This is a genomic window from Flavobacterium sp., from assembly GCF_031537875.1.
Lineage (GTDB): Bacteria > Bacteroidota > Bacteroidia > Flavobacteriales > Flavobacteriaceae > Flavobacterium.
The window spans coordinates 173015-230685 of record NZ_JAVKNB010000016.1; the positions used below are offsets into that span (position 1 = coordinate 173015).

Below are 57671 nucleotides of genomic sequence, written 5' to 3' on the forward strand. Positions count from 1 at the left end.
ATACTTTCCCATTAGTCAAAGATTTTAATTTAGTTCTAACGAAAGCTGGTCCTTTACCTGGTTTAACGTGTAAGAATTCAATAATTTTATAAATATCGTTATTGTATTTGATACATAATCCGTTTCTAATATCTGATGTACTTGCCATTTTAAATTGTATTTATTTTTGTTTTTCTACTATTTTGATTAATAATTACCACTGTAACCTTTCATTACTCCTCTTGATGAATTTCTGATAAAATCTAGTATTTCATCACGTTCAGGAGTAGCTTCCATTTCAGCTTCGATAATACCGATAGCTTGAGTGGTATTGTAGTTCTTTTGATAAAGAATACGGTAAATATCTTGAATTTCTCTAATTTTCTCGGTTGTAAATCCTCTTCGTCTTAGACCAATTGAATTGATTCCAACATAAGACAAAGGCTCTTTAGCCGCTTTTGTAAATGGAGGCACATCTTTTCTTACCAAAGATCCTCCAGATATCATAGCATGATCACCAATGTGGATAAATTGATGTACTGCAGCCAATCCACCAATAACAGCATAATTACCTACAATAACGTGTCCTGCCAAAGCGACTCCATTTACGATAATTGCATTGTTACCCACAACACAATCATGTGCAATATGAGCATACGCCATCACCAAACAGTTATCTCCAATGACTGTTTGTCCAGAAGCAACCGTTCCTCTATTGATGGTAACACATTCTCTGATGGTACAATTGTCTCCAATAATTGCCAAAGAATCTTCTCCTCCAAATTTTAAATCTTGCGGGACAGCTGAAATTACAGCTCCTGGGAAAATATTACAATTTTTTCCAATTCTAGCTCCTTCCATAATGGTTACATTAGATCCAATCCAAGTTCCATCTCCAATAACTACGTTATTGTGAATGGTTGTAAAAGGTTCAATAACTACATTTTTAGCGATTTTGGCGCCAGGATGAACATATGCTAAAGGTTGATTCATCTATTTTGTTTTATAATTTCTATTCAGTAGGAAATTTGCAGTAAATCTAGTGCGAATTTTCTACATTTTATTGTTTTCTAGCAATTTGAGCCATTAATTCTGCTTCGGCAACTAATTTACCATTAGCATAAGCATTAGCTTGCATGTGACAAATTCCTCGTCTTATAGGAGTAATCAAATCACATTTAAATAGTAAAGTATCTCCTGGAAGTACTTTGTGTTTGAATTTAACATTATCCATTTTCATGAAATAAGTCAAATAATTCTCTGGATCTGGAACCGTACTTAATACTAAAACTCCTCCGGTTTGCGCCATTGCTTCTACAATCAAAACTCCTGGCATAACCGGTGCTTCTGGAAAATGGCCTACAAAGAAGTTTTCATTCATAGTTACATTCTTCATACCTACCACATGATTTTCAGACATTTCAATAATTCTGTCAATCAATAAAAATGGAGGTCTGTGTGGCAATGTAGCCATAATTTGATGGATATCCATCAAAGGCTCCTGATGCAAATCATAAGTAGGAACAAAATTACGTTGCTCTATTTTGATAATTTTCGCTAATTTTTTTGCAAACTGAGTGTTTACATAATGCCCTGGTTTATTCGCGATTACTTTACCTTGAATTCTAGTTCCAATTAAAGACAAATCACCCACAACATCTAATAATTTATGTCGTGCAGCCTCGTTAGGATAATGCAACGTAAGGTTATCTAAAATACCATTTGGTTTAACTGTTAACTCATCTTTACCAAATGCTTTTTTAAGATTTTCCATTGTACTTGCTGATATTTCTTTATCAACATAGACAATAGCATTATTCAAGTCACCACCTTTAATTAATCCATTATTTAAAAGAGATTCTAATTCATGTAAAAAACTGAAGGTTCTTGAATCTGAAAATTCCTCTTTAAATTCAGAAAGGCATTTCATAGTAGCATTTTGAGTTCCTAAAATTTTAGTACCAAAATCTACCATAGTAGTAATACAATAGCTATCGCTAGGCATTACTAATATTTCACTTCCCGTTGCTTCGTCAGTAAAAGAAATAACTTCTTTCACTACATAAACGTTACGTTTAGCCTCTTGCTCTTCTATACCCGCCTTTTCAATAGCTTCAACAAAATATTTTGAAGAACCATCCATAATTGGCAATTCGGAGGCGTTCAATTCAATGATAACATTGTCTAAATCGCAACCTGTTAATGCTGCCAAAACGTGTTCAGGAGTTTGAATTTGAACTCCTAATTTCTCTAAATTAGTTCCGCGTTGCGTATTGACTACATAATTCGCATCAGCCTCAATAACGGGTTGGCCTTCTAGATCTACTCGAACAAAAGTAAAACCATTATTGGCTGGGGCTGGTTTAAAAGTCATTTTTACTTCTTTTCCAGTGTGTAATCCTACACCTGTAAGCGAAATTTCTGTTTTGATGGTTTTTTGTTTAACCATTATTTTTAGTTTTTAGATTTAGTATTTCTTTTTTTAACTCTTCTAATTCGGCTACAATCTTTGGTAGATTTTTAAAATGAACATACGATTTTGAAAAATCAGTATAACCAAAAGCAAGACTTCCTTGCATAATTTGTCCGTCTTTTACATTTTTAGTAATCCCTGATTTTGCCTTTATCCCTACATTGTTTCCAACTGTAATATGACCCGCAAAACCAACTTGACCACCAATCATTCCATTTTTACCAATTTTTGTAGAGCCTGCTATTCCAGTTTGAGCAGCAATTACTGTATTCTCACCTATTTCCACATTGTGAGCAATCTGGATTTGGTTATCCAATTTTACCCCTTTTCTAATTACAGTAGATCCCATTGTGGCTCTATCGATAGTAGTACATGCGCCTATTTCTACATCATCTTCAATAACAACATTACCTATTTGAGGTATTTTTTTATAGGTTCCGTCAGCGTTAGGTGCAAATCCAAAACCATCTGATCCAATAATTGCCCCTGAATGAACGGTACAATTATTTCCAATTACGGTTTCAGAATATATTTTTCCTCCAGCAAAAATAGTAACATTATCGCCAATTATGGCATTATCTCCTATGTATGAATTGGGATATATTTTTACATTGTTACCAATCACAACATTTTTACCTATGTAGCTAAAACTACCTAAATACAAATCAGCACCATATTGAACAGTCTCATCTATAAATGAAGGTTGTTCAATTCCAGTTTTATTTAATTTAACTTGATTGTAAAACTCTAATAATTTAGTGAAAGCAACATAAGCATCCTCCACTTTAATCAAAGTTGTAGTTACAGGTGATTCAGGTACGAACGTATTGTTTACAATAGTTACTGAAGCCTGTGTGGTATAAATGAAATTTTGGTATTTTGGATTGGACAAAAAGGTCAATGAACCTTGTTGCCCCTCTTCTATTTTAGATAATTTTGAAACTTCGGCATTAGGATTCCCTACTACTTCTCCTTCTAAAATTCCCGCTATTTGTTCTGCTGTAAACTTCATTCTAAAGAGGCATTTGTTTCATTGCTATAAGATGAAACACACTAATCAAAGTGTTTGGGGTATGTTTTAAAAATAGCCTTGTTTGTTTCATTCCGACAAAAATATAAAAAATAGATTTTATTATAGTGTTTTTACACCAGTTGTTTTGGAAAACAAATGTAATATTTAGTTACTAATTTCGATAATGATTTTAAATTCAACTGGTCTGATGCTTCTACCACATCTTCAATTGTTTTATCTTTTTTCAGGATTCGGATAGGCTCGGCTTCTTTGCTGTAGGCTTGATTTTTAATTTTCCCTTTAAAAATAAAGTAATTCGTATCCGAAATAGAAATGCTATTTTCACTTGCAAATCGCTCTTGTAGTGGTAGCATCTCGTCCAAAAGTACTTTATCAGTTACTACTTTAATCTTTGGCAAATCACGATTAATAATCATTTTGCTCAAAGAAGATAAAATAAAATCATCTTGCCTTTGCCAAGATTTTAATGCACTAATAATATCAAAATCATCCAACTGAGAAAACAAATCAAGTGTATTGGCGTCAAAATTTTCTAGCGCAATTCGGTTTTGCATAAAAAACAACAATGCTTCGCTACAAGGTAATTGCACTCCTTTCAATGTCAATTCTTTGGCACGTTTTAATACTTTCGTTAAAATTAACTCTGCTACTAAACTTGTTTTATGCAAATACGCTTGCCAGTACATCAAACGTCGTGACATTAAGAATTTCTCTACCGAATAAATTCCTTTTTCTTCAATCACCAAAACATCATCTACCACATTCATCATTTGAATCAATCGCTCTGAATTGACGTTTCCTTCAGCGACACCCGAATAAAAACTATCTCTTTTAAGATAATCCATTCGATCCATATCCAACTGACTTGAAATCAATTGTAACATGAATTTACGATGGTATTCTCCTTTAAAAACTTGGATTGCTAAACTCAATTGTCCGTTGAATTCCTCATTCAATTGGTTCATAAATAATAGCGAAATGGCTTCGTGGTGAACATCTTCTACAATACTTTTTTCCATAGCATGAGAAAATGGTCCATGTCCAATATCATGCAAAAGAATCGCAATATATAAAGCATTTTCTTCCTCTTCAGAAATGGAAACTCCTTTAAATCGTAATACATCAACCGCTTTTTGCATCAAGTGCATACAGCCCAAAGCATGATGAAATCGAGTATGATTTGCACCAGGATAAACTAAATACGACAACCCCATTTGAGAAATACGTCGCAATCGTTGAAAATAAGGGTGTTGAATTAAATCGTAGATTAAAGCATTGGGAATGGTAATGAATCCATAAATAGGATCGTTGAATATTTTTAATTTATTGATTTGACTCACAATTTGGTGGCTTTAGGGCAACAAATATAAGGAAAATTGATTTATATTTTGAATCGATTTTTTGCTTAAATTTGTTATAGAAAGGGCTGCTAAATCAAACCTAATTACAGAAGATATGGATCATAAACAATTGCAAAATGACAAACTACATTTGATTAGTTGGATTACTCAAATTCAAGATCATCATTTGATAGAAAAAATTAAATCATTGATGAGTGCTTCCAATGAAAATCTTCATCTTACCAAAGAACAAGAGTCAATATTAGAAGTTGAGAAAGGAAAAGAAATTGGATCTCGAAAGGATATTGATTCGTTACCAATTGATTCGAAAACGGATTATGAATTATAATAAAAAATGGAGAGCATTGCTCTCCGTTTTTGTTTCTTATAATCTTCTCAACCAGATATTTCTGAATTGGGTTTTACAACCGTGATCTTGAAGTGAAATAACATCTTCACCATGAGACTCAGGATAATTATGCAATCCCATATATAAAGTTAAACCGTTAATTGTAGTGTTGTTTTGAACTACTACTCCATTATGAAAAACAGTAATTCTTGCCGGCGCATCAATTAACCCATTTGCTTTGAAACGAGGTGCAGTATAAACTACATCATACACATTCCATTCAAGCGGCATTTTCATTGCGTTCACTAATGGTGGATGATCTTTATAAATACTTCCCGCTTGTCCATTGTTGTATGTTCTGTTGTTATATGAATCTAAAACTTGTAATTCATAACGATTTTGGAAAAAGATTCCGCTATTTCCTCTCATTTGTCCTCCATCAACCACTTCGTCTGGAGCACTCCATTCAATATGCAATTGACAATCTCCAAATTTCATTACTGTTTGAATATCGCCTGAATCTGGCACTACTTCAAAATAATCGTTGTTGACAATTTTCCATCCAGCTGGTTTAGTATTGTCTTTTTTATTTACCCATTGGTTTAAATTTTTACCATCAAATAAAATGATAGCATCTGATGGAGCATCACCTACCTTTTTTGCTGGAGTAATTACTTTTACTTCTGGATTCCATATCTCAGTCATTTCAGGCTTCATTGGCATTGGTGAAACCTCAGGAGGTGTGTTTACAAAAGCGTGTTGTGCAAAAGACGCAGTAACTGAAAAAATAGTGAGTAATACCGCGTTTTTAATTGTTTTAGTTTTCATAGTTTTTAGTTGATTTTATAAAGTATAAAAGTAGTAAAACCAAACAATCATACAAATTAAAGAAACTTTTTTTTATACTAACCCTCAATAATTAAATAAAATAATGAATCACATAGACACATAGATTTATGATTAATAGTTAAAGAATGGATAGAAATTATACTATTTTAAATGCAAAGAAATTCTATTTATCTATTTGGTTATAAATTAATTACACCCAACGGATACAACTTATTTGTTCTGCTTTGATTTGTTGTCACAAAAATATAATGCTATAAAAATTGCAGCTAGAATTAATCTGTATAACCTGTAGAATAAAATATCTATTTCCCAAAAAAAGAATTCATGTTTAGTTTGTGAGTTGAAAATAGAAAAAATAAAATCAATAGAAAATAAAACGGCTAAGACAAGAAAACCTTTTTTAAAAGATTTCACAATACAAAGTATAAAATAATTGATAAGCACAAAACTACAAACAAGCCTGCTACTATTAGTAAATTAAATCCTTTGTATGATTCAATAACAGGCTGATTGTCTTTGTATAAGTCCATTACAACACCATTGGGTCCATAACCTAAATTAAGTTGACATTTTATTTTTTTCTCATTTTCAAGAATAAAAAATTGATGTTTTGTTCCAAGTAAGGAATATTTTTGAGAAACTACAGAACCATTCAATCGAATAGTTTCTTTTCCAAAAATTGAATTGTCAATTTCAATTTTGTTTTGATCTAGGTAAATCGTAGCAAATTTCATGATTTGGGATTTTTTAGGGGGTTAAATAAATTGTAATTAAAATATTAAAAGTAGAAAAAACAATTACGTTCACAAACAAAATAATTATTTTTTTCAAAAAATTGAAAAACTCAGTAAGTCACTATTTTAGATTACTTAATTTCGAAAAATTATATTTATTTTAGCAAAGCAACGTTTTAAAAACAGTAAATTGCCCTTTGATAATAGACAAACAATTATGGTAGATACAATAAAGATACTCTGGGTAGATGACGAAATTGACCTTTTGAAACCTCATATTTTGTTTTTGGAAAATAAGAATTACAGTGTAACTACTTGTAACAATGGCTTAGATGCTATCGAAATTTTTGAAAACAATAATTTCGACATTGTTTTCTTAGATGAAAATATGCCGGGTATGAGTGGTTTAGAAACGCTATCCGAGATGAAAGAAAAGAAGTCTTCCGTTCCTATGATAATGATTACTAAAAGTGAAGAAGAATATATCATGGAGGAAGCCATTGGTTCCAAAATTGCCGACTACTTAATTAAACCCGTAAATCCCAATCAGATTCTATTGAGCTTAAAAAAGAATTTGGATCATTCCCGTTTAATTTCGCAAAAAACTACATTAGACTACCAGAAAGAATTTAGAAAAATCACGCTAGAAATGGCTTCGGTTAATTCTTTTGAAGATTGGATTGAATTGTATAAAAAATTGATTTTTTGGGAGTTACAACTTGAAAATATTAATGACGCTGGAATGAGTTCGATTTTAGAATCGCAAAAAACAGAAGCCAATTCCCAATTTGGAAAATTCATAGAGCGCAATTACGAATCTTGGTTTGAACCTAAGGCTAACCGACCTATTTTATCCCATACTTTGTTCAAAGAATTGGTGGTGCCTGAAATAATAAAAAAAGATAAGCCTGTACTCTTTGTTGTGATCGATAACTTGCGCTATGATCAATGGGAAATTATTCAAAATATAGTGAGCAACCATTATAAACTTGAAAAAGAAATACCTTATTATGCTATTTTGCCCACAGCCACACAATATGCTCGAAATGCTATTTTCTCAGGCTTATTACCAATAGAGATGGAGAAACAATTTCCAGAATATTGGAAAAACGACACTGATGAAGGTGGCAAAAATATGTTTGAAGCCGAATTTTTAACAGCACAGCTCAAACGATTAGGATTAAACATTAAGCAAGACTATTTTAAAATTACCAATTTAGCCAGCGGTCGTAAATTAGTAGATAGCTTTAAAACATTAAAAACGAATGATTTAGTAACGGTTGTTTACAATTTTGTAGATATGTTATCGCATGCTAAAACGGAAATGGAGGTGATTAAAGAATTAGCCCCTGACGATAAAGCCTACCGTTCTTTAACACTGAGTTGGTTTAAAAATTCGCCTCTTTTAGGCATGATTCAACAAGCGCAAAAAATGGGTTTTAAATTGATTATTACTACTGATCACGGTACAATTAATGTTAAAAATCCGTCAAAAGTAGTGGGAGATAAAAACACCAGTTTAAACTTGCGTTACAAAACCGGACGAAGTTTATCCTATGAAAATAAAGAGGTCTATGCAGTAAAAGATCCTAAAAAAATCGGTTTACCTAGTATCAATATGAGCAGTTCTTATATTTTTGCGAAAAATGATTTGTTTTTGGCTTACGTCAACAACTTCAATCATTATGTCAGTTATTATAAAAACACCTACCAACATGGAGGCATTTCTTTGGAAGAAATGATTGTTCCGTTTTTGGTATTTAATCCTCGATAAATGGAAATAGTCTTTACAATTGATCAATTGGAATCGGTAGCGCAACAAATCATCGCTCAACAGCCTCAAAAAGTAATTCTTTTTCATGGCGAAATGGGTGTTGGAAAAACTACTTTAATCAAGCAGTTGTGTGAAAATTTGGGCGTTTTAGAAGCTACTAGTAGCCCAACCTTTTCTTTAGTTAATGAATATGAAATAGCTAACAATCAACTAGTTTATCATTTTGATTTTTATCGATTAAAAAATGAAATGGAAGCTTTGGATATGGGTGCTGATGATTACTTTTATTCAGGAAATTGGTGTTTTATCGAATGGGCAGAAAAAATTCCAAATCTCATTCCCGAAGCACATTCGATAATAACCATTGAGTTACTTGCCGATGGAAAACGCCATCTTCAACTGACTAATTCCTAATAATTAAAAAGGGTAAAAAAAATTACGTAAATTGTACCTCTTAAATTTGAACACACCATGTCATTAACGCCATTTACTAAAGAACAGCTATTGCCTCAAGAGGAAAAATTAGAAATAGCCAAACAAAAAAGCGAACTCTTTATTGGTATTCCAAAAGAAACCAGTCATCAAGAACGCCGAATTTGTTTGACTCCTGATGCAGTAAATTCTTTGACCTACCATGGTCATCGAGTGATGATTGAGGCGGGTGCTGGTGCAAGTTCAAGCTATTCGGATAAAGAATACTCCGATGCAGGAGCTGAGGTGACTCAAGACACAAAAAAAGTTTTTGGCTGCCCGATGATTTTAAAAGTAGAGCCTGCTAGTTTAACTGAAATTGAAATGATGAATCCAAAAACAATTGTCATTTCGGCTATCCAAATTAAAACCAGAAAAAAAGAATATTTTGAGGCTTTAACCAAGAAAAAAATAACGGCCTTAGCTTTTGAATATATTAAAGATGAAGACGGTACCTATCCCGCAGTCAAGTCATTAAGTGAAATCGCAGGCACAGCATCCGTCTTAATTGCGGCCGAGTTGATGATTACCAATCAGTTTGGAAAGGGTTTGCTTTTTGGAAATATAACAGGAGTCCCTCCTACTGATGTTGTCATTTTAGGAGCGGGAACTGTTGGCGAATTTGCAGCAAAAACCGCTATTGGTTTAGGAGCAAGCGTTAAAGTTTTTGATAATTCTATTACTAAATTACGTCGTTTGCAAAATAATTTGAACCAACGCATTTTTACTTCAACCATCCAACCAAAATCTTTATTAAAAGCTTTACGACGTTGCGATGTTGCTATTGGTGCCATGCGCGGAATTGAACGCTGTCCTGTTGTAGTAACCGAAACCATGGTCGAACACATGAAAAAAGGCGCTGTAATTGTAGATGTTAGCATTGATACGGGTGGCTGTTTTGAAACCTCAGAAGTCACCACTCACGAAAAACCTACTTTTATTAAAAATGATGTGGTGCATTATTGTGTGCCCAATATTCCGTCGCGTTACTCTAAAACCGCCTCGCTTTCTATAAGTAATATCATTACGCCTTATTTGATGCAAATTGCCGAAGACGGCGGAATAGAAAGTGCTATTCGCTGTAACAAAGGCTTAAAAAATGGAGTATATATGTATCACGGAATTTTGACTAACAAAGCCATTGGCGACTGGTTTGGATTATCGGATAGTGATATCAATTTAATTGTTTTTTAAACTAAGTTTCCTTTACCTTTGCCAAAAATTATTTTATGAAATTCTTTCAACGTTTTGCGTATTATTTTGTAGGTCTTATTATGGGACTATTCTTTGTTTCAATGGTATTTAGTGGAAAGGATACACGTTGTAACTATTTCCCTAATGCCCGTGTATTGAATGATTTGAGAAATAAACCATTCAACTACTCTCCCAAGGCCTCTGAAATTTTAGCACAATCTTGGGTTGACACTACTGATATTAAAAATACATTACAATTTGGCGATGTTGATTTTGACCAAAGTAATATAGCGGTAGGAAAAGGTAAAAAATATGTAATTGAAGGCAAAACTCTAAAAAATCAAGAAATTAGACTTACCATTACCAACTATTCTGATAAAGCAGTTTTAGAGGATATAGCTAAAAAATAATTTAATCCTTATTTAATAAATATTTAAACCATTAAGGTATTAAGTCTCATTAAGCCTTAAATTATCTTATTTTCTTACTAGTTTAGATTTTTACAAATTCAACCAATTTATTGGTTTCAGGCCTTTAGATTCCAAATACGAATTGGCTGTACTAAAATGTTTATTACCAAACCATTTTCCTTGGTTAGCACTCATCGGAGATGGATGTCCACATTCTAAAACCAAATGTTTGTCCCGATTAATTTTCAATCCTTTTTGATGCGCAAAATTGCCCCAAAGTAGAAAAACCAATCCTTCTTTTTCATCCGATAATTTTTGAATTACAGCATCGGTAAACACATTCCATTTCAACTGTTTATGACTATTAGGTAAGTCTTCTCTAACCGTTAAAGTGGCATTAAGTAATAATACTCCTTGATTTGCCCAAGATGCTAAATTGCCAGAAGTCGGCATAAAAATACTACCCAAATCATCAACTAATTCACGATATATATTACGTAACGAAGGAGGGATTTTAACTCCATCATTCACTGAAAAGCACAAACCATTTGCTTCACCTTTTCCATGATAAGGATCTTGACCAATAATGACCACTTTCGTATTCGAAAAACTACACTGATTGAAAGCTGAAAAAATCAAATCTTTGGGAGGATAACAAGTGTAATTTTGATACTCCAAATCCACCATTTCTAGTAATTCACTGAAATAGGGTTTCTGAATTTCATTAGTTAAAATGGATTGCCATTCGGGATTGAGTTGGAGTTGCATAGACACTTAAAATGATTCATTGTAAAATTATACTTTTTCTTCAAGAAACTCCTCTTAAACTTTGTAACTTTGCTTCATTGCAACAAATCAATCCATGATATCCATTACCGAAAAGACTTTACAAGATTTACAATTTCCTACCGTTTTAGAAACGTTATCTGCTATTTGTAATACCGATATTGGTAAACAAAAAGCACTAGAAATCACACCTTTTAAAGACAAGGAAAGCTTGATGGAAGCTTTGTTACAGACATCGGAATATGTATCTTCTTTTCAAAATAACAATGCTATTCCCAATCACGGATTTGATGCGATTACACACGAAATCAAATTTTTAGGAATTGAAGACAGTTTTTTGGAAGTAGGAAGTTTTAGAAAAATTGCCAACTTATCTAGTACGGTCAATTTTTTATTAAATTTCTTAATAAAGTTCCATGATTATTACCCCAACTTAAACAACCGAGCTTCCAAGGTAGAATTGACCAAAGACATCATTACTATGGTGGACGAAGTGGTTGATAAATACGGCGAAATCAAAGACAATGCCTCGCCTGATTTGTTAAACATTCGTCGAGATATGAATGTAGTTCGTGGCAAAGTGAATCAAAGTTTTGGAGTGGCTTTAACGCAATACAATTCCTTAGGATATTTAGATGATATTAGAGAAAGTTTTGTTCAAAACCGACGTGTCTTAGCCGTTTTATCCATGTACCGTCGTAAAGTAAAAGGATCCATTTTAGGGAGTTCTAAAACGGGAAGTATTACTTATATCGAACCCGAAACTACTTTAAAATATTCCCGTGAATTAAGTAATTTAGAATACGAAGAAAAAGAAGAAATCACCCGAATTTTAAAACAATTATCTAATAGAATTCGTCCGTTTTTAGATTTGCTTATTGAATATCAAAATTTCTTAAGTGACATTGATGTGATTGCTGCCAAAGCAAAATATGCGAATAAAATCAATGCGATTTTGCCAACAATAACAGAAGATCGTCGCTTGTATTTTAGAGATGCCTTCCACCCTATTTTGTTTTTATCCAACAAAGAAAAAAACGAAGTTACCTATCCACAAACTATTGAATTAGAACAAGAAAATAGAATCATTGTCATTTCAGGTCCGAATGCTGGTGGAAAAACCATTTCACTAAAGACAGTAGGATTACTCCAATTAATGTTACAATCAGGAATGTTGATTCCCGTTCACGAACGGAGCGAAACCTTTTTGTTTGACCGAATCCTAACCGATATTGGAGACAACCAATCGATAGAAAATCATTTGAGTACCTATAGCTATCGTTTGAAAAACATGAATTATTTCTTGAAAAAGTGCAATAAGAAAACCATGTTTTTGATTGATGAATTTGGTACTGGTTCTGATCCTGAATTAGGAGGCGCATTGGCAGAGATTTTCTTAGAAGAATTCTATCATAGAGAGGCTTTCGGAATCATTACAACGCACTATTCGAATTTAAAAATTTTGGCGAACGAATTGCCTTTTGCTACCAATGCCAACATGCTTTTTGATGAAAAGTCATTAGAGCCCATGTATAAATTAGTTTTAGGTCAAGCAGGTAGTTCATTTACTTTTGAAGTTGCCCAGAAAAACGGAATTCCATATGGTTTAATCAACCGTGCAAAGAAAAAAATTGAGGTGGGGAAAGTCCGTTTTGACAAAACCATTGCCACGCTTCAAAAAGAACGTTCTAAATTGGAAAAAACCTCTTTAACGCTCAAGGAGGAAGAAACCAAAGTTCGTGAAGAAAGCAAAAAAATGGAGAACATCAATGTTAAAATCAAGCAAAAATTGGAAAGCTATCAGGAATTATACGACAGCAATCAAAAGACAATTTACATTGGTCAAAAAATTGAAGATATTGCCGAGAAATATTTCAATAATAAAAACAAAAAAGACCTGATTGGCGAATTTTTGAAAATTATTGAAATCGAAAATTCCAAACGAAAAAAAGCAACTGCTAAAGAAAGTAAGATCATTGCCGAAAAGAAAAAAGAAGTGATTAAAGAGGTAGCTGTTCAGGTTGAAGAAATTCGTGCAGAAAAGAAAGCCAAAAAAGTAAAAGTGGTAGTCGAAAAACCACGTCCCATTCTTAAAGTGGGCGACCGAGTAAGAATGATAGACGGAAAAGCAGTCGGTACTCTTGATAGTATCGAAAAGAACAAAGCTACTGTCAATTATGGCTTGTTTACTTCTAAAGTCAGTTTAGATGAGTTAGAATTAGTAGAAGCTGTGAAAAAGTAATTTTATTACTAAAATCTATTAGAATTATAACTAATTTTATAATTCATATTAACCTCAATCTTAGCCCCATGAAAATACTAAAACTTCTAGTTTGGAATTTTTTCCTTTTAATTTGTTTTCAATCTATTGGTCAGAATTCCAATGTAATTGATTCACTTTCTATCATTAAAAAATCGGATAGCCAAAAACTATTTGAAGAATTATATCAAAATGAAAAGAATCCTTTATATGTAATAAATAACATAGTATTTGAAATCGTAAACATTAATGATATTATACAAGATGAGATTAAAGAAATTAACATTATAAAAGGGAAAGATGCTTTTGATAAATATGGAAAAAAAGGAATAAATGGTGTTATAATTATAACACTAAAAAACGAAAATAGTCCCACTTTTGAGCAACTTAAAAAAACGAATTTACAAGAAAACAATTCTAATATTAACCAAAAATCATTAGATATAAGTGGGGAAATTATTAGCCTTAATGGTAATCCTATATCAGATGTAATCATATCAAATTTGAACGGAAAAGAATCTTTCTATTGTGATATTGATGGTCATTATTCATTAAAAGCACATAAAAATGATGTTTTAGTTTATTATAAAAATGGTTTTGAATCCAAAAAAATAGTTGTGAATGATCAATCTATAATTGATATTGTTTTATATCCAATTAAAGAAAGTAAATTAGGAGAAATTACTATTAAAAAACCTGTAATCTATCTCTATCCAACCGAAAAAACAGATATAAAACTTACACTTGATTTTAAAGGCAACCTACAAACTACTTTTCCAAAATACATTGGTAATTGGGACGTGACCGCTTATCCAAACGGGCAAATTTTCGATAAGAAATCGCAACGTTTTTATAGCTCATTATTTTGGGACGGAATGCTAGATTTTCCAAAAGAACATTACAATTATCAAACAGGTTTTATAATTCCTAAAAATAAATTGACTTCTTTTTTGATTGAAAAATTAGAATTTATCGGCTTAAATACGAGCGAAACAAATGATTTTATTCAGTATTGGCTACCTGTTTTAGAAAAGAACAAATGGAATTTTATCCATTTTTATGTCAATTCTGAATATGAAATGATTTCAAAAAACACAATTGATCCAAAACCAGAAACTTCTATTCGTCTTTTTATGGAGTTTTATGGTGTTGAGAAATCAATAAATATACCCGAGCAAAAATTGGTAAAAACCGAAAGAAAAGGATTTACCCTTGTTGAATGGGGAGGCAGTGATGTGGGTAATTCTATAAATGAACTTAAAAACTAAATCTTACTATGCAAAATCTCCCTCAACATAAAAAAATCATTTTGTTTGACGGACTTTGTAATTTGTGTGATGCATCAGTGCAATTCATTATAAAAAGAGATTCAAAAGATGTTTTTCGCTTTGTTTCATTACAATCTAATTTAGGACAGCAAATTGTTCAGCATTTAGAATTAGACACTCAAAAAGTAGATAGTATTTTACTCTATAATTCTGTACAAAACACTTATTTGTATAAGTCAGAAGCTGTTTTTGAAATTGTAAAAAGTGTTGGTGGAATTTTCTACTGTTTGCTTATTTTCAGGTTAATACCTATTGCAATTACAAATAAAATCTATGACTTCATTGCGAGAAATCGTTATAGATGGTTTGGTGAAAAGAAAAGCTGTTTAGTTCTAACTAAAGAGTTAGAATCAAAATTTTTAAAGTAAAAAAAAAGAGGATATCAAACGACATCCTCTTTTTTTATACAAATACCAGTAATTAACTTCTAATTAATTTTCTGTATTTCAATCGTTTTGGAGTTAAATCACCACCCAAACGTTTCTTTTTGTTTTCTTCGTAATCAGAGAAACTACCTTCGAAGAAATACACTTCAGAATCTCCTTCAAAAGCTAGAATATGAGTACAAATTCTATCTAAAAACCATCTATCGTGAGAAATTACCACCGCACAACCTGCAAAATTTTCCAAACCTTCTTCTAAGGCACGAAGCGTGTTCACATCCAAATCATTCGTTGGCTCATCCAAAAGCAATACGTTTCCTTCTTCTTTCAGCGTCATGGCTAAGTGCAAACGGTTTCTTTCACCACCTGAAAGCATCGATACTTTTTTGTTTTGATCGCTTCCTCCAAAGTTAAAACGAGATAAATACGCTCTAGAATTCACTTGCTTCCCTCCCATCATGACTAATTCTTGACCATCGGCAAAGTTTTCCCAAATTGATTTATCAGGATTGATATTAGAATGCGATTGATCTACGTAAGCTATTTTTACCGTTTCGCCAATGCTAAATTCGCCACCATCAGGTGTTTCTTCTCCCATAATCATTCGGAAAATAGTCGATTTACCAGCACCGTTTGGTCCAATAATTCCAACAATTCCGGCTTGAGGTAACGTAAAGTTTAATTTATCATACAATAATTTATCTCCAAAGGCTTTCGCTACATTTTTAGCTTCAATTACATTGGTTCCCAAACGAGGTCCGTTTGGAATATAAATTTCTAGATTTTCATCCAGTTGTTTTTGGTCTTCATTCAATAATTTATCGTAGTTCTGCAAACGCGCTTTTTGTTTGGTTTGACGACCTTTAGCTCCTTGGCGAACCCAGTCCAACTCGCGTTCTAAGGTTTTTCTACGTTTTGAAGCTACTTTTTCTTCCATTGCCATACGGTTTGATTTTTGGTCTAACCAAGACGAATAATTTCCTTTCCATGGAATACCTTCTCCTCTATCCAATTCCAAAATCCATCCCGCTACATTATCTAAGAAATAACGGTCGTGCGTTACTGCGATTACAGTTCCTGCATACTGCGCTAAATGTTGCTCTAACCAAAGTACACTTTCGGCATCCAAGTGGTTCGTAGGCTCATCCAAAAGCAATACGTCTGGCTGTTGTAATAACAAACGACATAAAGCCACACGACGACGCTCTCCTCCTGACAAATTCTTAATTGGAGTATCGCCTTCTGGAGTACGTAACGCATCCATTGCAATTTCTAATTTAGTATCGATTTCCCAAGCGCCTAAAGCATCTATTTTGTCTTGCAAAGCCGCTTGACGATCCATCAATTTATCCATTTTATCCTGATCTTCATAATTTTCTGGAAGTCCGAATAAATCGTTAATTTGGTTGTATTCTTCTAAAACAGCCATGGTTTCGGCAACACCTTCTTGAACAATCTCCAATACGGTTTTAGAATCGTCTAATTGCGGTTCTTGCTCTAAATAACCTACTGTATAACCTGGAGCAAAAACCACATCGCCTTGATAGTTTTTATCTACCCCAGCAATGATTTTTAAAAGAGAAGATTTTCCAGAACCATTCAATCCTAGAATACCAATTTTAGCTCCGTAAAAGAAACTCAAGTAAATGTCTTTTAATACTTGTTTATTACTACTTGAATACGTCTTACTCAATTTGGACATTGAGAATATTACTTTCTTATCGTCTGACATATAGTTTGTTTTTATATTTAAAATTCTTGTAGCTACAAAGATAGTTTTAAATAAAAACAATACAATAATTGGAATTGAAATTATTAGCCTTTAGAGAGGATTACACCTCAAATAGTACAGATAATCGAGTATTTGTGCCAGTCAAAGACAAAATATATCACGCTTTTACATAGTTTGTAGTTTTAGCCTCATCTTAAATTTTTGAGCTATGAAAAATATCCGAACTATTGATTTATTTGATTTCAATTTAGAAAAAGGCAAAAAGCAAGAACACATTGCATTGTCGTATCAAACATTTGGGCAACCTATAGGAACAGCTCCAGTAATAGTAATCCATCATTCCATTTCAGGAAATTCTACTGTTTGTGGTAGAAATGGTTGGTGGAATGGTTTAGTTGGCGAAAACAAAACCATTGATACAAATAGTTACACTATCATCACTTTTAATATTCCGGGTAATGGATTTGGAGAAGATTATGAAACTTTAATTCCTAATTATCGTGATTTTACAATTCGAGATATTGCGAGTATTTTTTGGGAAGGACTTTTTTATCTTAAAATTAAAACTGTATTTTCTGTAATTGGCGGAGGTTTAGGTGGTGCTATTGCGTGGGAAATGGCGGCTTTACAACCCAACCGAATTGAAAACTTAATACCCATTGCCACGGATTGGAAAACTACAGACCGAATCATAGCGAATGTATTAATTCAAGATCAAATTTTAAATAATTCAGAAGATCCAATTGTTGAAGCGCGTTATTTTGCTAATTTATTTTACAGAAATCCAGCATATGTAAATCAAATTTTCAAAAGAACTAATCTAGAAATCAGTTCAATTTCTCCTATTGAAAATTGTGTTTTGACCAATAATAAATGCCGAATTTCAGGATATCGATTAATGAATCATTTACTACTAACAAATGATTTAATGCGTAATCGAAGAGATTTTTCATCAATAGCCAATACAATTAAAGCCAATATTCATTTAATTGGTATTGACACTGGCGGACTCTTTCCGGCTGATGAAAACCGTATTACCTTTCTTAAATTGAGAAAAATAAAACCCAATGTGTTTTATCATCAAATTGATTCTGATTTTGGTCAAGATGCCTATCTAAAAGAGACTGAACGCATAGCATACATCTTAACACCTATTTTTAAATCCAAAAAAATTATCATCCGAAATAAATTTAACTACATGATGGGCAATTACTTCATGAATACATAGTAAGGTATTTTTTATAGTAATTCAATCATTTTGTTGCCAATAATTGTGCCCCCAATTGTATTTGTTCAACTTACTTTTTCATAGTTCACTAATCTGAATTATCTAAATGAATTTCAAAATAGTTACAAATAAATATTAATCAATTAAATCACAAGAAAATGAAAAAAGTAGTTAAAAATGCTTTGTTAGCAACCGTTTTATTTACCGGTGCTGTAGCTGCTGCACAAACTGCAACAGGAAAATCAGCATCAACAACATTGAATGTTAATTTAGACAATGCGTATGACATCCAAATTGGTCAAAGTAGTGTTTCTATTGACATGAAAACCCCTGACCATTTCCAACAAGGAAATGATTCTGGAAAAAAGACAGGGCATGTCATAGTAAGTTCAAATACTGGATTTGAAGTTAAAGTGGCTGCCGAAACCGAGTTGCTAAACAATGGGGTATCTATTCCTGTAAGTACAGTAACCGTTACCCCTACTTTGGGCGCTTATAAAGGAAGTGGTACCGCTCCTACAGTTGCCGATTTAACGCTAACACAAAATGCATTAGCAGTAGGCACTGAGAAAACAATTATTGCCAAAAATTCAGGGGAAACGAAACGAGAATATGATGTGGTTTATGCCATCTCTGCAGAACAAGCCAATCAATATTTAAATAAAAATACTGGAGTGTATTCTACTAAAGTTACTTATTCTTTATATGCCAAATAGCCATTTTTTCTGTAGTTAATAAGAGCATCGACTAAGGTTGGTGCTTTTTTTAGCTCTATTGATGCCGCATTTTAATCGTAGTATTATGAAACTAAATCAGACCTATTTATTGTTACTTATTTTGATGCCTTTACTTGTCATTGGACAAATTAAAACAGCACAAACTCAAGTAAATGTTATTATAGCTCAAGCTCAAAGCATTAGTATTACACAACCCTCCGTAGATATTCAATTGACTCAGATGAGTCAATATGTATCTGGAAACACATCTGCCATTCAAACTAATCATATTAATGTAGGCTCTACAACAAATTATCAGGTGAGTGTTAAGGCACAATCTGATTATCTTTCTTTTAATGGTAGTAGTAGCTCTATTCCTGTAAACACAATAGCACTTCAAACCACTATGGGTTCTGATCTTACAGGAAGTAATACTCCTGCATCCACAACCACTACAATAGCTCCTACTATAACTTTAGGTACTACTGATACCATTGTAATTAGTAATGCCACTGCTGAAGGTGCGCGCGGATATAATGTTACTTATGCTATTCCCGCTTCAAAAACATCATATTATTTGAATAAACCTATAGGGACCTATTCAACAACTATCATATATACACTAGCTTCTCAATAATTTCAAATCTAAATTCATGAAACAATTATTCGTATCACTCTTTTTGACAGTAACCATTTCTATAGCTTGGTCACAAGCCGGAATATCAGTCACTCCAGGTCGTTTGTATTATAAACTAGGCCTTGGTGAAACTAATTCACAAACGATTAAATTAATGAATCCTAACGATAAGGAATTAGAAATTGGAGTGTCCTTTAGCGATTGGAATTATGAAAATTCAGGAGCCAATCACATTGTAGAATCCAATAGTCTTCCCAACTCTTGTGTGAATTGGATTCAGGTTTTGCCTTCCTCTTATTTTGTAATTCAACCTGGTGAAACAAAGGAAATCGAGATTGTTTTTAAAGTTCCAAATGATGTAAAAACCACTATTCCTGTCCACAATGCAATGGTATTCTTTACTCAATTAAATCCCGGTCAAGCCAAAGATGAAAGTGGGGCTGCGATTCAAGTAACCGTTCGGATGGGAGTAAAAATCTATCATAGTTTTGTTCAAAAAGCAGACCCTATTTTAGAAATAGCTGATTTTAAGAATTATACTGATACGGATAAAACCAAGTTTGTCAAACTACAAATTAGCAACAACAGCACTATTTGGGCAGACGGCAAAGTGAAATGGGAATTATTCAATAACACTACGGGCAAAAAAAACACTTTAAACGAAACCGATTTTTTTACTCTTCCCTCCGATCTAAGAGAACTTCAATTACAATTACCCAAAGATTTAGAAAAAGGGAAATATACCATTTCTGCACAATTGACCTTTGGTGAAACCGATGTCATTAAGGTGGCCGAATTAGATTTTGAACTATGAAAAAATTAATCATGATTACATATCTACTCAACGGAATGTGGTGCCTGGCACAAAATAGTATTTCAGCTAATTGTAATGGACAACCAATATTCAATACATACAATGAATTGAGTGGTGGTAAGACACAAGTGAATCAAGTAAATATCAACATCACAAGACAAACGGGGCAAAATAGTTTAAGCAATTGGAAATTGACAGCCCGTTTAATTCAGGATTTTAGCTATTTGAATTCTACTGTTGGAGCTCAATATTCGGCCTTGCAGTACAATACGCAATACAATTCAAGTGACAATCCTAGTCTGATTAATTTTGGTGCAGGATTATTCCCATTAAACAAGTATACCGAAACTATTCTAGTTAGTAGTACTATCCCTTTAAAAGGAAATGTAAATCGAATTTTTAGTTTCAATTTGAATATTCTAGGTGGAAATCAGTTAATTTCTGTTCCCAATGGCTCTTACCAATCTGCTTACGAATTTAAATTATATGAAATTAAAGGTAATAGTGATGTATTAGTCAGTTCTTATACAACCACTATTGGTAACAGTGCAGGCTTTACCATAAATTACAGCGGTAATATTGCCAATAATACTATCGTATTACAAAATGGTGCAGACCAATTTAATCTCGCCTTTACGAATGCGAATGATTTTGTAACAGGAAAATCGAGTACGGTGAGTAAAGGAATAAAAATCACATCCGATTCGAATTATCAACTCTCAATTAAATCAGCTAATTCAGTACTGACATCAGCGACAACATCAGCTACACTTCCTGTTTCTATTTTAAAAGTAGGTCTCGCAACTAGCCCTGCAATCAACGGATTGACTATTAACTCCCCCCTAACTTTAAGCGCTATTGATCAAGTCATAGCAATTAGAACCGCATGGATTCCAAGCATAGAATACGACTTAACATTTTCCATTTTACCCAATACCCCCGGTATGAACGTACCCGCTGCTACTTATTCGACTTTTGTCTATTTTGTTTTGACCCCCAATTAATTTCTGAAAAATGCGTCATCATTTAGCTAGTATTATTGTCCAAATAGTATTCTTTTTTTCATTATTTTCTGTACAAGCACAAACCAATTCAGTCACAATTTCATTTGTAGAAAATAAAGAAAAAACGAATGGGAATGGTGTATTCGAGGCTATTGTCAAACTTAAAAACAAATCAAATCAATCTATTGAAGGAAATCTGGAAGTGGTAAGTACTACAGAAAACTTATTTGTTGTTCAGCCACATCCCAAAGCCATTGTCTTAAAACCAAAAGATAGTTTGTTTATAGCGATTAAAACTTTAATTACTACTTCTGCTACTTCTGAATCACCTGCTAATTTAGAAGCGCATTTTACATGTACTACAACAAAAGAAAAAATCAGTACCTCATTACCCGTAATCATTAAAGAAAAACGATTGGTCAAAATGGTGCTACAAGAAACCAATTTGCTTTACGAACAAATTGGCGATAGCCTCCGAATTCCCATTCGAATGGTAAATGAAGGTAATTCAACCCAAACTATTACTCTTATTGCTAACTATCCCGAATTTGTCTCTAAAAATAGGATTGAAAATATCGCTATTACTATCAAAGCACATACTGATTCTTTGATCGTTTTGAAAAAGGAAATCACTCGAGAAATCCTAAAACAAGAAGAATTCTCAATTGCTATTCGGTCATTATACCAGAATGGAGATATAGTTGGTATTGCCAATGTTCGTGCGAACCCCATCAAACAAAACAGACGTTATGTACCTGAATTTGTTACTGATTATGCTAACGGTTTTAGACCCGTCAATCAAATTATAGCAAGTCGGCAAACAAGTAATAACAATCAAAGTGTAATGGCTTTGTATGCCAATGCGCAAATGGATAGTAACAAGGGAAGTTTATATACCAATCTGGACGTTAATTGGTGGGAAGAATCCAATCAAACTTTTATGAGAAATACATGGTTGGGTTATAAAGAAAAAATGTTTGGCGTACAAGTAGGAAATGTGGCTAAGTTTAACGACCTCAATTTGATAGGACGTGGAATTGAAACCTTTTATAAGACATCCGCTAACAATAAAATTGAAGCGGGATTAGTCGAAAAATCCTATTCGATTATCGATTTTTCAACCCCATCATCAGGACAATCAGCTTGGTTTAGCTTTACTAATAAAGAAGGTTGGGATAAAGGATATAAAACTTCTGTTTTATTTGATAATGACTTAAATGAAGGTATTCAAAAGACATTGGTTTCTTCACAATTTTCTATTGTTCAAAGCCCGCATTTTTCATTGCAAACAGGTAGTGCTTTGAGTACTGTATATGCTTCAGCAACTAAAAATCATGAATTAGGTGCCGCAGCCGAAGTCAATTTTCATGGTAAAACAACTCAGCTTTTTTATAGTAGTTTGAATTATTTTAGCACTGCTTATTTCGCAGGAATCAAAAGCGGGGCGCTCAACTTGAATGAAAATATAAATTTAAGTCTAGAAAAATATGCTTTGTGGTTTAGTGCAAACCATTTTTCATTTGCACCTAAAACTATACAAGTCTCCTCATATCTGCCTTCGGAATTTTCAAATACACAACTGAGCACCGGGATTTCAAAACGATTTAATTCCTTATTTTTATCTGTATCTTTTACAACTCTCTTTGAAAAGAAAACAGAACAAACCATAACTAGTAACTTATTTCAAGAGTTTACTATGGAAGCCAATAGAATCAACTTGAACGGAAGTTATTTCAAGAATAATCAAAATATTAATCTGTCTTTAGAAGGCGGTTTATTCAATACTAATTTAGATTCTAAACAGCAAATTCATTTTAAAACAAGTCTTAATTATACTTGGAAATACTTCAATTTAACAAGCTATTATCAATACAATAATTTTTATCTTGGTGAAATTATAGCGCTTCAACAACAAACCGAAAAAACCTATTTTAACTTTATAATTACTCCTTCAATACAACTGACTTTATTCAATAAAAAATTACGACTTCGTGCGGGAGTGATGTATTCTAAAAATAGTTTTATAGCCAACACATTGCAATCTAATAGCCGAATTGATTTTGATTGTAGTAAAGACTTAAGTTTTTTTGTAAATAATTTCTACAGCGATTATTCCAATAGCTTTCAACCGATGAATACAATACAATTCGGTTTGGTTAAGCGATTTAATCCTATACAAGTTAATGCTAATAAAAGCGATTTAGAACTGTATCTGTTTTATGACACCACAGGAAATGGAATGTCAGACTCAAATAATAAACCTGCTATTAATCAGTTAGTACTTATAAATGACAAAGCGTTTAAAACAAATGAGTTTGGAATTATAAAATACAAAAAACTTCCTGCGGGTTTCTATGAAATACGAACTATTAATTCAAATGAATGGCATGCACCGATGCAAAAAATTAAAATTGAAAAATCTACAAAAATCGCAATCGGATTGAATAGAACAAGTACTATTAAAGGCAATATACGCTATTCATCTACTGAGAATTCATTTCCAATCAATCAAAAAGTAGCTGGACTTTCAGTGGTATTGACAGACAAATCCGGAAATACATATTATACCAAGACTGATGAATCTGGAAAATTTATTTTTTACGTTCCCAAAAATAATTATACTATAACTTTAGAAAAAAACGGAATTTCAGAATATGTTACTATTGTATCAAACAATATCAATATCCAAGCCACATCCGAAACAATAAATGAAAGTAATTTTGTCTTACAGGTAAAAGAAAAAAGAGTTGAAACCAAGAAATTTGGTAATCAGCAATTCAAATAAAGGAACTATACGCGTCCTTTTAACGAACTAAAAACCCAGGCATTAGCTAAAAAACCAATTCCTACAGCGGCAAATCCCCAACCTGCAACATCGTCATATCGAAAAGCGCCTAAGCCTATCAATAACAACCCCATGATAATCATTAGTAAAGTAGCCCATCCTAAAATGGTATTTTTATTCATTCCCATAACTTGTGGTATTTTATTTTTTTGGTCGTGCAAATATCTAAATTTAGTGCTAATTAAAAATTTTATACAGCATTTCTTTTAACAAATCTGATTGTGTCATAGTAGCGCCTACTCCTTTACTCTTGACATCTATATCTCTCAAGGAAGCAATAATTTGACTCACTTTTTTCATAGGGTAATTTTTCAAAGCCACATCATAATCCTTCAAAAAATAAGGACTTACTCCTAAAACAGCTGAAACATTTTTTGGGTTTCTATCTTTCAATCCATGGTATTTTAGGATTTTTACAAAAAAACCAAAAACAGTACTTGTAGTAACGACCAATGGATTTGCCTTAGGATTATTTGCAAAATAGTGTGCAATACGAAAGGCTTTGGCTTGATTGCGTGAACCCAATGCATTCAGCAATTCAAAATTATTAAAGTCCTTACTGAAACCGATGTTCTCTTCAATATGTTGGGGATTAATGGTACTTCCAACAGGAAGAATAATCTGTAATTTTTCTAATTCGTTATTAATTTTACTCAAATCGGTTCCTAAAAACTCGACTAACATCGCAGCCGCTTTAGGCTCAATCGAATATTTTTTACCCGCTAAAACCCGTTTAATCCAATCGCTAACTTGATTTTCATATAGTTTTTTACTTTCGTAAACGAGACCTTTTTGAGACAATAATTTGGTGGCTTTCTTACGTTTATCCAAGGTCTTGTATTTGTAGCAAAATACTAAAACAGTCGATTCCATTGGATTTTCAGCATAACTTTCAATCTTATCAATAGTACGGGATAATTCTTGCGCTTCTTTTACAATAACCACTTGTCGTTCTGCCATCATTGGATAACGCTTGGCAGTAGAAACTATATCATCAATTGACACGTCACGACCGTACAAAACGGTTTGGTTAAATCCTTTTTCTTCTTCAGACAAAACATTTTGCTCAATGAAATCAGATAATTTATCAATATAATACGGCTCTTCACCCATCAAAAAATAGATTGGTTTGATGTTTCCTGCCTTGATGTCATTTACAATTTTTACTACTTCGTCCACAAAAAGTTGTTTTGGTTATGCGTTTATTCGGAAAATTGAATTTTAAAATAGTAATTTTGTTGTATGCAACAATTGAATTTTTCATCCTATTCTTTCCGTTTCAAAAATAGCGAAAATAAAGTGTCTATTTTTGATGCTATCCGGAAAAAATTTATAATTCTTACTCCCGAAGAATGGGTGCGCCAACACGTAGTTCAATTTTTAATTGCTGAAAAAAACTATCCAATATCATTAATTAATGTTGAAAAAGTTTTAAAAGTCAATGGTTTGCGAAAAAGATATGATGTTGTAGTATACAATTCAGATGGTTCCATCTTTATCTTAATTGAATGTAAAGCACCCGAAGTGACCATTTCTCAAAGTACTTTTGACCAAATAGCTCGGTATAATATGACTCTAAAATCGGATTATTTAATGGTAACCAATGGTTTGAATCATTACTTTTGTCAAATGGATTTTGAAAATGAGAAATACCAATTTTTACACGAATTACCCAATTACCAATCCAATACAATTTAAATGAAAGTAGCTGTTGTTATTCTTAACTGGAACGGAAAACAATTACTAGAGCAGTTTTTGCCTTCAGTGGTTCAGTTTTCTAAAGAAGCTACTGTATATGTTGCAGACAATGCTTCTACAGATGATTCTGTTGCTTTTGTTAGCGCTAATTTTCCAACGGTTTCAATAGTCGTTAATTCTACCAATACCGGCTATGCAGGTGGCTATAACGAAGCATTACAGCACATTGAAGCTGATATTTATGCTTTAGTGAATTCGGATATTGAAGTAACTGAAAATTGGCTACAGCCAATAATTAATACTTTTCAAAACGAGCCTACAACTGCCATTATACAGCCTAAGATTTTAGACTTCAAAAATAAAGACTATTTTGAATATGCTGGTGCTGCAGGAGGCTTTATTGATCAATACGGTTATCCATTTTGTCGCGGACGTATCTTTGATACGCTAGAAAAAGACAACGGACAATACGATTCCAATCAAGAGATTTTTTGGGCATCAGGTGCTTGTTTTTTTATTAGAAGTGCCGTTTATAAAGAATTAAATGGGTTTGACACTTCCTTTTTTGCACACCAAGAAGAAATCGATTTGTGCTGGAGAGCAATCAATAAAGGGTACTCGATACAATACCTATTTGAATCCAAAGTGTACCATGTTGGAGGGGCAACTCTACAGCAAGGCAATCCAAAGAAAACAGAATTGAATTTTAGAAATTCATTATTGATGTTAACCAAAAACCTCCCAGAGAAAGACCTCTACAAAGTACTTTTTATCCGAATGGTTTTAGACGGAATTGCTGGAATTCAGTTTCTTTTGAAAGGTAAATTCAATCACTTTTTAGCTATTTTAAAAGCACATGCTGCTTTTTACTCACGCTATTCCGAAAATTTCAAAAAGAGAAGTGATTTTCAACGATCAGAATACTATATCACAAAAAGTATCGTTTATAGTTACTTCGTAAAGAAAATTCGTTTTTTTAACGATTTAATTATGTTCAAATAAATTATAAAAACTAAATTTGCTACAAATCAAATAATCCAATAAAATCATCATTTATGAAAAAAGTTGTAATTGCTTTATCAGTATTGGCGCTTTTAAGTTCTTGTATTTCTAAAAAGAAATATGCTGAGCTAGAAGCTAAAAACAAAGAAACTCAAGATTTATTAAACACATGTACTGTTAAATTAAATTCTTGTTTAGAAGAAAAAGCTGCATTATCAGCTACTGCGGTTGCTCTAAAAGACCAAAATAAAAACTTAATGGAGACTTCTAAAGAAATGGCAGTTTTGTCAACTAAAGGAGCTCAAAATATTGAAAAAGCATTAGAATCTATCAAAGAGAAAGATTTAAAAATTAGCAGAATGCAAGATGCTTTAACCAAAAAAGACAGCGTAACATTAGCAGTAGTTACAAGTTTAAAAAGTGCTGTTGGTTTGTCTGATCCGGATATCGAAATCAATGTAGAAAAAGGAGTAGTTTTCATTTCTATTGCTGATAAATTATTATTTAAAAGCGGTAGCTATGAAGTAACTGACAAAGCAAAAGGTGTTTTAGCTAAAGTAGCTAAGGTAATCAATGACAAACCTGATTTTGAATGTATGGTAGAAGGACATACAGATAATGTTCCTTTTGCAGGAAGTGGTATTTTGCTTGACAACTGGGATTTGAGCGTAAAACGCTCTACTTCAATTGTACGTGTATTAACTAACAGCTTAGGTGTTAAACCTTCTCAATTGATTGCTGCTGGTAGAAGTTCTTATGTGCCATTAGTAGAAAATAATTCTGCTGAAAACAAAGCTCGTAATAGAAGAACTCGTATTGTGGTATTGCCTAAAATTGACCAATTCTACGAAATGGTAGAAAAAGAAATGAAGAAACAACAAAAATAATTTTGTTCTCATTACATAAAAAAAACGTCTTGAATATCAAGACGTTTTTTTTATGTAAAATTTTAAAATACAATTAGTTATACATAACAATCTAAAGTATATCTAAATCTCCTTTTCCTTCCCTAATAACAATCGGTTCATGTCCGGATAAATCAATTATGGTAGAAGCTGTATTATCTCCATATCCTCCATCAACAACCATATCTACAAGGTTCTGCCATTTCTCAAATATCAATTCTGGATCAGTTGTATATTCAATAACATCATCCTCATCATGAATAGAAGTCGATACAATAGGATTTCCTAATTGGCGGACTATTTCTAAAGCAATGGAATTATCCGGCACACGGATACCCACAGTAGTTTTCTTTTTGAATTCCTTTGGCAAATTCGTACTTCCTGGTAAAATAAAGGTATAAGGACCTGGTAACGCTCTTTTTAAGATTTTAAAAGTAGCCGTGTCAATTTGCTTCACATAATCAGATAAATTACTCAAATCGTGACAGATAAATGAAAAATTAGCTTTCTCTAATTTCACTCCTTTAATTCTAGCAATGCGCTCTAAAGCCTTTGTATTGGTAATATCACACCCCAAACCATACACCGTGTCGGTTGGGTAAATGACTAAACCACCCTCTTTCAAGACTTTTACCACTTTGGCAATAGCCGCTTCACTCGGTTTATCTGGGTATATTTTTATAAATTCAGCCATAGTTTAATAATTATTTAATTTTTTGACACATTTTTTGCTCCACTTCGCTACACAAAAAACACTCGAACTGACGAGTAAATTCAATTTCACATTAATTATCTTTTATACCCGTCACTTCGAGTGATTTTAAATAGAAATGCGATAGCTTTTTTATTTAAAATTGTATCGAGAAGCTTTATTATAGATAGTATCTTTAATCTATCAAAATTTCTTTTTAGCTAAGTTAGGAAGTTTGTCAAACTCTTCATTAATCAAAGCTTCTTTTTTAGCTCTAGACCATTTTTTAATTTTTTTCTCAGTTTCTATTGCAAAATTTATATCCGTAAATTCACAGTAGTAAACTAATTGTACTGGTCTTTTGTTTGCGGTATAACAATCGGGATAAAATGCTATTTCATGCTGAAATATACGTTGAGTCAAGTTACTAGTTACACCAGTATAATAGGAATTATCAGCGCATTTTAGAATATATACGAAAGACTGTTTCATTATATCTGTCTTTAAAAGGTTCTCGATACATTTTTTGTTCCGTTTCACTACACAAAAAACACTCGAACTGACGAGTAAAATAAATGTATATTTAGTAGTTTAAAACAAACGTCACTTCGAGTGATTTTTATAAAATGCGTTAGCTTTTTATAAAAATTGTATCGAGAAGTTTTGTTTCGCTTCGCTACACAAAAAACACTCGAACTGACATAAAGAATATAAATTTATTACCCAATAATCTCCAATTTCGCGAAGCGAAGTAACAATTTTTTAATCCCTCCTACTTCAAAACGAATTTCAGCTTTTCTATCCGCACCAACACCCTCCATATTGATTACTTCGCCTTTGCCAAAACGTTCGTGCATCACGATATTTCCAGCCACTAATTTATTATCAAATAAATTGGCATTGCCAGAATTAGGAGCATTTCCTGCTACTGGTTTCAGTCTACGAATTGGACTATCTGGCTTAGGTTCATTATCCGTAATGTATTTAGGAGGCGTTCCTGATACCGGTTTGGCTAATCGTAATTTGGATATGTCCACATCACCAAAAATATCACTATCAATCATTGGTTTATAGCGATAATTCGATTCGGCAGGCGTTAAATATTCTAAATATTGTCCGTCAATTTCTTCAATAAATCGAGAAGGTTCACTATCCGTTAGTTTTCCCCAGCGGTAACGTGATTGCGCATAAGTCAAATAGGCCTGATGCTCCGCGCGAGTCAAAGCTACATAGAACAAACGACGTTCTTCTTCCAACTCCGAACGAGTACTCATACTCATCGCACTCGGAAACAAATCTTCTTCCATTCCCACTACAAACACGTGTGGAAACTCTAGTCCTTTGGCTAAGTGAATTGTCATCAAAGCCACACGGTCTTCGTCACTGGTATCTTTATCTAAATCAGTAGCTAAAGCCACATCTTCCAAGAATTCAGACAAGGCACCACGCGCACCATCAATTTCTTTTTGTCCTTCAGTAAAATCCTTGATACCATTAAGTAATTCTTCAATGTTTTGGATTTTAGTCATTCCCTCAGGTGTAGCGTCTTTCTTCAATTCTTGCACTAAGCCTGTTTTCTTTGCTACATGATCGGTAATGTAAAACGCATCTTGGTTTTCGTTGATAATCTGAAAACTCTTGATCATATTCACAAAATCAGTCAATTTTTGTTTAGTACCTGCATTCAATTTCAAGTCGATTTTATCGATGTTTTGCATGACTTCAAAAATCGAACGCTTATAATGATTGGCTGCAATGGTCAACTTTTCGACGGTAGTATCTCCTATTCCTCGAGCGGGATAATTAATCACACGAATCAAAGCTTCTTCGTCTTTAGTGTTGATGATCAAACGCAAATAACACAGAACATCTTTAATTTCTTTTCTTTGGTAAAAAGACAGTCCGCCATAAATTCGGTACGGAATATCGCGTTTACGCAAAGCATCTTCCATAGCACGCGATTGTGCGTTGGTACGGTACAAAATAGCAAATTGTCCATTGTTCAACTGGTTGTGCATCTTTTGTTCAAAAATCGTACTCGCAACAAAACGCCCTTCTTCGGCATCAGTCAAACTGCGATGTACTTTTATTTTGGGACCAAAATCATTGGCAGTCCAAACAATCTTATCCAACTTGGTTTTATTCTTGTCGATAATAGTATTCGCCGCCTCCACAATATTTCGTGTCGAACGGTAATTTTGTTCCAAACGAAAGGTTTTTACATTATCATAATCCTTCTGAAAATTCAAAATATTATTAATATTCGCTCCTCGAAACGCGTAAATACTTTGCGCATCATCTCCTACCACACAAATATTTTGGAATTTGTCTGACAAAGCACGCACAATCAAATATTGAGAATGATTCGTATCTTGGTACTCATCCACCAAAATATACCGAAAACGGTTTTGGTATTTGGCTAATATTTCTGGGAAACGAGTCAATAACTCATTGGTTTTCAATAATAAATCATCAAAATCCATGGCTCCTGCTTTGAAACAACGCTCGACATAATTTTGATAAATTTCGCCCAAACGCGGCTTTTTGGACATGGCGTCGGCTTCTTGTAATTCGGGATTATTGAAATACGCTTTTACAGTAATCAAACTATTTTTATAGGTCGAAATACGACTCAACACTTGTTTTGGCTTGTAAATATCGCGATCCAATTGCATTTCTTTGATAATCGACGAAATCAAACGCACCGAATCCTGAGAATCGTAAATGGTAAAATTGGAAGGATAGCCTAAATGTTCGGCCTCAGAACGCAAAATACGCGCAAAAACCGAGTGAAAAGTTCCCATCCAAAGATTCTTAGCTTCACTAGCTCCAACGATAGACGCAATACGATTTTTCATTTCGCGTGCCGCTTTGTTGGTAAATGTCAATGACAGAATATTGAAGGCATCAATTCCCTGTTGCATCAAATACGCAATTCGAATAGTCAACACACGGGTTTTACCAGAACCTGCCCCCGCAATGATAATCATTGGGCCGTCTTTTTGAAGTACGGGTTCGCGTTGCGCTTCGTTCAGTTGATCAATATAGTGCTGCATTGGAAATTTATATTATTAAAAGCAAAAATAGGCATTTCGAATGAGGTTTTGAATAGCAAAAAACTAAGAATATATAAATTTATTAACCATTTGGCTAAACCGCAAATTCACAAATTGTAACTCCGTTTAGAAAATAAATGTATATATTTATTCCATTATAATTTTTGATTATGAAAAAAATAATTCTTTCCGTGATGCTATTAGTCATAGCAGCTTCTTATTCGCAAGTACTAACTGGAAAAGTTCCTGGGGTTAATTTTTTAAAACCCTATTCTATGAATGATTCCATAATAAGAGTGGTTTAAAGTAAACCTCGATTGAATTTTACTAAAAAACCAGCAGTTTATATTAATGGAACTTTAATGAAAAAAATGAATCTTTTCGCTATAAACCCAAATGGAATTGAATCAATGAATGTTGAAAAAGGTGAAATTGAAATTGACCATATTAAATACTATGAAAAGATTTTTATTAAGACAAAAGACAATTATAATTTCAGCCCTATTCCTTTAATTTCTTTAAATAATTTAAAAGCAAAATATCTAAGTTCATTAATCGGTTCTGTAATTTTCCAGATTGACAATGAACAAGTAATTGCTGATTACGATGAATATTTAGTAAATGAAAAAAATATTTTAAAAATAATTGTAGAAGATTTTGAAAATGAGAAAGAGAAACTAAAATTACACTTCGTAAAATTAGTTACAAGAACAGAAGAAAATGTTAAACGGGCAAATGAAATAATTATTCGAGGAGAAAAAATGAAGCATCTTTAAATTAAATTACTTACAAAAAACATCGTATCCAAAACGAATTAACGTCCCAATCACCACCACCAAGAAGAAGATTCGAATAAAGTTATTCCCTTTATTGATAGCTAGTTTAGCGCCTAAAAAACCACCTAGCGCATTGCTAAATGCCATCGGGATAGCAATAGCCCAAATGATTTTTCCTTTGATAAAAAACAAACAAATCGAACCAAAATTGGTTGCTAAATTCACCATTTTAGCATTGGCAGAGGCATGTAAAAAATCAAAGCCCATCAAGGCGATAAACGCCACTACTAAAAAACTCCCGGTTCCAGGACCGATAAAACCATCATACAATCCCACTACAAAACTGATGCTTATAGCATTGATTAGTTGTCTTTTCGAGGAAATATTCTTTTCTATTTGTTGACCGAAATTTTTCTTGGCATAGGTATACACCACTAAAAAAGAAAGTACTACTAACAAAATAGGTTTCATGAAATCATTACTCACATAAGTCAATAAAGTAGATCCTAAAAATGCCGATGGAAAAGCTAACAGCATCATAATGGATAACAATTTCCAATTCATATCTACTTTCTTCAAGTATTGGTAGGCCGCAAATGAGGTTCCGCTAAAAGCAGGGATTTTCAAACTACCTACTACCGTTGAAACAGGTAAATTAGGTAACAAAATCAATCCCATTGGGGTTTGAATTAATCCACCACCGCCTACAACAGCATCAATAAATCCTGCAAAAAAGGCAGCAAAACACAATAAAATAATAATATAATTTTCCATAATGGATTGGTTCAAATTATTTTTAAATATCCTTTTGCGTCACTTCGAGTGATTTTAAAAGAAATGCGTTAGCTTTTATTTTTAAATTGTATCGAGAAGTAGTAAGTATTTTATAGGTTCTCGATACATTTTTTGCTTCACTTTGTTACACAAAAACCACTCGAACTGACGTATTAGAAATTAATTGTTAGGCGAAAAAATCTTTCGTTGCACAATCAAAAAGCGTATTTTTGTGTTTCAAAAATAGAAAAAAACAAATGGAAACAGTCAAAATACTTGAAATCCTTGGATATACTCTCCCTTCTTTAGTAACAGGTGGTGTTGCTTATTTTTTATTTGATAACTATTTCAAAGATCAAGAGAAAATTCGTCGTTGGTTATTACAAAAAGAAAACAAAAAAGACCTTTTACCCTTGCGTTTACAAGCTTACGAACGATTGACCTTGTTAATGGAACGTATTCATCCAGCACAAATACTATTGCGCAACACTCCTGTTTCCAATGATAAAAACGAATATGAGAATTTTATTATTGACCAAATCCAACAAGAATTTGAACACAATTTAAGCCAACAAATTTATGTTTCTGGCGAATGTTGGTCCATTATTCAAACGGCTAAGAATGCTACAATTCAAATGATTCGAATTGCCGCTCAAAACGAAAAAGTACAAACCGCTGCTGATTTAAGAGAATTTATAGTGAGTAGTTTGGTGGACAAAACGGCACCTACTTATGCTGCCTTAGATTTGATTAAGCAAGAAGTGGGACAGTTGTGGTAGAATAAAATAATTTGTTATATTTGAAACGCCCTGTAACTGCACTTTGATCCCAATCGAAATTCCTTTACAGATTTATTTAAAACAACTCATAAAACCTATGTTAGAAATTATGAAAAAATATATTCTAATACTAATTTTATTAGTTTTCTGTCAATCTTGGTCACAAGAATGGAAATCTCCAGAATATCAAAAAAAAATGTTTGATGAAGCAAAGGAACATCTAAAAAATTTAGAATATTCTAGTGCTGCAGGAGTCTTTCAGTTTGTAAATGAATTAAATCCAAATAATGATTTAGGTAAAATCGCTAAAATAAAATCCGATTCCTTAAAACCAATTGCTAGGATAAAGTTAATAGAAAGCATTAATGGAAAATGGAAACTTAAAGAAACTGGTTCAAATTGGGGATTCGAAAATTACAAAGATTCTTTAAATGATAGGATATTAATCATAAATAAAAATAAATTCCTGTTTTACGACCAAAATAAAATAACAAAAGAATTAAAATTGATTAAACAAGAAGGTATAAAGTTTTCTAAAAGTATGCATGAAAGTATTTATTCATATGAATTTGTATTTTCAGACAATCAAATTTGGTGGTTTGGTATTAATAAAAACAATGGTACGCTAAGACAGATGAATACGGGGGAAGAAACTCAACTTGGAAGAACGGAAATTGTTTGTGGGAACGCTGAATTGATTTACATAAAAGTAGAAGATTAAAATAACACTTTAACTTTACCCTCGTTGCCGCACGAAATGAAATTCAGCGAAGCTAATTCCTTCGCGTGGTAGTTCAAAAAATATCATCCCTACGGGACTCTTGATTCTACTTATTTTATTACCAATATTTTGCTCCTAACGGAGCAAGTATCATAAAAAAATATATGGTAACACCTAATCGCGTAGCGATGCAATAGTGGTAACAGGTATCAAAATAAGAAACATTGTCCCGTAGGGACAAGATATTGGTTAATCAAACGCATTATACATTTCCAACAACTGCGTCACCGTATTCCAATTGCGAATAGTCGCCGTAACATTGAGTTTTTTCTCAATATACTTTTGATCCAATCTTGTTTTTCCTGCTCCTACAGCATACTTAATATAGATTCTATTGGCGTCAATATGAGCCTCATCGGGTTTCACTTGACTCATTTTTAAATCATTAATCGAGTCGTTTCGTAACCCAATCGACACAAAAGCCACGTACAATTTTTTGGTATCCAAGTCTTTTTCTTTCAAATAGGGATTGTTTGCCAAACACCCTTCTAAATCGGTTTTTGCAATCACTACTACAGGTACTTCATGACCAAAGGCTTTGAATATTTCTTGTTTGATCAGGAAACCTACTTTAGCAGAATTTTCTTCTTCAGTCGTTACAAACACATTCCCTGATTGAATGTAAGTCGTCACATTTTGAAAACCGATGTTTTCCAAAGTGGTTTTTAACGACTCCATTTTAATCATATTGTGTCCAGAAACATTGATGCCACGAAGTAAAGCGAGATGAGTTGTCATAATAATTTACGATTTGCGATGGTAGATTTACGATATTGGATCCCGAAGTTTCGGACCAATTTATTGAATTAAGACTTTGATCACTACTTTCTTCACTTCGGAAGCCGATCCTGCTTGAACGCAAGGTTGGTGTAAATCATCTGGAAAGAAGATGGTAAACATTCCTTTTGAAACGCGCACTAAAGAAGTAGCTCCTTCATAAAAAGTATAATCTTTTTCTTCATTTTGTTCCAGAATTGTTTGATTGCTTTTGGTAGTTACTCCCATCAATTCTTCGCCACGAATCACATACTGAATATCAATGTATTTTTTATGACTTTCTAGTTTACATTCGATCAGGGGTTTGGTTTGGTATTCTTGTACCAAGGCAAAAATAGTATCGTCTTCGATATCGTGTTTACCTGAAGGAATTGCTTCTAAGTCAGTATGTAGTAAAAAGTCAAAGCCTTTAGCAATTCGTTTAGAAATAGAATTATATAGATGGGAATTTTCAAGAGTGTCGAGTATCATTGTGCTGGGTTTAATTTTTTTCAAATATATCATTTTCAAACGCTATTTTCTAGTTTCCAAACAAAAAACTATCTTCGCAGTATGCAGCAAAATCTTCTACAAACTCCAATAGAATACCTTAAAGGCGTGGGTCCCAATCGGGGCGAACTCTTGCGTAAGGAATTGGGGATTTTCAAGTATGGAGATTTAGTTAATTTCTTTCCGAATCGCTACATAGACAGAACGCGTTATTATAAAATTAACGAGTTGCAAAACACCGTTTCTGAAGTCCAAATTATTGGAAAAATCATCCATATTAAAACGGTGGAATTTGGCAAAAACAAAAAACGGTTGGTCGCTACTTTTGTGGATGATACAGGCCAAATGGAATTGGTTTGGTTCCAAGGTCACAAATGGATTCGAGAAAGTTTAAAGTTGAATGAAGTCATCGTTATTTTTGGAAAATGTACTTCGTTTAATGGAACGTTCAACATGGCACATCCCGAGATGGAAATGCTTAGCGAACACCAAAAAAACTTACGTTCAGCCATGCAAGCCATTTATCCTTCTACCGAAACTTTGGCAAATCGAGGTGTTTCGAATAGGGTAATCATCAAAATGATGCAGCAATTATTTCTAGAAACACAAAATTTGTTTTCAGAAACCTTGCCCGACTATTTGCTGGACGAATTAAAGCTAATTCCTAAGAAAGTAGCCTTATTCAATATTCATTTCCCTAAAAGTTCAGAAGCTTTGGCGAAAGCCCAATTCCGATTGAAATTTGAAGAACTATTCTTTATTCAGTTGCAATTAATTACCAAAAACCTGATTCAGAAACACAAAATAAAAGGACATCCTTTTACCAATGTCGGACATCATTTCAATGATTTTTATAAAAACCATTTGCCTTTTGAGCTAACCAATGCCCAAAAAAGAGTGATTAAAGAAATCCGCACCGATATGGGAAGTAACGCTCAAATGAATCGGTTATTACAAGGTGATGTAGGTTCAGGAAAAACCATTGTAGCCTTTATGAGTATGCTTTTGGCAATTGACAACGGCTATCAAGCGTGTTTGATGGCGCCTACCGAAATATTAGCCAATCAGCATTTTTTAGGACTCTCTGAATTGGCGAAGACTGCCAATATCAATATTCAATTATTAACAGGTTCAACCAAAACTGCTGAACGAAAAAAAATCCATGAAGCACTGGAAGACGGAAGTTTACATATTCTTATCGGAACCCATGCTTTATTAGAAGACAAAGTGCAGTTTAAGAATTTAGGATTAGCCGTTATCGATGAGCAACATCGCTTTGGCGTAGAGCAACGTTCTAAATTGTGGAAAAAGGCCTCCCCTGACCCCTCCAAAAGAGGGGAAACCGAAAGTGTCTTGAAAAAATATCAAACGGCAAGGCCTTCAGTTTACACACTTTTAAAAGAGCTTAAAAACGAAAATAAAAAAAAGAGTACCCAAGCCGAAAATATTCTTTGGGAATGTCTTAGAGATAAAAATCTAAATTTCAAATTTAGAAGACAACATATTATAGATATTTTTATAGTTGACTTTATTTGTTTGGAAAAAAATTTAATTATTGAAGTTGATGGTGGTTATCATAATACCACAGAACAGAGAGAGGCAGATGAATTAAGAACTACAATATTAAATGAGATTGGTTTTAAAGTAATTCGTTTTACTAACGAAGAAGTAATTCACAATACTGAAACTGTTTTAAAAAAAATAACCTCAATCTTGGAAAGCCTCCCTTCTGGGGAGGTTGGTGGGGCTATAATACCGCCACATGTTTTAGTGATGACTGCCACTCCTATTCCGCGTACGTTAGCCATGAGTTTGTATGGAGATTTGGATATTTCAGTCATTGACGAATTACCTCCAGGACGAAAGCCGATTCAAACCGTACATCGATTTGATAGTAATCGACTCAAGGTATGGAAGTTCTTAAAAGACGAAATCGCTTTAGGCAGACAAATTTATATTGTGTATCCATTAATTCAGGAATCAGAAAAAATGGATTTCAAAGATTTGATGGACGGTTACGAAAGTATTTCACGTGATTTTCCATTACCACAGTATTCCATTTCTATTTTACATGGTAAAATGAAACCTGCTGATAAAGATGCCGAAATGAAGCGCTTTGTCGAAGGAAAAACGAATATTATGGTAGCTACAACAGTGATTGAAGTTGGTGTTAATGTTCCCAATGCCAGCGTGATGATTATTGAAAGTGCCGAGCGTTTTGGTTTATCTCAACTGCATCAATTGCGCGGTCGTGTGGGACGTGGCGCTGAACAAAGTTATTGCATCTTAATGACGAGCCACAAATTGAGTTCGGATAGCAAAACCCGTATGGAAACTATGGTGAGTACGAATGACGGTTTTGAAATTGCCGAAGTCGATTTGAAATTACGTGGTCCAGGCGATTTGATGGGAACGCAACAAAGCGGTGTTTTGAATCTTCAAATAGCCGATATTGTAAAAGACAGAGATATTTTGATGCTAGCTAGAAATTATGCGATAAAATTACTCCGAGACGATACTAGTATGCAAAAACCGGAACATGCTACAATGCGAAGTGTGTTCATCGAAATGACCAAAAAGAAAAATATTTGGAATTATATTAGTTAATATCTGTATTGACTAGGCATAGATTAAAAATAATAACTTTAAGTTAGCTTAAAATTAATTCCAATGTTCTAAATTTGTCAATTGCGTTAAAATGACACTATAATAATAGATTTATCAATAATTATGAAAATAAAAACTCTAGTTTACTCCTTACTAATTATAGGATTAGTAGGCCTAATTGGTTACCGAATTACAAAAAACAGCGACGCTAAAGGTCCAAAAGACAAGGAAAAAGACAAACAACCCATTACAGTAAGTGGAACAGTCGTTCGTTTACAAACATTTGATAATAATTTAGCACTTTCAGGTTCGATTGAAGCGAATGAACAAGTGGAGATTCGTTCTGAAGTTTCGGGAATTGTTAAAAATATTTATTTCCAAGAAGGTAGCAATGTTGCCAAAGGACAAGTACTATTCAAAGTCAATGATATTGAATTAAAAGCCCAATTAGCACAAGCCAAAACAAAAGAAAGCTTAGCTTCTGAAAACGAAAGAAGAGCCAAACTATTATTACAAAAAGAAGCTATCAGCCAAGAAGAATACGATGTGGCTAGAGCCGATTTCAAATCAGCACAAGCACAAAGTCAATTGATTCAAGCACAAATTGAAAAGACATCGGTGAGAGCACCATTTTCTGGAAAGATTGGATTGCGTTCCATTTCGCCAGGAACCTACGTTACTCCTACCCTTTTGGTTGCTAAATTAGTCAACATTGGTCAACTTAAAATCACTTTTTCTATTCCTGAAAAATACGCTTCTCAAGTAAAAAAGAACGCTACTATTTCTTTCAAGGTAACAGGTTCTAATGAGTCGTATTCTGCAAAAATCTATGCCATTGAACCCGAAGTTGAAATTGCTACTCGAACTTTAAAAGTTCGTGCCTTAGCAGACAACATCCATGGGAAATTATTACCAGGAACTTTTGCTAACGTTCAATTGCCTTTAGACATTATCAAAGATGCCGTGGTAATTCCAACGGAGGCAATTATTCCTGTTCAAGAGGGTAAAAAAGTATTTATTGCCAATAAAGGAATGGCGAAAGAAGTGATGGTAGAAACTGCTACACGAACCGATGCTTCTATCTTAGTGCTTGAAGGTTTAAAAGCTGGAGATACTGTATTGACTTCAGGCGTAATGTCATTAAAAGACGAAGCACCTATTGTAGTAAAAATAAAATAAGGATTTAATACTAACTCTTCATTAAAAAATCAGAAATGAGTTTATCCACCTTAAGCATAAAAAGACCTGTATTTACTATTGTTATCAACCTAACCATAATTTTGTTTGGACTGATAGGATACAGTTTTTTAGGAGTTCGAGAATTTCCTTCTATAGATCCTGCTCAAGTTTCTATTCGTACTAATTATACGGGAGCCAATTCCGATATTATTGAGTCGCAAATTACCGAACCTTTAGAAAAAGCCATCAATTCTATTGACGGAATTCGTAACGTGACTTCTTCAAGTATTCAAGGAAGTAGTAATATTACTGTTGAATTTAACTTGAACAAAGATTTAGAAGAAGCGGCGAATGATGTGCGTGACAAAGTTTCTCAAGCAACACGTAGTTTGCCACAAGATATTGATGCACCACCTGTCGTTTCTAAAGCAGATGCCAATAGTGATGCTATCATTTCAATGACCATTCAAAGTGATACCAGAAATGAATTGGAATTAAGTGATTTTGCCGAAAATGTTATTGGACAACGTTTGGAAACCATTCCAGGTGTCAGCGGTATCCAAATTTGGGGTCAAAAGCGTTACGCTATGCGTTTGTGGATTGATCCTGTAAAATTAGCGTCTTATGGCTGTACCGTTTCCGAAGTTCGATCTGCATTAAGCAAACAAAACGTAGAATTACCTTCAGGTAAAATTACAGGAGCTAATACCGAATTGACCGTTAGAACGATTGGTAATCTGTCAAAAGCAGAAGAATTTAATAATATTATCATTCGTTCAGAAGGCGAAAAATTGTTCGTTTTAGTGACATTGGTAGAGCTGAGATTGGACCTGAAAATGTTGAAACTAAAATGATGCAATCAGGCGTTCCATTAGTGGGTGTGGCAATTGTACCACGTCCTGGTGCTAATTATTTAGATATTGCTACTGCATTTTATAAAGAATACCAACGATTTAAAAAGGACTTACCGAAAGATATTCACTTAAACATTGTTATTGACAACACTATTTTTGTTAAACAATCAGTAATAGAAGTTGCGGAAACATTAGGGATTTCTATTCTATTGGTAGTGTTAATTATCTATTTATTTTTCAGAGATTGGGCTATTGCATTTCGACCTTTAATTGATATTCCAGTATCTTTAATTGCTACGTTTTTTATCATGTGGCTCTTTGGATTCTCTATTAATGTATTGACTTTATTGGCTATTGTTTTAGCAACAGGTTTAGTGGTAGATGATGGAATTGTAGTGACTGAGAATATCTTCAAAAAAGTGGAAGAAGGCATGTCACCAATCGAAGCAGCCATCAAGGGATCTAACGAAATCTTCTTTGCAGTCATTTCGATTTCTATCACCTTAGCCGCAGTATTCTTACCTGTAATATTTTTAGAAGGATTTGTGGGTCGATTATTTCGAGAGTTTGGAGTGGTAATTGGTGCTGCCGTGTTAGTTTCGGCTTTTGTTTCATTGACGCTTACACCAATGTTGAATGCCTATTTGATGAAAGGCGGCAAACAAGAAAAGTCTAAATTTTATAATCTGACTGAACCTTACTTCCAACAATTGAATAGTGGTTATGCTAATGCATTGGAACGTTTCATGAAAAAGAAATGGTTGAGTTTTCCTATTTTGATTGTTTGTTTTGGATTGATTTATTTATTTTTCAATCTATTGAAAAAGGAAACAGCTCCCTATGATGATCGTAGTGGAATGATGATGAGTATCACCATGCCAGAAGGAGCTTCGTATGATTACACCGATCGTTTCATGCAGGAAATTTCGAGATTGATTGACGATTCGATTCCAGAAAAAAAAGTGTCTTTAGTAATCACTTCTCCTGGATTTGGAGCTTCTACGGTGAACAGTGGTAGAGTACGAATTTCTTTGGTACAACCTGAAGAAAGAAAGTTAAAACAAAAAGAAATCGCTGAGAAGTTAACCAAATGGACTAACAATTATTCGGAGGCAAAAACGGCAGTTTTAGAGCAACCGACCATTGCTGTAAACCGACGTGGAGGCTTACCTATTCAGTATATTATTCAAGCACCGAATTTTGAAAAATTAAGAGAAAAAATTCCATTGTTTATGGAAGAAGCAGCCAAAAATGAAACTTTTTCGACTACAGATGTTAACTTAAAGTTCAACAAGCCCGAAATTAATGTGACTATCGATAGAGAAAAAGCAGAAAGTTTAGGGATTTCTGTAATCGATGTAGCACAGACCTTACAATTGTCTTTAAGTGGACAACGTTTTGGATACTTCATTCGTAATGGAAAACAATACCAAGTAATTGGTCAATTCAAAAAAAATGACCGAGCAAAACCTTTGGATTTGACTTCCATGTATGTTAAAAACAATAAAGGTGAGTTGATTCAAATGGACAATGTAATCAAAATTGAAGAACAAAGTAACCCACCGCAATTGTATCATAATAATCGATATATGTCGGCTACAGTTTCGGCAGGATTGGCTCCAGGAAAAAGTATCAGTGACGGAATCGATGCCATGAACGAAATCAAAGCCAAAGTCTTAGACGATAGTTTTACTACTGATTTAGGCGGAGAATCGAGAGATTTTGTAGAAAGTAGTTCCAACACTTCTTTTGCATTTGGATTAGCATTAGTATTGATATTCTTAATTCTTGCGGCACAATTTGAAAGTTTTGTTGACCCAATGATTATCATTTTAACAGTGCCAATGGCTGTTGCAGGAGCTTTATTCTCGTTATGGTTGTTCAATCAAACTTGGAATATTTTTAGCCAAATTGGAACCGTAATGTTAATTGGTTTAGTAACTAAAAACGGAATTTTGATTGTGGAATTTGCCAATCAATTGCGTGAACAAGGAAAACCAAAATTAGAGGCTATTTTAGAAGCATCAGAAGCGCGTCTCCGACCAATTTTAATGACTAGTTTAGCTATTGCTTTAGGAGCTTTGCCAATTGCTTTGTCTCTGGGAGCAGCTTCTAATAGTAGAATTGGAATGGGGGTAGTTATTGTCGGCGGAACTGTTTTCTCTTTAATTTTAACGTTATTCGTTATTCCAGCTTTGTATTTAATGTGGTCCAAAGCCCGCAAACATTATCCTGAATTTGATCATATTAACGAATATGAACAAGAAAGTAAATAAATATGAAACACTATAAATTCATCATAATAAGTTGTATTGTATTGGGTTTTAGCAATGCTAAAGCACAAAAAGTAATGACACTTGAAAATGCAGTAAAAACAGCATTGGAGAACAATTACGAAATAAAAATAGCTTCGAACAATTCTCTTATTAGCAAAACAAATGTAGCTATTGGTAATGCAGGAATGTTACCTACTCTAGCCGCTTCAGTAACTGCCAATAATCGTGTTCAAAACAGCTCGCAGACTTTACAAAGTGGGGTTGTGAATTCGTTAGACAATGCTAAAAATAACAGTTTGAATTATGGGGTTAATTTAGATTGGACGGTATTTGACGGATTCAAAATGTTTGCCAAATTAGACCAATTAAAAGAATTACAAAAATTAGGCGAAGCCCAGTTAAAACAAACCATTTTAACCAAAATTAGTGCTGTAACAAATACTTATTTTGATTTGGTTCAACAACAGCAACAGCTGAAAGCTTTGGATTCAACCATTGTGATTTCCAATCAACGTTTAGCATTAGCTCAAAACCGTTTTGTTATTGGGAAAGCATCTAAATTAGAAGTTTTAAATGCTCAAGTCGATTTAAATACTGATAAAGTAACCCTACTAAAGCAGAAAGAATTGTATGCCAATACAAAGATTCTATTCAATCAAATTTTAGCAAGGGATACCAAAACGGATTTCGAAGTAATTGATACTATTACAGTAGATTCAGGACTACTACTTCCTGAATTAACCGCTTTGGCAGAAAAACAAAATCCCCAATTAGAAGCACAAATTATAGCACAAAGAGTTGCTGAACTTCAGTTGAAACAAGTGAGAGCTAATCGTTATCCTAGCTTAAAATTGAACACCGGGTATAATTTTGCTGATACACAGGCTAGTTTAGGGTTTGCTACTGCAACATCGGCACGTGGATTCAACTATGGTTTTAGTGCTGCTGTAAATGTGTTTGATGGATTTTCTCAGCACCGCAATGAAAAAATTGCGCAACTCCAAATCGACAATTCAAAGCTCACTATTGAGCAACAAAATTTAGCCTTACAATCACAATTAGCGACTTCATTTCAAACTTATTTAACCAATATGGAATTAATCAGTTTAGAAGAAAAAAATGAAGCTATTGCTAAACAGAATTTAGCAATTACATTAGATAAATTTAAAATAGGAACAATTACTACCTTAGAATTTAGAACTGCACAATTGAATTATGTGAATGCAAAAGTGCGCAACAGTAATGCACAGTTTCAAGCTAAATTATCTGAAATTGCTCTAAAAGAATTGGCAGGAACAATTAATTTAAATTAATAACACAACCTATAAACGAATACTATGAAAATTACAATTAAAGTTTTATTTATTTTAATGGTTTCTTTTTTAGCGTCTTGCCAAAAAGGAACTACAGAAAATTCATCTGTATATTTTGAAAAAACAAAGGATAGTATTCAAAATGGTGGTGTAAAAGTAATTCCAATTACTACTTCAAAAGGCACTTTCAACGTTTGGACAAAGCGAATAGGTAACAATCCGAAGATAAAACTACTGCTTCTTAATGGTGGTCCTGGGGCTACGCATGAATATTTTGAATGTTTTGAAAACTTCTTGCCTGCCGAAGGAATTGAAATAATTTATTACGACCAATTGGGTTGTGGTAATTCAGATAATCCTAATGATGTAGCGCTTTGGGATTTGGGTCGCTATGTTGAGGAAGTGGAACAAGTTAGAAAAGCCTTGAATTTAGATTCATCCAATTTTTATATGTTAGGTCATTCTTGGGGTGGAATTTTAGCTATGGAATATGCCTTAAAATACCAACACAATATGAAAGGCCTAATTATATCCAATATGATGTCTAGCTGTCCTGAATATGGAAAATACGCCGATGAAGTATTAGCCAAACAAATGGATCCGAAAGTGTTAGCTGAAATTAACCAAATTGAAGCGGACAAAGATTTCTCTAATCCAAGATATATGGAATTATTGGTTCCTAATTTTTATGAAAAACACATTCTTCGATTCCCTTCAAAAGATTGGCCAGAACCAGTTAATCGTTCTATGGGTAAATTAAACCAATCGTTGTATGTAACCATGCAAGGTCCGAGTGAGTTTGGTATTTCAGGAAAATTAGAAAAATGGGATAGAAAAGCCGATTTAAAAAACATCACTATCCCTACTCTAGTTATTGGAGCTAAATACGATACGATGGATCCTAAACACATGGAAGAGATGTCAAAATTAGTTCAAAACGGAACGTATTTATTTTGTCCAAAAGGAAGTCACATGGATTTTTATGATGATCAAAAAGTGTATTTTGGAGGATTAATTCCTTTTCTAAAAAAATAATACAATTGAATGAGCAAAAGAAATATTTAGTATCTTTAGATTATTAAATAATTTCAAGTTGTCTAAAACCTTATTACATACTCCTGCCCTAACCCATGAGAAATCACTAAAAACTTTAGTGGAAAATAGGACTGTGTATTCCTTAAATAATTGTGAGCTGAATCTTTTTGAAACCTACGAAGCGTCACAATTAGTCCCTTTGAAATTTAATGATTTGGTCGTGACTAGTATGTTGAGAGGGAAAAAAGTGATGCACCTTTTTGACGAACCAGGATTTGATTATTTACCGGGAGAAACTGTTGTAATTCCTTCAAATGTAGCAATGAAAATTGATTTTCCAGAAGCTACTACTAATAATCCAACACAATGCTTAGCTTTGGCTATAGACCAAACTAAAATTACTGAAATGCTACATTTTTTGAACGAGCGTTATCCTAAAGAAGGAAATACTCAGTTTTGGCAATTGAATTATCAAAACTATTTTTTTTATAATAATGTAGAACTAGCTACCACCATCAATAAATTAGTAAAAGAGTGCATGAGTACTTCGATTACAAAAGACGTTTTAGCCGACTTAACACTACAAGAATTACTCATTCGAATCATACAAACTCAAACAGCAAAGGCTATTGAAGAAGGCTCATTTAAAGATCCTAACAATCCTATTACTGAAGTGGTGGATTTTATTCGAAAGAATTTAAGAGAAAATATGACTTTGAAACGATTGAGTGAAAAGTCGTGTATGAGTACTACTTCGTTTTATCGCTTATTTAAAAGGGAATTAGGTATGAGTCCGATTGATTTTGTGTTGCACGAGAAAATACGTGCAGCTAAAAAATTATTAAAAAATCCAACTATTCAAATTAACGAAGTCTGCTATTTGTCTGGTTTTGAAGATGCTAATTATTTTACCCGTTTGTTCAAAAAACAAGAAGGAATTACTCCAAAACAATACCAATTATTGCACGTAAATACTATTATTCAATAACGGTTACAGGTTCTAACAGTTTTTCCTCTTCGGGAGTAAATAATCGATATTTAATTATAAAGGTTTTCTTCATTGGAGTTTCTAAAGAAAAACCACCTGCACCAAAACCATCAATTACATCCAAAGTAAAATGAGCGTGTTTCCAATATTCGAATAAATCTTTATCTACCCAAAACTCCGCATTTTCAACAGTACCAATACACACATCCCCCATTCGTTGGTAAAAACCTCCTTTTTCAAAACATTGGGGTTGGGTTCCTTCGCAACAACCTCCTGCTTGGTAAAACATCAAATCTCCGTGTTGCTCTTGCAATACATGAATTAATTCTATGGCTTTTTTTGTAGCAGCAATACGTTTCATAGCTTTTTATTTAAAATAAAACCTGACAAATTAAATCTGTCAGGCTTAAAGTTACTTAATAATCAGTTTTTATTAAAAGAAACCTAATTTATTTTTGTCATACGAAATCAACATATTTTTAGTTTGACGATAATGTCCTAACATCATTTTGTGATTTTCACGACCAATTCCTGATTGTTTGTAGCCTCCAAAAGGAGCTCCAGCTGGATAAGCGTGGTATTGGTTTACCCAAACACGCCCTGCTTGAATGGCTCTTGGAACTTGGTACAATTCGTGTGCATCACGCGTCCAAACCCCTGCTCCTAAACCATACATAGTATCATTTGCAATTTCGATCGCTTCTTCAGTAGTTTTAAAAGTAGTTACTGCCAATACAGGTCCAAAAATTTCTTCTTGAAAAATACGCATTTTGTTGTGTCCTTTAAAAATAGTTGGTTTAATATAGTATCCTCCATCTAAATCACCTCCTAATTTATTTTCTTCACCACCAATTAAGACCTCTGCCCCTTCTTCTTTTCCTAATTTAATATAGGATAAAATTTTCTCTTTTTGAACAATTGACGCTTGAGCTCCCATCATCGCTGTTTTATCCAAAGGACTCACTAGTTTTATAGCAGCTGTTCTCTCAATTACTTTGGCAATAAATTTATCATAGATTGATTCATGTACCAATAATCGTGATGGACAGGTACAAATTTCGCCTTGGTTTAAAGCAAACATTACAGCACCTTCGACTGCTTTGTCAAAAAAGGCATCGTCGGCATCTGCAACCGATGGGAAGAAAATATTTGGTGATTTACCTCCCAATTCTAATGTTACAGGAATAATGTTTTCAGTAGCATATTGCATTACCAAACGTCCTGTTGCTGTAGAACCAGTAAAGGCTGCTTTAGATACTTTTTTATTAGTAACCAATGCTCTTCCTAATTCGGCTCCAAATCCATTAACAATATTCACTACTCCTGGAGGAAGAATATCGCCAATTAATTCCATTAATACCATAATAGAAATTGGTGTACTTTCTGCAGGTTTTAATACTACCGTATTTCCTGCTGCTAAAGCAGGTGCTAATTTCCAAACCGCCATTAAAATAGGGAAATTCCAAGGAATAATTTGGGCAATAACACCTAATGGTTCACTCAAAGCGATAGAAACCGTTTGAGAATCTAATTCGGCAATCGAACTCTCTTCTGCACGAATTACTCCTGCAAAATATCTAAAGTGGTCAATCGCTAATGGAATATCTGCTGCTAAAGTCTCACGAATTGCCTTCCCATTATCAATGGTTTCAACTGTTGCAATATATTCAAGGTTATCTTCCATAACTTGAGCTATTTTATTTAATAAAATACTGCGTTCTGTTGCAGAAGTTTTCCCCCAAGTTTGAAATGCTTTATGTGCTGTATCAACAGCTAAATCTAAATCTTCTTTGCTAGAGTGAGCGGCTTGTGTAAAAACTTTTCCGTCAATTGGTGAAACTACATCAAAATACTTCCCTCCTGCTGGAGTTATAAATTTTCCTCCAATGTAATTGTCATACTTTGCCTTAAATTCAGGTCTTTGTGCTAGGTTACTCATAATTATAATTTTTTAGGTTACCCAAATTTAAATTGAATATCTAGTCACTAATAGCACAATTATTCCAATTGATAGCATTAAAATTTCAAATATGTAATTTTTACCGAATAATACTTTACTATTCCTAATTAATTTTTAGTTTAATTATAGGATTTATAACTTCTATTTTAAAATTATGTCTTATTATTAGTGTTGAAAAATCAAAAAAATTGTTTCCAACTCCAATCAGCAATCCTTATATTTGCAAACCTGAAAATTATTCAAAATGAAAATATCATACAACTGGTTAAAACAGTTCATCAAAATAGATTGGCAATCAGAAGAAACTGCCGCTTTACTAACTGATTTAGGTTTAGAAGTGGAAGTGGTTGAAAAATACCAATCCGTAAAAGGAGGATTAGAAGGAATTGTCGTTGGACACGTTTTGACTTGTATCCCTCACCCTGATGCAGATAGATTAAAAATAACTACTGTAGATTTAGGCAATGGAATCCCAGTTCAAATTGTATGTGGTGCTAGTAATGTAGCCGCAGGACAAAAAGTGCCTGTTGCCACAATAGGAACTGTTTTATATGATAAAGAAGGGGAATCTTTTACCATAAAAAAAGGTAAAATCCGCGGACAAGAAAGTCACGGAATGATATGTGCTGAAGACGAAATTGGTCTTGGTACTAGTCATGACGGAATTATGGTTTTAGACCAATCATTACAACCTGGAACACCAGCTGCCACTGTTTTCAAAATCGAAAATGATGAAGTATTCGAAATTGGATTAACTCCCAATCGTGCCGATGCTATGAGTCACTTAGGAACAGCTCGTGATTTAAGAGCCGGAATGCTTCAAAGTGGTGCTAATGTAGAATTAATAACACCTTCGGTTAGTAAATTTAGAGTAGACAAGCGTACTTTAAAAATTGATATCGACGTAAAAGACAGCAAATTAGTTCCTAGATATTGCGGAGTAACTATTTCAGGAATTAGCATTAAACCATCACCTGCTTGGTTACAAAATCGTTTAAAAGCCATTGGATTAAATCCAAAAAACAATATTGTGGATGTTACTAACTATGTTTTACATGAATTAGGGCAACCACTTCACGCTTTTGATGCGGCAAAAATTAGCGGTAAAGTAATTGTAAAAACAGTACCTGCTGGAACTAAATTCACTACGCTAGATGATGTAGAAAGAAGTTTACACGAAGAGGATATCATGATTTGCGACGAAAAAGGGCCATTGTGTATTGCAGGTGTTTTTGGAGGAAAAGAATCGGGTGTTTCAGAAAGTACCAATTCCATTTTCTTAGAAAGTGCTTATTTCAATCCGGTGAGTGTTCGTAAAACAGCGAAAAGACATCAATTGAATACTGATGCTTCATTCCGTTTTGAAAGAGGAATCGATCCTTCTATTACTGAATATGCTTTGAAACGTGCAGCATTATTAATTCAAGAAGTAGCTGGAGGAGAAATTACATCGGATGTAATTGATGTATATCCAAAAAAAGTAGAAGATTTTAGTGTCTTCTTAAACTTCAATAAAGTGACTAAAATTATCGGGCAAGAAATTTCAAAAGATATCATTAAAAAGATATTAGTTTCTTTAGATATTAAGGTAAATAGTGTTTCTGACTCTGGGTTAGGATTAACTATTCCGGCATACCGAGTAGATGTTCAAAGAGAAATTGATGTTATTGAAGAAATTTTAAGAGTTTACGGATACAATAATATCAAGTTTTCTAACAAGGTAAATGCTACGGTTTCTAATTCGCCAAGAACTGAAGATTATAAAATGCAGAATGTAGTTGCTACTCAATTGAATTCACAAGGATTTCATGAAATGATGGCCAACTCTTTAACAACTGCTAATTACATTCAACTTTCAGAAATGCTGAAAGAAGAACATAATGTAACTATGTTAAATCCATTAAGTAGCGATTTAGCAACTATGCGTCAGTCATTATTATTTTCTGGTTTAGAAGCAATTTCATATAACATCAATAGAAAGAGTACCGATTTGAAATTATTTGAATTTGGTAAAACCTATCACAACTACCCTTCTGGATACGAAGAGAAGAAACATTTGACACTTTTCATAACTGGGAATCGAAATCAAGAAACTTGGACTTCTGCTCAAAAACCAACTGATTTCTTTTTATTTAAAGGATATGTAAATGCAATTTTGGAACGATTAGGTATTCAAAAAACACAAAACCAACCCTTATCTACTGACATTTTTGCAGAAGGAATAGCGATCAGTTTAGGAAAAGAGACCGTTGTAGAATTAGGTGTAGTAAAAAAATCTATTTTAAAACACTTCGGAATCAAACAAGAAGTATTTTTTGCAGATTTTAATTGGGCAGTAATTTTGAAATTAGTTTCGAATAAAATCAAGTATACCGAAATTCCTAAATATCCTGAAGTTCGCAGAGACTTAGCATTGTTAATTGATCAAGCAGTTACTTACGAAAGTATCTATACAATCGCTAGACAAACTGAAAAATCATTATTAAAAAATATTGATTTGTTTGACGTATACGAGGGTCAAAACTTACCAGAAGGTAAGAAGTCTTATGCATTAAGTTTTAGCATTCAAGACAGCTCAAAAACCTTAACCGATGAGCAAATTGATAAAATCATGAATAAACTACAGAAGAATTTTGAAACAGAACTAGGTGCTGTTTTGAGATAATTTCAATTTTAGCAAAAATAAAACCCCTAAATCTAAATTAGATTTAGGGGTTTCTTTTTACGTACTATTTTTTACATTGCACTCATAATTCCACCAATGATACCAAATACGAATATAAGTGAATAAAGTATAGTAATTACTAAGGTAAAAACACCAATAAATTTATAATGCGACTTCAAATACTCAAAAGAAGCATTTAATTGTTCATTATTATCAGTAGCAAATGCTGCTTTTGCTTTTGAAGCAAATTGATACAAGTAATACACAGGAAAGAAATACATCACTGCAAATACCAAATAGATTGTTGTAACAAATCCACCTCCAAGTGCTCCCATTGTTGCTAAACCTCCACCTAAAGAACCCAATTTTGCAAAAAGCGTTCCCATAAATAGCGCTAGTAAAACGAGCAATGCGATTCCAATAAATCCCATGATTGATAAAAAATACGCCCATTTGGCTGTTTCCTTTAAAAATGATTTTGAGTTTTCAGTCAAGTACATTTTTGTTTCTTCTGTTGTTTGAATTTCTTCCATTGTAAATAAGATTTGGTTAATTCAATAAAAATATAAAAAAAATCTATAGCAATAAAAAAAGCCTCACATTTCTGTGAGGCTTTTGTATTTAAGAAAAACTAAGAATTATTTTTTCTCTGTTTTTTCCATTTTAGCTTTCAATGCTGCTAATACATCATTGTTATCTCCTAAAGTTGCAGCTGGTGCATTAGTAGAAGCAGATGAAGTATTTTCAGAAACAGCTTTCACATTTTTCTCTTCTTCTTCACGGAAGATAGCAGTGTGAGAAGCAACTACTCTTTTGAATTCTTTGTTAAATTCAATTACTTTGAAATCAGCAGATTCTCCTTTTTTCAATTTCTTACCGTCTTCTTTTTCTAAGTGACGAGTAGGAATGAAAGCAACGATATCATCACCAAATTCTACAGTAGCTCCTTTGTCAACGATTTCAGCAATTTCACCTGTATGGATAGTTCCTACAGCGAAAGAATCTTCGTATTGATCCCAAGGATTAGCAGTAGTTTGTTTGTGACCTAAAGATAATTTACGTCCTTCAACATCTAATTCTAATACTACTACGTCTAATTTTTCACCAACATTTACAAATTCAGATGGGTGTTTGATTTTCTTAGTCCAAGAAAGGTCAGAGATATAAATTAATCCATCAATTCCTTCTTCTAATTCTACGAAAATACCAAAGTTTGTAAAGTTTCTAACGATACCTGTATGTTTAGAACCTACTGGGTATTTAGAAGTAATGTCAGTCCATGGATCTTGAGTCAATTGTTTGATACCTAAAGACATCTTACGATCGTCTCTATCTAAAGTTAAGATAACTCCTTCAACGATATCACCCACTTTTACGAAATCTTGAGCAGAACGTAAGTGAGTTGACCAAGACATTTCAGAAACGTGGATTAAACCTTCAACACCTTCAGCAACTTCGATAAATGCACCGTAATCAGCGATTACAACTACTTTACCTTTTACTTTATCACCAACAGCTAAGTTAGCATCTAAAGCATCCCAAGGGTGAGCGTTTAATTGTTTCAATCCTAATTGAATTCTTGTTTTCTCATCATCGAAATCAAGGATTACAACATTTAATTTTTGATCTAATTCAAGAACTTCACTTGGGTGATTGATTCTTGACCAAGAAAGGTCTGTAATGTGGATTAATCCATCAACACCACCTAAGTCAATAAACACACCATAAGAAGTAATGTTTTTAACAACACCTTCTAATACTTGTCCTTTTTGTAATTGACCAATGATTTCTTTTTTCTGAACCTCAATATCAGCTTCGATAAGCGCTTTATGAGATACAACAACATTTTTGAATTCGTGGTTAATTTTAACTACTTTGAATTCCATGTTTTTGTTTACGTAAACATCGTAATCACGGATTGGTTTCACATCAATTTGAGAACCTGGTAAGAATGCTTCGATTCCGAAAACGTCAACGATCATACCACCTTTAGTTCTACATTTAACAAAACCAGTAACGATTTCACCTGTTTCGTTTGCAGCGATAACTCTATCCCAAGATTTGATAGTACGCGCTTTTCTATGTGATAATACTAATTGACCTGTTTTATCCTCACGGATGTCAATTAATACTTCTACTTTGTCACCTACTTTTAAGTTTGGATTGTAACGGAATTCGTTTAATGAAATAACACCTTCCGATTTTGCATTGATATCAACGATAACGTCTCTATCTGTAATTCTAACAACTACACCTTCTACTACTTCTTCTTGATCTGTAGCGATGAAAGTTTTTGAAACTAGTGCTTCGAATTCTTGTAAGTTTTTCTCATCTACTGCATCAATTCCTTCTTGGAAGTTATGCCAGTTAAAATTTGCTAAAAACTCTTCTTGTGATTTTAATTGTTCAGACATGCTGATTAAAAATTTGTATTCTGTATTTTCTCGGATTTCTTGATGTGAAAGAAAACAACAGAAGTTGTTTGTATAATGAATTGATACCTAGAGGAAATCCTTATCCACCAAAAGGTGCGCAAAGGTAATACATCTTTATTAATTTGTCAAATTTATTTCGACATATAATTCACTATTAATTCTTTGATTATCAATAGTAATGATTCAAGTAAAGTACCCTATTCCATTTTACCCAACTCATCTTGAATGTTGAGCATAAAAAAACCAAGAACATGTCTTGGTTTTATATTGAATTTAAATCGATGTATTAATGCTTAACCTGTTCTAATTCTGCTGGATTATGTTTGTGCTTAAAGAATATAGCGAAAGCTATACCAATGATCAAAGCATAAGTAGAAAAAGCAATCCAGATGTTATGCCAATCTTTAATTCCGTTTTGAGTGTAATAATTATCGATCACCAATCCACTTACATAACTTCCTAAAAAAGCTCCTACTCCATTAGTCATCATCATAAACAATCCTTGTGCAGAGGAACGAATTGAAGAATCTGTTGTAGTTTCAACAAATAACGAACCTGAAATATTGAAAAAATCAAATGCCATTCCGTATACAATACAAGATAATATAATCATCCATAGTCCTTCGGCTGGATCTCCAAAGGCAAACAATCCAAAACGCAACACCCAAGCAATCATTGAAAACAACATCACCTGTTTAATTCCAAAGCGTTTCAAGAAAAATGGAATAGCTAAAATAAATACAGTTTCAGAAATTTGAGAAATCGACATAATAATAGTAGAAGAACTCACGACTATTGAATCTTTGTATTCTGGAAAATTTTTAAAATCATTTAAAAAGGCATCTCCATACATATTAGTCAATTGTAAGGCTGCTCCCAAGAACATTGAAAACAATAGAAATAATGCCATTTTTGAATTGGAAAACAATTTAAACGCATTTAATCCTAATTGTTCTGTAAACGAAGCTTCTTTTGAAATCAATCGTTGTGGTGGACATTGTGGCAAAGTGAAAGAATAAACTCCTAATACTATAGCGAAAAATGCTGCAAAATAAAATTGATTCGCCGTAACTGGACTATTCAATAAAGTGGCTATTCCATTTCCTACACTCAAACCAAAATCATGAATAAAACTAGGCGGGTTTGGCGAACTAAAAATATTAGTTAACCACATTGCCGCAATAAAACCAACCGTTCCCCAAACACGAATAGGTGGGAAAACTTTTACCACATCATATTTGTTATTTTTTAAGATGGTATATGCAATTGAATTTGACAATGATATAGTAGGCATATAACAAATCATAGCCCCAAAAATCACATAATACAATACATTAGGATCATTAACTTTTGGCACATAAATTAATATGATTCCGTACAAAATATGTAAAATCCCGTATAATTTTTCGGCATTCAGCCATTTGTCCGCAATAATTCCAGTTATAGCAGGCATAAACAAAGAAGAAAGCCCTAGAGTAGAAAAAATAGCTCCAAACTCAGCACCTGTCCAACCTTTAGCATTAAAACAATAGGTTCCAATTGTGATTAACCAAGCTCCCCAAACAAAGAACTGTAAAAAGCTCATGACCGTCAATCTAAATTTTATACTCATAACTGATTTATGTATTTGTAGTAAATAGTTTGTAAATCTAACATTAAAAAAGAAATACGCAAAAAATTAATTCGCTTTAACAATAGCATTCACCAAATCTAAAACAGCTTCAAACTGTTCTTCTCTGGTAAGATGGGAATTGTCGATTTCAACTGCGTCATCCGCCATTACCAAAGGAGAGTCCTCACGATGGGTATCAATATAATCCCGCTCTTCTACATTTTTCAAAACTTCTTCATAGGTAACCGAATCCCCTTTTTGCTGTAATTCATCAAATCGTCTTTGAGCCCGAGTAGCAGCACTCGCAGTCATAAAAATCTTTAATTCAGCATCTGGAAAAACCACCGTGCCAATATCACGACCATCCATAACAATCGCTTTATTCTTTCCCATTTCTTGCTGTTGTTCTACTAATTTAGAACGCACTTCCGAAATTTCAGCTACCTTACTTACAAAACCAGACACTTCAATAGTACGTATTTCTTTTTCTACATTTTGTCCGTTCAAGTACATCTCAGCAAAACCTAAATCAGAATTAAATTTAAATTCTAAAATTATGTTTTTCAAACTATTAATTAATCCTATTTTATCTAATGAATTAACTGATATGAAATCATTTTGCATTGCAAATAATGCTACTGCACGATACATCGCTCCGGTGTCTACATAGATATAACCCAAGTGTTTTGCGAGCTGCTTTGCCAAAGTACTTTTGCCTGTGGAAGAAAATCCGTCTATGGCTATGGTGATTTTTTTAGTCAATTTTTATAGTATTTAGTGCTGAATAAAATACAATTTTACTCCATATTTGAATTGCGAAGATAAAATTATAAATACAATAAACGAAAAATTCCAAGCCCCAAAACCGAAAAAAATCAGTCTGGGATTTGGAATTAAATTTCTGAGTAAAATTAGTTTTACACTAACTTCTTAGCATTTTTTACTTTTTGGTCTGTGATAGCAATGGCTAATACTTCGCTCATTTCTTTTACATAATGAAAAGTCAGCCCTTCTAGATATTCTGGTTTTATTTCGTCAATATCACTTTTGTTTTCCTGACACAAAATAATCTCCTTAATATTTGCTCTTTTCGCAGCTAATATTTTTTCTTTGATTCCGCCAACAGGCAATACTTTACCTCTCAATGTAATTTCACCTGTCATAGCTAAATTTTTCTTTACTCTTTTTTGCGTAAATAAAGAAACCAAAGAAGTTAGCATTGCAATTCCTGCACTAGGACCATCTTTTGGCGTTGCTCCTTCTGGAACGTGTAAATGAATATTGTACTTATTTAATATTTCAGAATTAAGCCCCATAACCCCTGAATTAGCTTTGATGTACTCTAAGGCAATCGTAGCCGATTCTTTCATTACCGTTCCTAAATTACCCGTAATAGTCATAGTACCTTTTCCCGGAGAAAGTAATGATTCTATAAATAAAATATCACCTCCTACACTTGTCCATGCTAATCCGGTCACCACTCCTGCTACATCGTTACTTTCGTATTTGTCTCTTTCTAATCTTGGTACACCTAAAACTTTCACAATATCTTCGTCGGTTACTTTTTTATTGTACTCCTCTTCCATTGCTACAGATTTTGCAGCATTTCGAATGACTTGTGCCAATTTATTTTCCAAACCACGAACCCCTGATTCACGAGTATACCCTTCTACGATTTTTTCCAATTGTTTTTTACCAATAGTCAGCTCTTTAGAAGTCAATCCGTGTTCTTTCAATTGTCTTGGAAATAAGTGTTGACGTGCAATTTCTACTTTTTCTTCGATAGTATAGCCCGACATTTGAATCACTTCCATTCTGTCGCGCAATGCGGGTTGAATAGTAGCCATATTATTAGAAGTCGCAATAAACATCACTTTAGATAAATCATAACCCATTTCAAGGAAGTTATCATAAAACGAATTGTTTTGTTCTGGATCTAGTACTTCTAACAAAGCAGACGAAGGATCGCCATTATGACTATTTGACAACTTATCGATTTCGTCTAAAACAAAAACCGGATTAGAGGTTCCTGCTTTTTTCAAACTTTGAATAATTCGTCCTGGCAGAGCACCAATATACGTTTTTCTATGCCCTCTAATTTCAGCCTCATCACGTAATCCCCCTAAAGAAATTCGAACATATTTTCTGCCTAATGCTTCGGCAATAGAGCGCCCAATCGATGTTTTACCCACACCTGGAGGTCCTGTCAAACAAATGATGGGTGATTTCATATCATTTCGCAATTTTAAAACTGCTAAATGCTCAATCATTCTTTTCTTTACTTCTTCTAGACCAAAATGATCTCGGTCTAATATTTTTTGTGCGCGTTTTAAATCAAAATTATCTTCTGAAAATTCATTCCAAGGTAAATCCAAAAACAAATCCAAATAATTCCTTTGGATACTAAAATCAGGCGCTTGTGGATTCATTCTACGCAATTTTGACAATTCTTTTTCGAAGTGTTTTTGCGTAGTTTCGTCCCATTTTTTAGTTTTAGCGCGCTGACTCATTTCATCAAATTCTTCTTCATGCGAAACACCTCCCAATTCTTCTTGAATGGTTTTCATTTGTTGATGAAGAAAATATTCGCGTTGCTGTTGATCTAAATCAAAACGGACTTTAGATTGAATATCATTTTTCAATTCTAATTTTTGCAACTCTACGTTCATAAAACGCAAGG

The 57671-nt window shown here is 33.4% G+C and carries 50 protein-coding genes and 1 pseudogene (2 of these 51 running past the window's edge); 27 read left to right on the top strand and 24 right to left on the bottom strand.

Annotated features, from left to right (window positions below; genetic code table 11):
- The 5 genes from efp to RMR09_RS10920 all read right to left on the bottom strand — a co-directional run.
- On the bottom strand, positions 1 to 148 hold the beginning of the coding sequence (gene efp, locus RMR09_RS10900) for an elongation factor P (RefSeq protein WP_310595831.1). The gene continues 419 nt to the left of window position 1, outside the view; the window shows 148 of its 567 coding nt (coding positions 1-148); the start codon lies at positions 146 to 148; the stop codon falls past the left edge of the window.
- Between the two features lie 38 nt (positions 149 to 186).
- Positions 187 to 972, bottom strand: a complete 786-nt coding sequence (lpxA, locus tag RMR09_RS10905) for an acyl-ACP--UDP-N-acetylglucosamine O-acyltransferase (RefSeq protein WP_264533100.1) — start codon at positions 970 to 972, stop codon at positions 187 to 189.
- Between the two features lie 67 nt (positions 973 to 1039).
- The gene (locus RMR09_RS10910) at positions 1040 to 2428 is read right to left on the bottom strand and encodes a bifunctional UDP-3-O-[3-hydroxymyristoyl] N-acetylglucosamine deacetylase/3-hydroxyacyl-ACP dehydratase (protein ID WP_310595832.1); all 1389 of its coding nucleotides are present in this window, start codon (positions 2426 to 2428) and stop codon (positions 1040 to 1042) included.
- On the bottom strand, positions 2421 to 3464 hold the full coding sequence (gene lpxD / locus RMR09_RS10915) for a UDP-3-O-(3-hydroxymyristoyl)glucosamine N-acyltransferase (RefSeq protein ID WP_310595833.1): 1044 nt from the start codon (positions 3462 to 3464) through the stop codon (positions 2421 to 2423). The genes RMR09_RS10910 and lpxD overlap by 8 nt, the downstream gene beginning before the upstream one ends.
- Positions 3465 to 3595: 131 nt before the next feature.
- Positions 3596 to 4825 carry an HD domain-containing protein gene (locus RMR09_RS10920; RefSeq protein WP_310595834.1) on the bottom strand — a complete coding sequence of 410 codons (1230 nt, stop codon included), beginning with the start codon at positions 4823 to 4825 and terminating at the stop codon, positions 3596 to 3598.
- 115 nt (positions 4826 to 4940) lie between these two features.
- Here RMR09_RS10920 and RMR09_RS10925 point away from each other — a divergent pair, with 115 nt between their 5' ends.
- Positions 4941 to 5174, top strand: coding sequence for a hypothetical protein (locus tag RMR09_RS10925; protein ID WP_310595835.1), 234 nt, complete (start codon positions 4941 to 4943; stop codon positions 5172 to 5174).
- Between the two features lie 36 nt (positions 5175 to 5210).
- Here RMR09_RS10925 and RMR09_RS10930 read toward each other — a convergent pair whose 3' ends face one another.
- Complete coding sequence (locus tag RMR09_RS10930) at positions 5211 to 6002, bottom strand: DUF1080 domain-containing protein (protein ID WP_310595836.1); 792 nt, start codon at positions 6000 to 6002, stop codon at positions 5211 to 5213.
- A 431-nt stretch (positions 6003 to 6433) separates the two neighbouring features.
- On the bottom strand, positions 6434 to 6757 hold the full coding sequence (locus RMR09_RS10935) for a hypothetical protein (RefSeq protein WP_310595837.1): 324 nt from the start codon (positions 6755 to 6757) through the stop codon (positions 6434 to 6436).
- 217 nt (positions 6758 to 6974) lie between these two features.
- Between RMR09_RS10935 and RMR09_RS10940 the strand changes: the two genes are divergently transcribed.
- From RMR09_RS10940 to RMR09_RS10955, 4 genes are read left to right on the top strand one after another with little or no spacing between them, the layout of a single operon-like run.
- Positions 6975 to 8531, top strand: coding sequence for a bifunctional response regulator/alkaline phosphatase family protein (locus RMR09_RS10940; protein WP_310595838.1), 1557 nt, complete (start codon positions 6975 to 6977; stop codon positions 8529 to 8531).
- Positions 8532 to 8945 (top strand): tRNA (adenosine(37)-N6)-threonylcarbamoyltransferase complex ATPase subunit type 1 TsaE, encoded by a 414-nt coding sequence (tsaE, locus tag RMR09_RS10945; protein ID WP_310595839.1) that lies wholly within the window; start codon positions 8532 to 8534, stop codon positions 8943 to 8945.
- 57 nt (positions 8946 to 9002) lie between these two features.
- Positions 9003 to 10196, top strand: a complete 1194-nt coding sequence (locus RMR09_RS10950) for an alanine dehydrogenase (protein WP_310595840.1) — start codon at positions 9003 to 9005, stop codon at positions 10194 to 10196.
- A gap of 35 nt (positions 10197 to 10231) precedes the next feature.
- On the top strand, positions 10232 to 10606 hold the full coding sequence (locus RMR09_RS10955; protein WP_310595841.1) for a DUF4258 domain-containing protein: 375 nt from the start codon (positions 10232 to 10234) through the stop codon (positions 10604 to 10606).
- 90 nt (positions 10607 to 10696) lie between these two features.
- On the opposite strand, the gene ung is transcribed toward RMR09_RS10955, so the two are convergent.
- Positions 10697 to 11374 carry a uracil-DNA glycosylase gene (gene ung / locus RMR09_RS10960; protein WP_310595842.1) on the bottom strand — a complete coding sequence of 226 codons (678 nt, stop codon included), beginning with the start codon at positions 11372 to 11374 and terminating at the stop codon, positions 10697 to 10699.
- 94 nt (positions 11375 to 11468) lie between these two features.
- Here ung and RMR09_RS10965 point away from each other — a divergent pair, with 94 nt between their 5' ends.
- The 3 genes from RMR09_RS10965 (at position 11469) to RMR09_RS10975 (ending at position 15348) form a co-directional block, all read left to right on the top strand.
- A complete protein-coding gene (locus RMR09_RS10965; protein WP_310595843.1) occupies positions 11469 to 13634 on the top strand; it encodes an endonuclease MutS2 in 2166 nt (721 codons plus the stop codon).
- A gap of 68 nt (positions 13635 to 13702) precedes the next feature.
- Positions 13703 to 14920 (top strand): hypothetical protein, encoded by a 1218-nt coding sequence (locus tag RMR09_RS10970; RefSeq protein WP_310595844.1) that lies wholly within the window; start codon positions 13703 to 13705, stop codon positions 14918 to 14920.
- A 41-nt stretch (positions 14921 to 14961) separates the two neighbouring features.
- Positions 14962 to 15348 (top strand): DCC1-like thiol-disulfide oxidoreductase family protein, encoded by a 387-nt coding sequence (locus RMR09_RS10975; RefSeq protein WP_310595845.1) that lies wholly within the window; start codon positions 14962 to 14964, stop codon positions 15346 to 15348.
- A gap of 52 nt (positions 15349 to 15400) precedes the next feature.
- Here the strand turns inward: RMR09_RS10975 and ettA are convergent, their stop codons facing one another.
- On the bottom strand, positions 15401 to 17095 hold the full coding sequence (gene ettA / locus RMR09_RS10980) for an energy-dependent translational throttle protein EttA (RefSeq protein WP_310595846.1): 1695 nt from the start codon (positions 17093 to 17095) through the stop codon (positions 15401 to 15403).
- 208 nt (positions 17096 to 17303) lie between these two features.
- On the opposite strand from ettA, the gene RMR09_RS10985 reads away from it, so the two are divergent.
- The 6 genes from RMR09_RS10985 to RMR09_RS11010 all read left to right on the top strand — a co-directional run bounded on the left by RMR09_RS10985 (position 17304) and on the right by RMR09_RS11010 (position 24279).
- Complete coding sequence (locus tag RMR09_RS10985; RefSeq protein ID WP_310595847.1) at positions 17304 to 18323, top strand: alpha/beta fold hydrolase; 1020 nt, start codon at positions 17304 to 17306, stop codon at positions 18321 to 18323.
- 158 nt (positions 18324 to 18481) lie between these two features.
- Positions 18482 to 19039 carry a hypothetical protein gene (locus RMR09_RS10990; RefSeq protein ID WP_310595848.1) on the top strand — a complete coding sequence of 186 codons (558 nt, stop codon included), beginning with the start codon at positions 18482 to 18484 and terminating at the stop codon, positions 19037 to 19039.
- Between the two features lie 85 nt (positions 19040 to 19124).
- Complete coding sequence (locus tag RMR09_RS10995) at positions 19125 to 19676, top strand: hypothetical protein (protein WP_310595849.1); 552 nt, start codon at positions 19125 to 19127, stop codon at positions 19674 to 19676.
- 16 nt (positions 19677 to 19692) lie between these two features.
- Positions 19693 to 20490 carry a hypothetical protein gene (locus tag RMR09_RS11000; protein ID WP_310595850.1) on the top strand — a complete coding sequence of 266 codons (798 nt, stop codon included), beginning with the start codon at positions 19693 to 19695 and terminating at the stop codon, positions 20488 to 20490.
- Positions 20487 to 21494 (top strand): hypothetical protein, encoded by a 1008-nt coding sequence (locus RMR09_RS11005; protein WP_310595851.1) that lies wholly within the window; start codon positions 20487 to 20489, stop codon positions 21492 to 21494. Before RMR09_RS11000 ends, RMR09_RS11005 begins: the two co-directional genes overlap by 4 nt.
- Positions 21495 to 21504: 10 nt before the next feature.
- On the top strand, positions 21505 to 24279 hold the full coding sequence (locus tag RMR09_RS11010; RefSeq protein ID WP_310595852.1) for a carboxypeptidase-like regulatory domain-containing protein: 2775 nt from the start codon (positions 21505 to 21507) through the stop codon (positions 24277 to 24279).
- 5 nt (positions 24280 to 24284) lie between these two features.
- Here the strand turns inward: RMR09_RS11010 and RMR09_RS11015 are convergent, their stop codons facing one another.
- Positions 24285 to 24467, bottom strand: coding sequence for a CAL67264 family membrane protein (locus RMR09_RS11015; protein ID WP_310595853.1), 183 nt, complete (start codon positions 24465 to 24467; stop codon positions 24285 to 24287).
- Positions 24468 to 24516: 49 nt separating this feature from the next.
- Positions 24517 to 25518: a DNA polymerase III subunit delta gene (holA, locus tag RMR09_RS11020; RefSeq protein WP_310595854.1), complete on the bottom strand. Its 1002-nt coding sequence runs from the start codon at positions 25516 to 25518 to the stop codon at positions 24517 to 24519.
- A gap of 63 nt (positions 25519 to 25581) precedes the next feature.
- Between holA and RMR09_RS11025 the strand changes: the two genes are divergently transcribed.
- Genes RMR09_RS11025 through RMR09_RS11035 form a run of 3 tightly spaced genes read left to right on the top strand, consistent with a single transcriptional unit; the run spans position 25582 to position 27926 of the window.
- The gene (locus tag RMR09_RS11025) at positions 25582 to 26037 is read left to right on the top strand and encodes a type I restriction enzyme HsdR N-terminal domain-containing protein (protein ID WP_310595855.1); all 456 of its coding nucleotides are present in this window, start codon (positions 25582 to 25584) and stop codon (positions 26035 to 26037) included.
- Positions 26038 to 27039 (top strand): glycosyltransferase family 2 protein, encoded by a 1002-nt coding sequence (locus RMR09_RS11030; protein ID WP_310595856.1) that lies wholly within the window; start codon positions 26038 to 26040, stop codon positions 27037 to 27039. It abuts the gene before it with no gap.
- Positions 27040 to 27092: 53 nt separating this feature from the next.
- Complete coding sequence (locus tag RMR09_RS11035; protein WP_310595857.1) at positions 27093 to 27926, top strand: OmpA family protein; 834 nt, start codon at positions 27093 to 27095, stop codon at positions 27924 to 27926.
- Positions 27927 to 28017: 91 nt separating this feature from the next.
- On the opposite strand, the gene RMR09_RS11040 is transcribed toward RMR09_RS11035, so the two are convergent.
- The 3 genes from RMR09_RS11040 to RMR09_RS11050 form a co-directional block, all read right to left on the bottom strand.
- On the bottom strand, positions 28018 to 28638 hold the full coding sequence (locus RMR09_RS11040) for an L-threonylcarbamoyladenylate synthase (protein WP_310595858.1): 621 nt from the start codon (positions 28636 to 28638) through the stop codon (positions 28018 to 28020).
- A gap of 201 nt (positions 28639 to 28839) precedes the next feature.
- Positions 28840 to 29127, bottom strand: coding sequence for a GIY-YIG nuclease family protein (locus tag RMR09_RS11045; protein ID WP_310595859.1), 288 nt, complete (start codon positions 29125 to 29127; stop codon positions 28840 to 28842).
- A 227-nt stretch (positions 29128 to 29354) separates the two neighbouring features.
- Positions 29355 to 31691, bottom strand: coding sequence for a UvrD-helicase domain-containing protein (locus RMR09_RS11050; protein WP_310595860.1), 2337 nt, complete (start codon positions 31689 to 31691; stop codon positions 29355 to 29357).
- Between the two features lie 317 nt (positions 31692 to 32008).
- Between RMR09_RS11050 and RMR09_RS11055 the strand changes: the two genes are divergently transcribed.
- Positions 32009 to 32467: a hypothetical protein gene (locus RMR09_RS11055; protein ID WP_310595861.1), complete on the top strand. Its 459-nt coding sequence runs from the start codon at positions 32009 to 32011 to the stop codon at positions 32465 to 32467.
- Positions 32468 to 32473: 6 nt separating this feature from the next.
- Here the strand turns inward: RMR09_RS11055 and RMR09_RS11060 are convergent, their stop codons facing one another.
- A complete protein-coding gene (locus RMR09_RS11060) occupies positions 32474 to 33241 on the bottom strand; it encodes a TSUP family transporter (protein ID WP_310595862.1) in 768 nt (255 codons plus the stop codon).
- 257 nt (positions 33242 to 33498) lie between these two features.
- Between RMR09_RS11060 and RMR09_RS11065 the strand changes: the two genes are divergently transcribed.
- Entirely contained in the window at positions 33499 to 34020 is a 522-nt protein-coding gene (locus RMR09_RS11065; protein WP_310595863.1) for a hypothetical protein, read from the top strand.
- Positions 34021 to 34129: 109 nt separating this feature from the next.
- Positions 34130 to 34741: a hypothetical protein gene (locus tag RMR09_RS11070; protein WP_310595864.1), complete on the top strand. Its 612-nt coding sequence runs from the start codon at positions 34130 to 34132 to the stop codon at positions 34739 to 34741.
- A 249-nt stretch (positions 34742 to 34990) separates the two neighbouring features.
- Here RMR09_RS11070 and RMR09_RS11075 read toward each other — a convergent pair whose 3' ends face one another.
- Together RMR09_RS11075 and RMR09_RS11080 are read right to left on the bottom strand one after the other, a co-directional pair.
- The gene (locus RMR09_RS11075) at positions 34991 to 35539 is read right to left on the bottom strand and encodes a DUF1697 domain-containing protein (RefSeq protein WP_310595865.1); all 549 of its coding nucleotides are present in this window, start codon (positions 35537 to 35539) and stop codon (positions 34991 to 34993) included.
- Positions 35540 to 35599: 60 nt separating this feature from the next.
- A complete protein-coding gene (locus tag RMR09_RS11080) occupies positions 35600 to 36049 on the bottom strand; it encodes a YhcH/YjgK/YiaL family protein (protein WP_310595866.1) in 450 nt (149 codons plus the stop codon).
- Between the two features lie 81 nt (positions 36050 to 36130).
- Between RMR09_RS11080 and RMR09_RS11085 the strand changes: the two genes are divergently transcribed.
- From RMR09_RS11085 to RMR09_RS11110, 6 genes and pseudogenes are all read left to right on the top strand, one after another.
- A complete protein-coding gene (locus RMR09_RS11085; protein ID WP_310595867.1) occupies positions 36131 to 38674 on the top strand; it encodes a DUF559 domain-containing protein in 2544 nt (847 codons plus the stop codon).
- A 123-nt stretch (positions 38675 to 38797) separates the two neighbouring features.
- Positions 38798 to 39853 carry an efflux RND transporter periplasmic adaptor subunit gene (locus RMR09_RS11090; RefSeq protein WP_310595868.1) on the top strand — a complete coding sequence of 352 codons (1056 nt, stop codon included), beginning with the start codon at positions 38798 to 38800 and terminating at the stop codon, positions 39851 to 39853.
- A gap of 35 nt (positions 39854 to 39888) precedes the next feature.
- A pseudogene (locus tag RMR09_RS11095) lies at positions 39889 to 42983 on the top strand (efflux RND transporter permease subunit).
- A 2-nt stretch (positions 42984 to 42985) separates the two neighbouring features.
- Positions 42986 to 44296, top strand: coding sequence for a TolC family protein (locus RMR09_RS11100; RefSeq protein WP_310595869.1), 1311 nt, complete (start codon positions 42986 to 42988; stop codon positions 44294 to 44296).
- 24 nt (positions 44297 to 44320) lie between these two features.
- On the top strand, positions 44321 to 45331 hold the full coding sequence (locus RMR09_RS11105) for a proline iminopeptidase-family hydrolase (RefSeq protein ID WP_310595870.1): 1011 nt from the start codon (positions 44321 to 44323) through the stop codon (positions 45329 to 45331).
- A 58-nt stretch (positions 45332 to 45389) separates the two neighbouring features.
- Positions 45390 to 46319: an AraC family transcriptional regulator gene (locus RMR09_RS11110; RefSeq protein WP_310595871.1), complete on the top strand. Its 930-nt coding sequence runs from the start codon at positions 45390 to 45392 to the stop codon at positions 46317 to 46319.
- On the opposite strand, the gene RMR09_RS11115 is transcribed toward RMR09_RS11110, so the two are convergent.
- The gene (locus RMR09_RS11115) at positions 46309 to 46680 is read right to left on the bottom strand and encodes a DUF779 domain-containing protein (protein WP_310595872.1); all 372 of its coding nucleotides are present in this window, start codon (positions 46678 to 46680) and stop codon (positions 46309 to 46311) included. The genes RMR09_RS11110 and RMR09_RS11115 overlap by 11 nt on opposite strands.
- Before the next feature lie 72 nt (positions 46681 to 46752).
- Positions 46753 to 48258 carry an aldehyde dehydrogenase family protein gene (locus RMR09_RS11120; RefSeq protein WP_310595873.1) on the bottom strand — a complete coding sequence of 502 codons (1506 nt, stop codon included), beginning with the start codon at positions 48256 to 48258 and terminating at the stop codon, positions 46753 to 46755.
- Between the two features lie 265 nt (positions 48259 to 48523).
- Between RMR09_RS11120 and pheT the strand changes: the two genes are divergently transcribed.
- Positions 48524 to 50944, top strand: a complete 2421-nt coding sequence (pheT, locus tag RMR09_RS11125) for a phenylalanine--tRNA ligase subunit beta (RefSeq protein WP_310595874.1) — start codon at positions 48524 to 48526, stop codon at positions 50942 to 50944.
- Between the two features lie 71 nt (positions 50945 to 51015).
- On the opposite strand, the gene RMR09_RS11130 is transcribed toward pheT, so the two are convergent.
- The 5 genes from RMR09_RS11130 to lon all read right to left on the bottom strand — a co-directional run.
- A complete protein-coding gene (locus RMR09_RS11130) occupies positions 51016 to 51477 on the bottom strand; it encodes a DUF5362 family protein (protein ID WP_310595875.1) in 462 nt (153 codons plus the stop codon).
- 105 nt (positions 51478 to 51582) lie between these two features.
- Positions 51583 to 53358 carry a 30S ribosomal protein S1 gene (gene rpsA, locus RMR09_RS11135; RefSeq protein WP_310595876.1) on the bottom strand — a complete coding sequence of 592 codons (1776 nt, stop codon included), beginning with the start codon at positions 53356 to 53358 and terminating at the stop codon, positions 51583 to 51585.
- A 307-nt stretch (positions 53359 to 53665) separates the two neighbouring features.
- Positions 53666 to 54991, bottom strand: coding sequence for a nucleoside permease (locus RMR09_RS11140; RefSeq protein ID WP_310595877.1), 1326 nt, complete (start codon positions 54989 to 54991; stop codon positions 53666 to 53668).
- 66 nt (positions 54992 to 55057) lie between these two features.
- Entirely contained in the window at positions 55058 to 55753 is a 696-nt protein-coding gene (cmk, locus tag RMR09_RS11145; protein ID WP_310595878.1) for a (d)CMP kinase, read from the bottom strand.
- Between the two features lie 155 nt (positions 55754 to 55908).
- A protein-coding gene (gene lon / locus RMR09_RS11150) for an endopeptidase La (protein ID WP_310595879.1) crosses the window boundary here: on the bottom strand, positions 55909 to 57671 show its 3' portion. Its footprint extends 691 nt past the window's final position; 1763 of the gene's 2454 nt are visible here — the last part of the coding sequence; its start codon lies off the right edge, out of view — the gene reads right to left on this strand; the stop codon is at positions 55909 to 55911.

Bases quoted from the DNA above. Each gene is read 5' to 3' on its own strand.
- lpxA (WP_264533100.1), bottom strand. From the start codon at position 972: ATGAATCAACCTTTAGCATATGTTCATCCTGGCGCCAAAATCGCTAAA.
- RMR09_RS10910 (WP_310595832.1), bottom strand. From the start codon at position 2,428: ATGGTTAAACAAAAAACCATCAAAACAGAAATTTCGCTTACAGGTGTA.
- lpxD (WP_310595833.1), bottom strand. From the start codon at position 3,464: ATGAAGTTTACAGCAGAACAAATAGCGGGAATTTTAGAAGGAGAAGTA.
- RMR09_RS10925 (WP_310595835.1), top strand. From the start codon at position 4,941: ATGGATCATAAACAATTGCAAAATGACAAACTACATTTGATTAGTTGG.
- RMR09_RS10930 (WP_310595836.1), bottom strand. From the start codon at position 6,002: ATGAAAACTAAAACAATTAAAAACGCGGTATTACTCACTATTTTTTCA.
- RMR09_RS10935 (WP_310595837.1), bottom strand. From the start codon at position 6,757: ATGAAATTTGCTACGATTTACCTAGATCAAAACAAAATTGAAATTGAC.
- RMR09_RS10940 (WP_310595838.1), top strand. From the start codon at position 6,975: ATGGTAGATACAATAAAGATACTCTGGGTAGATGACGAAATTGACCTT.
- tsaE (WP_310595839.1), top strand. From the start codon at position 8,532: ATGGAAATAGTCTTTACAATTGATCAATTGGAATCGGTAGCGCAACAA.
- RMR09_RS10950 (WP_310595840.1), top strand. From the start codon at position 9,003: ATGTCATTAACGCCATTTACTAAAGAACAGCTATTGCCTCAAGAGGAA.
- RMR09_RS10955 (WP_310595841.1), top strand. From the start codon at position 10,232: ATGAAATTCTTTCAACGTTTTGCGTATTATTTTGTAGGTCTTATTATG.
- ung (WP_310595842.1), bottom strand. From the start codon at position 11,374: ATGCAACTCCAACTCAATCCCGAATGGCAATCCATTTTAACTAATGAA.
- RMR09_RS10965 (WP_310595843.1), top strand. From the start codon at position 11,469: ATGATATCCATTACCGAAAAGACTTTACAAGATTTACAATTTCCTACC.
- RMR09_RS10970 (WP_310595844.1), top strand. From the start codon at position 13,703: ATGAAAATACTAAAACTTCTAGTTTGGAATTTTTTCCTTTTAATTTGT.
- ettA (WP_310595846.1), bottom strand. From the start codon at position 17,095: ATGTCAGACGATAAGAAAGTAATATTCTCAATGTCCAAATTGAGTAAG.
- RMR09_RS10985 (WP_310595847.1), top strand. From the start codon at position 17,304: ATGAAAAATATCCGAACTATTGATTTATTTGATTTCAATTTAGAAAAA.
- RMR09_RS10990 (WP_310595848.1), top strand. From the start codon at position 18,482: ATGAAAAAAGTAGTTAAAAATGCTTTGTTAGCAACCGTTTTATTTACC.
- RMR09_RS10995 (WP_310595849.1), top strand. From the start codon at position 19,125: ATGAAACTAAATCAGACCTATTTATTGTTACTTATTTTGATGCCTTTA.
- RMR09_RS11000 (WP_310595850.1), top strand. From the start codon at position 19,693: ATGAAACAATTATTCGTATCACTCTTTTTGACAGTAACCATTTCTATA.
- RMR09_RS11005 (WP_310595851.1), top strand. From the start codon at position 20,487: ATGAAAAAATTAATCATGATTACATATCTACTCAACGGAATGTGGTGC.
- RMR09_RS11010 (WP_310595852.1), top strand. From the start codon at position 21,505: ATGCGTCATCATTTAGCTAGTATTATTGTCCAAATAGTATTCTTTTTT.
- RMR09_RS11015 (WP_310595853.1), bottom strand. From the start codon at position 24,467: ATGGGAATGAATAAAAATACCATTTTAGGATGGGCTACTTTACTAATG.
- RMR09_RS11025 (WP_310595855.1), top strand. From the start codon at position 25,582: ATGCAACAATTGAATTTTTCATCCTATTCTTTCCGTTTCAAAAATAGC.
- RMR09_RS11030 (WP_310595856.1), top strand. From the start codon at position 26,038: ATGAAAGTAGCTGTTGTTATTCTTAACTGGAACGGAAAACAATTACTA.
- RMR09_RS11035 (WP_310595857.1), top strand. From the start codon at position 27,093: ATGAAAAAAGTTGTAATTGCTTTATCAGTATTGGCGCTTTTAAGTTCT.
- RMR09_RS11040 (WP_310595858.1), bottom strand. From the start codon at position 28,638: ATGGCTGAATTTATAAAAATATACCCAGATAAACCGAGTGAAGCGGCT.
- RMR09_RS11045 (WP_310595859.1), bottom strand. From the start codon at position 29,127: ATGAAACAGTCTTTCGTATATATTCTAAAATGCGCTGATAATTCCTAT.
- RMR09_RS11050 (WP_310595860.1), bottom strand. From the start codon at position 31,691: ATGCAGCACTATATTGATCAACTGAACGAAGCGCAACGCGAACCCGTA.
- RMR09_RS11060 (WP_310595862.1), bottom strand. From the start codon at position 33,241: ATGGAAAATTATATTATTATTTTATTGTGTTTTGCTGCCTTTTTTGCA.
- RMR09_RS11065 (WP_310595863.1), top strand. From the start codon at position 33,499: ATGGAAACAGTCAAAATACTTGAAATCCTTGGATATACTCTCCCTTCT.
- RMR09_RS11070 (WP_310595864.1), top strand. From the start codon at position 34,130: ATGAAAAAATATATTCTAATACTAATTTTATTAGTTTTCTGTCAATCT.
- RMR09_RS11075 (WP_310595865.1), bottom strand. From the start codon at position 35,539: ATGACAACTCATCTCGCTTTACTTCGTGGCATCAATGTTTCTGGACAC.
- RMR09_RS11080 (WP_310595866.1), bottom strand. From the start codon at position 36,049: ATGATACTCGACACTCTTGAAAATTCCCATCTATATAATTCTATTTCT.
- RMR09_RS11085 (WP_310595867.1), top strand. From the start codon at position 36,131: ATGCAGCAAAATCTTCTACAAACTCCAATAGAATACCTTAAAGGCGTG.
- RMR09_RS11090 (WP_310595868.1), top strand. From the start codon at position 38,798: ATGAAAATAAAAACTCTAGTTTACTCCTTACTAATTATAGGATTAGTA.
- RMR09_RS11100 (WP_310595869.1), top strand. From the start codon at position 42,986: ATGAAACACTATAAATTCATCATAATAAGTTGTATTGTATTGGGTTTT.
- RMR09_RS11105 (WP_310595870.1), top strand. From the start codon at position 44,321: ATGAAAATTACAATTAAAGTTTTATTTATTTTAATGGTTTCTTTTTTA.
- RMR09_RS11115 (WP_310595872.1), bottom strand. From the start codon at position 46,680: ATGAAACGTATTGCTGCTACAAAAAAAGCCATAGAATTAATTCATGTA.
- RMR09_RS11120 (WP_310595873.1), bottom strand. From the start codon at position 48,258: ATGAGTAACCTAGCACAAAGACCTGAATTTAAGGCAAAGTATGACAAT.
- pheT (WP_310595874.1), top strand. From the start codon at position 48,524: ATGAAAATATCATACAACTGGTTAAAACAGTTCATCAAAATAGATTGG.
- RMR09_RS11130 (WP_310595875.1), bottom strand. From the start codon at position 51,477: ATGGAAGAAATTCAAACAACAGAAGAAACAAAAATGTACTTGACTGAA.
- rpsA (WP_310595876.1), bottom strand. From the start codon at position 53,358: ATGTCTGAACAATTAAAATCACAAGAAGAGTTTTTAGCAAATTTTAAC.
- RMR09_RS11140 (WP_310595877.1), bottom strand. From the start codon at position 54,991: ATGAGTATAAAATTTAGATTGACGGTCATGAGCTTTTTACAGTTCTTT.